The following is a 56,670-nucleotide window of genomic DNA, read 5'->3' as shown; positions in this document are numbered from 1 at the left end:
CCGCGCCCCGCCTGCTCGGCGCCGCCGTCCGCCGCGCCCAGACCGGCAACGTGCAGAGCTACCTCGGCGCGCTGCTCGGCGGCGCGCTCGTCCTGGCCGTCGCCGTCGTCGTCGCCACCACGTCGGTCACGGGAGGCTGACGCCGCATATGGACCACACCGCGATGCAGCTCGTCCTCGCCGCCCTCGTCGTACTCCCCCTTCTCGGCGCCCTGGCCGCCCTCTTCCCCGCGCCGCCCGGCCTCCGGGGCAAGAACCCCGACCAGGCCGTGCTGCGCCACGGCGTCACCGTCACCGGCGCCGTGTTCGTCCTGTCCGTCGTCCTGGCCGCCGGCTTCGACTACGACGACGCCGGCACCATTCAGGCCGACTCCGACGTCAGCTGGATCCCCGCCCTCGGAATCCGGCTGCACCTCGGCGTCGACGGCGTATCGCTCCCCCTCCTCGTCCTCACCGCGCTGCTGACCTTCCTCTGCGCGGTCTACGGCTACTTCGTCATGCCCGCCGGGCCGTCACCCCGGGCGTTCGTCGCGCTGCTGCTCGTTCTCGAAGGCGGCATGCTCGCCACCTTCGCCGTCCTCAACCTGCTGCTGTTCTTCCTGGCGTTCGAGATGGTGCTCATCCCGATGTACTTCCTCATCGCCCGCTGGGGCGGTGCCGGACGCGGGCCCGCCGCCTGGAAGTTCATCCTCTACACGCTGCTCGGCTCGGTCGTGATGCTCCTCGGCCTCCTCCTTCTCGGGTTCCAGGGCGGCACGTTCGACATGGTGGCACTCGCCACTGACAACGGCTCCGGCCTCACCCGCGGCACGCAGCTCGTCGCGGTCCTCGCCATCGGCCTCGGCCTCGCCGTGAAGACCCCGATGTGGCCGCTGCACAGTTGGCTCCCCGACGCCCACACCGCCGCCCCCACCGTCGGCTCCGTCCTCCTCGCCGGCGTGCTGCTGAAGATGGGCACGTACGGGTTCGTGCGCATCCTGCTGCCCACCGCCCCCGACGGCATGGAGACGTACGCGCCCTACCTCGCCGCCTTCGGCGTCACCGGCATCCTCTACGGCTCCCTCGCCTGCCTCGCCCTCGCCCGGAGCGGCGCGGGCGGCGACCTCAAGCGGCTCATCGCGTACTCGTCCGTGGGCCACATGGGCTTCGTGCTCCTCGGCATCTCGACCCTCACCCCCACCGGCGTCAACGGCGCGCTCTTCGCCAACATCGCCCACGGGCTCATCACCGGCCTGCTCTTCTTCCTCGTCGGTGCCCTGAAGGAGCGCACCGGCACCACCGACCTCGACGCCCTCGCCGGCCGCACCGGCGCCGCCCTCTACGGCAGCGCCCCGCGACTGGGGGCGCTGCTCGCGTTCGCCGCCGTCGCGTCCCTGGGGCTGCCGGGGCTCGCGGGGTTCTGGGGAGAGATGCTCGCGATGTTCGCCGCGTACGACCCGGCGGCCGGCCTCCCGCGGCCCGCCTACCTGGTCTTCATGGCCGTGGCGGGCTTCGGCACGCTGCTCACCGCCGCCTACCTCCTCATCGTGGTACGCCGCGTCTGCATGGGCGACAGGACCGCCGGCCGGCCCGCTCTCGGGGACGTACGCCGCTACGAGATCGCCGCCTGGAGCCCGCTGGTCACGCTCACCGTCCTCGCCGGGCTCTGGCCCGCCGCACTCCTCGGCCTGACCGACCCGGCCGTGCAGAAGCTCCTCGCGGGAGGAAGCTGATGAGGTACGCACCCACCGGGAAGGGCGCGGGCCCGGACACGGTCCTCGCCGAGTCCGTCGTCCAGTCCGTCGACTGGCTCGCCGTCGCCCCGCCCACGATCGTCGCCGTGGCGGCCGTCGCGCTCCTCGTCGCCGACCTCTTCGTGCCCGGGCGCGCCAAGCACCTCCTCGGCTGGGGCGCGGTCACCGCGCTCGCCCTGTCTCTGCTCGCGCTCCTGCCCCTGCTCGACGGCGACCGCACCACCTTCTGTCTCACCGACGATCCGAACGTCTGCAGCTACACCGCCGACCGCTTCGCGCTCGTCGTGCAGCTCCTGGTGCTCGCGGGCGCGCTGCTCACCGCGCTGCTGTCCGTCCACGACGTGCGGGCGACGAAGCTGCCCGCGGGCGAGTTCTGGTTCCTGCTGCTGGCCTCGGCCGCAGGCGCGGCGCTGCTGCCCGCGGCCCGCGACCTTGCGACGCTCGTGATCGCCCTGGAAGTCGCCTCCCTGCCGGCGTTCGCGCTGGTGGGCCTCCGCCGCGGGGACCGGCTGTCCTCCGAGGCGGCGCTGAAGTTCTTCCTCTCCTCCGTCACCGCGACCGCCGTCATGCTCCTGGGCGTCAGCTTCGTCTACGCCGCCGGGGGCAGCCTGCACCTGGCGCACCTGGCCGACGGCCTCGCGGCGGCGCCGGAGCGACTGGAGACGCTGGCGGCGGCGGGGGTGGTGCTGACGCTGGTCGGTTTCGCGTTCAAGACGGCGGCGGTGCCGTTCCACTTCTGGGTGCCGGACACCTACGTCGGCGCGCCGATCCCGGTCGCCGCGTATCTGTCGGTCGTCGGCAAGGCGGTGGGCTTCAGTGGGCTGATCCTCGTCACGGTCCTGGCGTTCCCGGCGTACGACGACGTATGGGGCCCGGCGATCGCGGTCCTGGCGGCGCTGACGATGACCGCGGGCAACGTCGCCGCCCTGCGCCAGCGCCTCGACGCCCCGCACAGCGCGGTCCGGCTGCTGGCCTGGTCCTCGGTGGCGCAGGCCGGCTACCTGCTGGTTCCGATCGCCGCCGCGGCCTACGCCGACGAACCGGAGCGCGCGGTGGGCTCCACTCTGGCGTACGCCCTGATGTACGGGGTGGTGAACCTCGGCGCCTTCGCGGTGGTCGCCGCGGTGGGGGCGAAGGGCGGCCGCGGCGGCCGGGTCACCGACCACCGGGGCCTGGCGTCGACGCGGCTGCCGGTCGCGCTCGCGCTGGCCTTCTTCCTGATCAACCTCGCGGGGCTGCCGCCGGGGATCATCGGCCTCTTCGCGAAGGTGACGGTCATGGGCGCCGCGGTGGACGCGGGGCTGGGATGGCTGGCGGTGATCATGGCGGTGAACGTGGTGGTGGGGTTGTCCTACTACCTGCGGTGGACGGCGCTGCTGTTCCGCCCGGCCCCACCCCCGGCGGACGGCGGTCCCGCCCCGGTACGTACCGCGCTGACCGCCCCGCTGCGGAGCGCCATCGGCCTGACGGCGGCCCTCGGCATCGCCCTGTCGGGCGCCCCGCAGCTCGTTCTCCGCTTCGCGGGCGAAGCCCTGCTGTAAGGCCGCCTCACCCGCCCGGCGCACGGGGAATCTGCGCTGACCAGGGAACTTGCCCGGCAAGTGGCGCGTTCAGTGCGTGGGAGGGGTCCACTGGAAGGAGACGGCCGACACGTGCGGCGGCAGGCTTTGGAGGGCACACGGTGCACCGGTCGAACAACGGGCTGAAGACAGCCGCGCTCCTCGGCGGCATGTCGGCGCTGATCTTGCTCATCGGCAGCATTTTCGGCCGTACGGGCTTGGTCATCGCGCTCGTCGTGGCCGTCGGCACCAACGCGTACGCGTACTGGAACAGCGACAAGCTGGCGCTGCGCGCCATGCGCGCCCGCCCGGTCAGCGAGATCGAGGCGCCGAACCTGTACCGGATCGTGCGGGAGCTGTCCAACCAGGCCCGCCAGCCCATGCCCCGCCTCTACATCTCGCCCACGCAGGCCCCCAACGCCTTCGCCACCGGCCGCGACCCGCGCAACGCGGCGGTCTGCGTCACCGAGGGCATCCTGCAGATCCTCGACGAGCGTGAGCTGCGCGGCGTCCTGGGCCACGAGCTGATGCACGTCTACAACCGGGACATCCTCATCTCCTCGATCGCGGGCGCGCTCGCGTCGGTGGTGATGTTCCTGGTGAACTTCGCCTGGCTGATCCCCAGCGGCGACCGCAACGGCAACGGCCCCGGCCCGTTCGGCATGCTGATGGTCCTCTTCCTGGGCCCGGTGGCGGCGAGCATCATCAGGCTCGCGGTCAGCCGCTCCCGCGAGTACGAGGCGGACCAGACCGGCTCGCGGCTCACCGGCGACCCGCTGGCCCTGGCGAGTGCCCTGCGGAAGCTCGAAGCCGGTACGAAGCAGCTCCCGCTGCCCCCGGAGCCCCGGATCGAGACGGCGAGCCACATGATGATCGCCAACCCGTTCCGCCGGGGCTCGGGCAACATGTCACGGCTGTTCTCGACGCACCCGCCGATGGCGGAACGTATCGCCCGGCTGGAGCGCATGGCGGGCCGCAGCCTGGGCAACTGAGGCTCCCGGGGCCGGCCCGCCTCCACTCACACGCACGTCCCCCCCGTGGCCGGGGGCGTGCGCGGGCTGCCCCCGCCCGGCTCCGGGGCCCGGGCCCCGGAGCCGGCCCCCCTTCACATGCGGCGGACCTGCATGACCGCCACCCGTGCGTCGTGGCCGTCCACGTACATCGGGACCACCTTCGTCCGGCGCAACCGCACCTGCGTGCCGTTCGTGCCGGGCACCCAGCCGATCTGGTCGATCCCGCGGGCGAAGGCGCGTTTCTCGTGGTTCGGCAGGAGCAGCGGCATCGGGTTGCGATTCACGTCGCCGGTCCAGATCACCGGGAAGCCGCGGGCGCGCCAGTAGCCCAGCACGTCGTCGCGGTGCTTGCGGAAGTGCAGCCGCCACATGTCGTCCCGCCACGCCTCGTGCGGGTCCTCCGTGCCGTTGAACGCTCCGGCGACGTAGTGGGTGTTGGCGAAGACGAACCTCGTCTGCGGATCGTCCGCCCGCGCCAGCAGGGCCTCGGTGATGACCCGGTGCGGGGAGACGCCCGCCTTGCCGCCGTGGACGAAGGTGACCCGGCGGTCGACGATGTCGTACGCCTTCGGTATCGACATCGGCACCCGGTGGGCGCTGTCGTGGTACTCGAAGATGTTCCGGTAGGCGGTGCCGAAGTACTGGTTGATCCACCGCGGTTCCCGGCCGTCGCTGCCGTCGCCCTCGCCGATCTCCTGCCAGCCCACCAGCGGTTTCGTGAGCCGGCCGTCGATCGTCACGGCGTGCCGGACGTCCCGGATGGCGCGTTCCCGCTGGCCCATGTTCTTGCGGCCGATGTTGGCGGTGACGACGACGAGCCGCTGCCAGCCGTCGGCCGCGTCGGCGCTGCCCGCGGAGGCCAGCGCCCCGGCGGCGCCGGCGACGGTCGCGCCGCCCAGCCCGAGCGCGCGCCTTCTGGTGATTCCCTGCACGACTTCTCCCTCCGCGAGCCTCGTCCTCCGCGAGCGTCGTCCGGCCGGGCCGCTACTGGACGTAGTAGCCGCCCGAGTCGAGGCGCAGCGCGCCGTTCATCGGGTAGCGGGGGCCGCCGTCCCACCAGTGCCACACCACCCGGAAGCTGCCGTCGGGGACGGCGAAGACGTCCATGCCGCCCGGCCCCCGGTGGTTGCCGGGCAGGCCGCGGTACGGGCCGAGGCCGCCGGACCCGGTGTAGCCGAAGTACGGGCGCTCCACGCCGTTGCGCAGGGGCTTGCAGCGGGACGAGGGCAGCGGGGTGGTGCCGCACTCGGCGATGCCGGTGGCGTAGCGGGCGCTGTCCCAGTTGTTGCCGGAGTACATCAGGTACCAGGTGCCGTTCGCGCGCCGCCACATCGACGGGTTCTCCACGACGTGGGTGCCGCCGCTGGTCCCGCGGGTGTCCCAGGTGATGTCGGTGCTCTTCAGCATGTCCCGGCGGGTGCTCCAGACGGCCCGGCCCTCGGCGTCGGTCCGTACGGTCGAGATGCCGGTCTCGGCGCCGGCCGCGATCGCGTCGTCCCGGTACGTGACGTACAGGGACCCGCCGCCGACGAAGGGGTTGGCGTCGATCGCCCACCGCCCGCCCGGCGGGCAGGCCCACTCGCCCGCGTTGCTGAACGGCCCGCGGGCCGACCCCGAGACGGCCCGGCCGATGCACTTCTGCCCGGAGCCCTTGCGGGAGGCGGTGTAGAACATGAAGTAGCGGTCGCCGAAGCGGGCCACCCCGGGGGCCCAGATCGCGCCGCCCGGCTCGGCCCAGGCGCCCGGTCCGCCGGGCAGCGCGTCGCCGGAGGCGCAGTCGGTCATGCCGACGGTGTTGCCGGAGCCGTGGACGAGTACGGGGACGTAGAGCCGCCCGGTGGCGCCGTTGCACCGCTTCCCGCGCCCGGCGGGCACGGTGGTGCCGTAGGTGATGAACGAGCCGTCCTTGGCCCGTACGGTGTCGGGGTCGGCCAGTCGGAAGGACGACGGGTTCGCGGCGGGGGAGACGTCCCGGGTGTCCGCGGCCCGGGGTGCCGGGGATTCCCGGGCCGGCGGGGCGGCGTCGGCGAGCGGCGCCACGACGGCCACGGCGGCGGCCGTGCTCACCGCGGCGAGCAGGAGGCGGGTACGTCTGCGCACGGTTTTCCCCTGTCGTCGGTGTCACCGACGATTCAACAGGGCGCGCATACAAAGCGGATACACCGCCGGCCGCCGGGAGTCCCCGGTCAGCGGGCGGCGTAGCCGAAGCGTTCGTCCGTCGAGACGATCTCGCGGCCCAGGGGCATCAGGGAGATCGGGATGAGCTTCAGGTTCGCCCAGCCGAAGGGGATCCCGATGATCGACAGGAAGAGCGGGATGCTGGTGATCAGATGGCCGAGCGCCAGCCACCAGCCGGCGAAGATCACCCAGATCACGTTGCCGACGACCGACGGCGCGCCCGCGCCCGGCCGCTCCACCGTCGTGCGGCCGAACGGCCACAGGACGTAGCCGGCGATGCGCAGCGACGCGATGCCGAACGGGATCGTGATGATCAGGACGAAGCAGACCAGCGCGGCGAGGGCGTAGGCGATCGCCATCCAGATTCCGCAGAAGACCAGCCACAGGACGTTCAAGAGGAGGGTGAAGAGCTTCATGACCAGTACCTCTCCCGGGCTCTGCGCGCTGATGCGGTCCGTCAGGACAAGTATCGGCGCGGGAGGCGCCGGGAGGGAAACGGAAGGCCGCACGGGGGTGCGGAACAGGGCCGTCCCGCGCCCCCCGGCGCGGGACGGCCCCGGGCGTCAGACACCTGCCGGGGTACGGTCCTTCTCCGGCGCCGCCGGCACGGCGACCGCCGCCGGGCTCCGCCGCTTGTGGATCAGCAGCGACAGCAGGGTCCCCAGCCCCACCCCCGCAGCGCCGACCCAGAGCGCCGGCGTCAGGCCGTCGACGAAGCTCTGCCCCGTCTCGTAGCCGCCCTGGGCGGAGAAGACCGCGGCCAGCACGGCGATGCCCAGCGCCCCGCCCAGCTCGCGCAGCGCGTTGTTCGCCCCCGACGCGATGCCCTGCTCCTCCGGGGCGACGCTGGACAGGACGACGTTCGCGGAGGGGGCGAAGTACATCGCCATACCCACGCCGCTGACCGTCAGCGCCGGCAGGACCGCGGTGTACGAGAAGCCCACCTCGACCGCCACCGCCCAGAGCACCAGCCCCAGCGACTGGAGCGCGAGCCCGGCGGCGATGATCGGCCGGCCGCCGATGCGGTCGGAGAGCGCGCCGGCGACCGGGGTGACGATCAGCGGCATCGCGGTCCACGGCAGCATGCGCAGGCCGGCCTCCAGCGGCGAGTAGCCGCCGACGTTCTGCAGGAACTGGCTGAGCAGGAAGATCGAGCCGAACATCCCGAGGAACATCAGCACGCTCGCCGCGTTGGCGGCGCTGAAGCTGCGGTCGCGGAAGAGCCGCATGGGCAGCATGGGGTGGGCGGCGCGCAGCTCGTACGCGACGAAGGCGGTCAGCAGCACCGGTGCCCCGATCAGGCCGGCGAGGACGGGGCCGGCGGTCCAGCCGTCGGCGTTGCCGCGGACCAGGGCGTAGACGAGGCCGAAGAGGGCGCTGCTGGCGAGCACGGTGCCGGGGACGTCGAGGCGGTCGTGGGGGCCGTGGCTCTCGGCCAGCCGCAGCCGGACCAGCGGGATGAGGACGATGCCGACCGGGACGTTCAGCCAGAAGATCCAGTGCCACGAGATGTGCTCCGTCAGCGCCCCGCCGACCAGCGGACCGGACGCGACGGCCAGGCCCTGCACCGCGCCCCAGACGCCCAGCGCCATCCCGCGGCGCGCGGCCGGCACGGCGGCGGAGAGCAGGGTCAGCGACAGCGGCATCAGCAGCGCGGCGCCGACGCCCTGCACGGCGCGCGCGGCGATCAGGCCCTCGATGCCGGTGGAGAGCGCGGCGGCGGCGGAGGAGGCGGTGAAGATGCCGATGCCGGCGGCGAACATCCGGCGGCGGCCGAAGCGGTCGCCGAGCGAGGCGCCGAGCATGAGCAGGACGGCGAAGGTGAGGGTGTACGCGCTGACCGTCCACTCCAGGTCCTCCATGCCGCCGCCGAGGTCGTCGCGGATGGCGGGGAGGGCGGTGGTGACGACGAGGTTGTCGAGCGCGCCCATGAAGCTGGCGAGGCTGGTGAGGAGCAGGGCCCAGAAGGTGGGGCCGAGGCGGCGGCGGTCGCCGGTGTGGGCTGGGGTGGACATGGTCCCTCCGGATTAGTTATCAGTCAATAACTTTCGCGGGCGTGCGAAAGCGCGCGGGCGCTGGACGGTGGGGGTGGTGCGGGAGTCGCGGTAGGGCGAGTGCTGCGGTGGTGCGGAGGAGCGGAAGCTACGTACGCGGCAGGGTCTCGGGCCAGAAGCCGTCCCACACCCGCTCACTCGCCGGGTAGCCGAGCGCGACGAGGGTGTTGATCAGCATTCCGTACGCGAGGAAGGTGGCGGTCATGTCGGCATCCCCGTCGAACTTCAGCAGCGCGAAGTCGTAGAGCTGCTCCGACCAGGCGGCCCGGATCGGCCTGCCGAACTCGTGGTCGCCCGATGCCTCGGCCGTGGCCACCGCGACGTACATCTGCATCTGCATCATCAGCCGGTCGCGGTCCTCGACCAGCCGCTGATACGCCATGGCCATCGCCTTCTCCTCCTGCCCCGCCGGCGCCTCCTCGGCCGCCGTGCGCAGCACCGTCGCGGTGTCCTCGATGCAGCGCAGGCTCGCGGCGAGGAAGATGGCGCGCTTGTTGGGGAAGAGACGGAAGAGGTACGGCTGTGAGACGCCGACCCGCCTGGCGATCGCCTCAGTGGACGTGCCGTGGTAGCCGCCCCGGCCGAACTCCGTGATCGCCGCGCGGATGACGCTCTCGCGTCGCTCCTCTGCGCTCATCCTGACCATGGGTCATAAGTTATTGTCCACTCACTAACTTGTCAACCCGGAGGGCCGGACCGGGCCGGGGCGTACGGCCCGTGTGGTCCGTACGCCCTCCGTCCGGCGACCCGCTACGCCAGCCGGACCACGGCCCGCGACATCCCCAGCACCTTCTGCCCGGCGCTCGTCGCCGTCAGGTCCACCCGGACCGTGCGCGCCTCGTCGTCCAGTTTCTGCGCGACCCTCCCCGACACCTCGATCACCGCGCCCACGCCGTCGTCCGGCACCACGACCGGCTTGGTGAACCGCACCCCGTAGTCCACCACCGCGCCCGGGTCGCCCACCCAGTCCGTGACCACCCGGATCGCCTCGGCCATCGTGAACATGCCGTGCGCGATCACGTCCGGCAGCCCGACCTCCTTGGCGAACCGCTCGTTCCAGTGGATCGGGTTGAAGTCCCCGGACGCGCCCGCGTAGCGCACGAGCGTCTCGCGGGTCACCGGGAACGACTGCGCCGGCAGCTCCGTGCCGGCCTCGACGGCGTCGTACGCCACCTTCGCCACCATCGGCCCTCAGTCCTCCCCGGCGGCGCGGGCCACCAGCTTGATGATCGTCGTCACCACGTGCTCGCCGGTCTCGTCGTGGACCTCGCCGCGCACGTCCATGATCTCGTTCCCGGCCATCGACTTGATCGACTCGATCGTCGACGTCACCGAGAGCCGGTCCCCGGCCCGGACGGGACGGCTGTACGCGAACTTCTGGTCCCCGTGCACGACACGGCTGTAGTCCAGCCCGAGCTGCGGGTCCGCGATCACCTCTCCCGCCGCCCGGAACGCGATCGCGAACACGAACGTCGGCGGTGCGATCACATCGGGGTGGCCCAGGGCCTTCGCGGCCTCCGGGTCGGTGTACGCGGGGTTCGCGTCGCCCACCGCCTCCGCGAACTCGCGGATCTTCTCCCGGCCCACCTCGTAGGGGGCGGTGGGCGGATAGCTCCGGCCCACGAAGGACTGATCGAGCGGCATGAACCCTCCTGTCGCGCGTACGGCGGGCACCACCCTAGCCGTGGCGTGCCGGGCTCCGGGCGGGGTACGGAGACGGGCGGGCCCGGGGGTGTGGCGCCCGGCGCCCGGCGCGGATGCGGGGTGCCGGGACCGGTGGGGGGACGCAACGCGGCGAACCCCTCGTCCCTGGCGGGACGAGGGGTTCGATGGCCTGCGTTCAGCGAGTCTCGCGGTGCGCCGTGTGGGCGTTGCAGCGAGGACAGTGCTTCTTCATCTCAAGACGGTCCGGGTTGTTGCGCCGGTTCTTCTTGGTGATGTAGTTCCGCTCCTTGCACTCCACGCAGGCCAGCGTGATCTTCGGGCGGACGTCTGTGGCAGCCACGTGAGTGCTCCTTGACGAACGGACAGCTTCTTCAACGCAGAAAGAGTAGCCGATCGAAGGTCCGACCCTGCAATCGGCTACGTGAGGTGAGTAGCGGTGACCGGACTTGAACCGGTGACACAGCGATTATGAGCCGCTTGCTCTACCGACTGAGCTACACCGCTGCGATGCTCTGCCCCTCCCAGGGTAGCGAGGTGCGAACCGCATCAGAGCCCCAAAACGGAATCGAACCGTTGACCTTCTCCTTACCATGGAGACGCTCTGCCGACTGAGCTATTGGGGCGAGCGATGAAGACACTACACGCTGAGCGGCCGAAGGTGAAATCAGTAACCCCGGCCCTGATCGCGCCTGCCCGCACCTGCTGATCGCCGCCGGTGGGCGGACCTGCTGGGTTGCCACGCCGGTACGACTTATCCCCTCCTCCGCGGCGCGCGCACCCGCCCCGCCTAGGCTCGTGAGCGCCGCCCGGGCCAGTATGACGCTTTCTGATCTTGATTGTGCGACTTTGCTCACATCGGGGATGTTTACCCTGACCTGACCGCAGGAGTCACATGCCCGCCAGCAGCCCTCCGCAGCAGCCTCGGCACGGCTCCGTCCGGGAGGAGGACGGAGCCCTCGTGCTGTGCGGCGCGCGGCTCGCGGACGGCAGGGCGGTGGACGTACTGCTCGGGGGCGGCCGGATCCTGGCGGTGGGGGCGGCGGGCAGCCTGGCGGGGCGGGCGGGCGGATGCGGGGCACGGGTGGATCTCGGGGGGTATGTGCTGCTGCCGGCGCCGGCGGAGGCCCATGCGCACCTGGACACGGCGTTGACGGGGGTGGACGGCCCGGGGGGTTCGCGGGGTCCCGCGGGTGCCGTCGAGGCCGCCCTCCTCCAGCTCGGGCACGGCGCCACCGCCCTGCGTACCCACGTACGCATCGGCGGCGGCGACGGGCTCGACACCCTCCGCGCCGTGCTCGCCGCCCGCGCCGCGCTGCGAGGGCTCGCCGACATCGCGGTGGTGGCCGCGGCCCCGCTGCTGACCGGCGTCGCGGGGGCCGGGGGCCGGGCGCTGCTCCGCGACGCCGTCGCCATGGGTGCCACCGCGGTCGGCGGCTGCCCGGACCTGGACCCGGACCCGGCGGGCTTTACGGAAGCCGTGCTGCGGGTGGCCGCGGAGTACGGGTGCGCGGCCGACCTGCACTGCGACGGCGCGGACCCCGCACGGCTCGACCGGGTGGCGGCGGTGGCGGGGGAGCTGGGGTGCGGGGTGGCCGTCGGGCCGTGCGGCGGGCTGGCGCGGGTGCCGTACGAGACGGCGGCGGGGGTGGCGGAGCGGCTGGCGGGTGCGGGGGTGGCGGTGGTGTGCCTGCCACAGGGGGACTGCGGTGCGGTGCGGGAGGCGGGGCGCGGCGGTCCGGCGGGGGGCGCGGGTAGGCGTGGTGCGGGGGTGCGGTCGTTCGCGTACGCCCCCGTGCGGCTGCTGCGCGCCGCGGGCGTGCGCGTCGCGGCGGGGAGCGGGGCCGTACGCGACGCCGCGAACCCCGTGGGGCGCGGGGATCCGCTGCAGTCCGCGTACCTCCTCGCCTCCGCGGGGGAGGCCGAACCGGAGGCGGCGTACGCGGCGGTGGCCGGGCAGGCGCGCGCGGTGCTGGGGCTGCCCGAGGTACGGGTGGAAGCGGGCTTTCCGGCGGAACTGCTGGCGGTACGCGGCGACTCCGTCGAGGGCGCGCTGTCGCTGGGCTACAGCCGGATCGTGATCCACCGCGGCCGGGTGGTGGCCCGGACGAGCGCGGTACGGGAGTACTGCGACTCCGGCGCCGCGGACCTGGCCGCCCTGCCGCGACAGGGGTTGCGGGGTACGGCGGGCTGAGAGGGCTTCGCACGGTGAGACCGGCGGCAGGCCGCTCACCTGCCCCGCAGGCCCCGCAGGCCCACGCTGCGCCGCGGCGCCATAACCACACGGCACTGCGCCTGGCGCCAGGCGCCGCACGGCGTCCGGCGCCATGGCGCCAGGCACCGCACCCGAGCGACGCTGCGCCGCCCCCGGCGACACTGCGCCCGACTCCCCGGCGGCACTGCGCCGCACCCGGCGGTACTGCGCCCGATTCCCCGGCCGCGCTGCGCCCGGCTTCATGGCTGCGCCGCACCCGGCGGCATGGCTGTGCTGCGCCCGGCGGCACGGCACCCCGTCCCCGGCCGCGCTGCGTCTGGCTCCACGCCTGCACCGCACCCGGCGGCATGGCCACACGGCACCGCACCCGAGCCACGCTGCGCCGCACCCGGCGGCACTGCACCGATTCCCCGGCCGCACTGCGCCCGGCCCCCCTGCCGCACCGCGCCCGGCACTACGGCTGCACCGCACCCGGGACCCACAACCCCTCACACCCGCCCAAGGGTATGCGGCTCCTCTGACAACGCCGCCCGCAACGCCGCCACGCCGTCCCCGCGGGCCCAGCCCACCGCCGCGCGCCGCGCGCCGCGGGTGCCCAGGCACTACCGTCGGTCCCATGCGCATCGTCATCGCTGGAGGACACGGTCAGATCGCCCTGCGGCTGGAGCGCCTGCTCTCCGCCCGGGGCGACGAAGTCGCCGGGCTCATCCGCCGCCCGGAACAAGCCGACGACCTTCGCGCCGTCGGTGCCGAACCCGTCGTCTGCGACCTGGAGTCCGCGGATGCCGACGAGGTCGCCCGGCACCTCGAAGGCGCCGACGCCGCGGTGTTCGCCGCCGGTGCCGGACCCGGCAGCGGCGAGGCGCGCAAGGACACCGTCGACCGCGGTGCCGCCGTGCTCTTCGCCGACGCCGCGGAGGCGGCCGGCGTGCGGCGCTTCCTCGTCGTGTCCTCGATGGGCGCCGACCGCGAGCCGCCGCCCGGCGCGGACCCGGTCTTCGCCGCGTACCTGCGCGCGAAGAGGGCCGCGGACGAGGCTGTACGGGCACGCCCCGGCCTGGACTGGACGATCCTGCGCCCCGGCCGGCTGATCAACGACGCGGGCAGCGGTCTGGTCAATCTCGCCGAGCACACGGGCCGTTCGGAGGTCGCTCGCGACGACGTGGCGGCGGTGCTGGTCGCACTGCTCGACGAGCCGCGGACGGCCGGCCTGACACTGGAACTGGTCGGCGGCGGCACCCCGGTGCTGGACGCGGTCGCGGCGGTGGCGCGCACGGACACCGCGTAGCCCCGCGGGCGCGCGCCGCGCATGCCACCGCACAGCCCCGGTCGGGCGCGCCACGCCGACTGCCCCCGGCGGGGGCGGAGGAGCGCGTACGGGGCCGGAGGACCCGGCCGCGTACGGGGGCGGAGGACCCGGAGCCTCACTGCTCCCGCAGCAGCTCCGCCAGCGCCGGGAGCACCTGCGAGGACCAGCCGCCGCCCATGATCCGGTGGGCCCGGCGCTGGAGCGGATCGTCGGGGTCGAAGCCCGTGTGGAGGAGGAAGAGGCGGGTGCCGCGGCCCTCCGGTGCGAGGGTCCAGGTGATCATCCAGTCGGCCGCCGTGCCCGCGGCGCCGGGCTCCGCGTCGGTCCAGCGGACGCGCAGCATCCGCTCTGGTTCGTAGGCGAGGACCTCCTCTGCCACCGTGCCCGAGAAACCGGTCCCGGGGCGGGGGAGCGCCTCCATCGTGGTGCGGTGGCCGACTTCGAGGCGGAAGTCGCCGGGCATCAGCCAGCGGGCGCGCAGCGCGGGCTCGGTGAGGGCCCGCCACACCTTGCGGGGCGGGTGGGGGAGGAAGGCGTCGAGCCGGATCTCGGTGGGGTCGGCGGGCTGGGGGCAGCCGGGTTCGGTCATGATCCTGCACCGCTGTCGCGCGTACGGTCCGCGGACTCCGCGCCGCCCGTACGATGCGCGGCCTTCGCGCTCGCCGTACCGCCCGTACCGCCCGCATCGTCCGTACCGCCCGCATCGTCCGCGCCGCCCGTACGGTCCCCGCCGTCGTCCGCCTCCGGCAGGTCGTCCAGCAGCTCCGCCAGATCCGCCAGCTTCGCCCGCCAGAACCGCTCGTACGGCCCCAGCCAGTCCCGTACCTCCGTCAGCGGCTCCGCCTCCAGGCGGTAGATCCGCTGCCGCCCGGCCCGCTCCTCGCTGACGAGTCCGGCCTCCCGCAGCACCTTCAGATGCTCCGAGAGGCTGGGCCGCCGCATGTCGAAGTGCGCCGCCAACCGCTGGACGGGCTGAGGGCCGTCGTCGCGCAGCAGCCGCAGCACCTCGCGCCGTACGGGACTGGACAGCGCACCGAAGATGCGGTCCTCGCCGCGGGTGTCCTGTGTCGCAGGCACGTACGCCGTCTCCTCTCGCCCGGGGCGTCAGCCCTCCGCGGAGAGCAGGAACCGGTTGCCGTCGGGGTCCTCCAGCGTCGCCTGCCGGCCCCACGGCTGGTCGTCCGGGCCCTCGACCTTAGCGCCAGCGGCGCGCAGAGCCGCGCAGTCACCGTCGAGGTCGGCGCTGACGAGCGCCGTACCGTGCACGCTGCCCGGGGTGAAGCCCTGCTCCGCGGCGGCGAGGACGAAGTGGGTCTGCGCGCCCCCGGGCGCGACGGCGAGCCAGCGGACGGGGCCCATCTGCCGGTCGGCGACGACGTCGAAGCCGAGGGCGTCGGTGTAGAAGGTCTTGGCCCGGTCCTGGTCGGCGACGGGCAGGGTCACGAACTGCGCGTGGGTGATGTTCATGCGCCCGATGATACGTAGGAAATTTCCTACGTATCAAGCCCGGGCGCGGCGGGCGGCTGCGGGCCCGGCGGCCGGGCGTTCTCGTCGCCCTCGTACGCCGCGAGCGCCGCCTGCCGCAGGTCGAACAGCTCGGCCAGATCAGCCGCCCCGATCCGCTCCCGCGTCAGCAGCACGGCCGCCCTCGCCTCCACCGCCGCCCACGCCTGCCGCGACCACTTGTTCGCCAGCCGCCGCCGTTCGCTCCGCAGGAACGCCGCCCCCGCCGCGAACCCCGCCGAGACCAGCGTGCCCAGCGCCGCCGGCACCCGCGCGTCCGCGGACGCCAGCGCGGCGGCGCCGGAGACGGCGGCGAGCAGGGCGGCGGGGAAACCGAGCGCGATGTCGGTCTTCGCCCAGAACTCGGCTCTGCGGTGGGCGAGTTTGCGCTGCCGCGTCGCGTCGTCGCGTAACCGCTCTACCTCGGTGCGCAGCCGGTGTGCCGGCTCGCCCGGTACGGACGGCGGGGTGCCGCCGGTGCTGGTGGCCATAGTCGATTCCAGCACGACGGCCCTCCGCGCGGTGGTGGCCGGGACGACAGTCCTCGGCGCGTACGGTCGTCGGCTTCCGCCAACAGGGCACGCCCGCGGCGGAGTTGGCGGCCCGCCCGGTCCTCCGCTCACCTGTACCGGCGCGTCCCCGCCAGCCACGCGCCCGCCGCCACGGCCAGCACGGCACCCGCCGTCGCCGCCTCCGCCGTGCCCAGCGGCAGCAGCACCCCGCCGAGCAGCGTCCCCAGCCCGATGCCGGTGTAGATCGCGGAGGCGTTGAGCCCGACCACCAGCGCTGTCTCCCGCGGCGCGGCGGTGATGAGCCGGTGCTGCTGCGGCGGGGTCTGGCACCAACTGCTCGCGCCCCACGCCACCATCGCCGCCGCCGTCAGCGGCAGGAACCGCACGCCCGCCGCGGCCGACAGGGCGAGGGTCCCGAGGCCGGCCGCCATCAGCGCGTACCCGGCGGCCAGCACCCGCACCGCGCCGAAGCGGTCCGTGGCCAGTCCGGCGGCGAAGTTGCCGGCGACCGCCCCGGCTCCGTACAGGCACAGCATCCACACCACCCCCGAGGCGCCGACGCCGACGTCCTCCAGGACGGGCACGGTGTACGCGTAGACGGTGTACCCCGCGCCCATGCCGAGCGCCGTGAGCGGCAGCACGGCCGGCACGCCGGGCCGGCGCAGCGCGCGCAGCCGCGCCCGCAGCGGCACCGGCTCCCCGCCGGGCAGCGGCGGCATGACGGCGTGGACCCCGATCGCGCACACCGCGCAGAGCGCGGCGACGAGGCCCAGCGCCGTACGCCAGTCCACCGCCTGCTCGGCGAGCGTGCCCAGGGGTACGCCCAGCGCGGTGGCCATGGTCAGCCCGCCGATGACGACCGCCAGTGCGCGCGCCCGCCGTTCGGGCGGCGCGAGCCCGGCGGCGACGGCGCCGGCGCCGGGCGTGAACGCCGCCGCCCCCGCCGCGGCGAGAACCCGTCCGGCCGTCAGCGCGGCGTAGGTGGGCGCGAGCGCCGAGATGAGGTTGGCGGCGGCGAGGACGAGCAGGGCGCCGACGAGCAGCGTCCGCCGCGGAACGCGGGCGCAGACGGTGGCGAGTACGGGAGAGAGGGCGGCGTACGCCGCGGCGAAGACCGTGACGGACTGCCCGGCGGCGGACTCGGAGACATCGAGCGAGTCGGCCATCGCGGGGAGGAAACCGGCGACGACGAAGGCGTCGGTGCCGACGGCGAAGGTGCCGAGGGCGAGGACGAAGGTGGCGGAGGGCCCGCGCGCATGGGCCGCGGACGCCCGTTCCCCGGATCCGGAGACCGGGATATCTGACATCCCCATTCCTTTCGTGCTTCCCGGACGGGACAGGAGGTAAGCGGTACGGCGTCGGCGGAACGGCGTACGAGGTGGACGGGCCCGCTCAGCCCGCCATGCGGGCGTACTGCCGCCGCGTGCGCTCCGCGCTCGCCTTCGGTGCGGCGGCCATCAGGTCGGCGACGGTCTGCCCCGCCAGCTCCCGCCGCCAGGCCAGCTCCGCACGGCGCATCGCGGTGGCCACCCCGCACGGCCGGTCGAACTCCCGCCCCGCGCCCTGCCCACCGTGCCCCTGCTGCCGGATCTCGGTGCAGACGAACGGTTCGAGCGGCCCCTCCAGCGCGGTCACCACGTCCATGAGCGTGATCCGCTCGGGCGCCCGCGCGAGCGAGAAGCCGCCGCGCGCGCCCGGCGTGGAGTCGAGGATCCCGGCGCGGGCGAGGGCCTGGAGGCGCTTCTTCAGATACTCCTGCGGCAGGTCGAACCAGGCGGCCAGCCTGCGGACGGGCACCGGTCCCGCGTCCCGCAGCCAGGCCAGGGTCAGGCAACTGTGCAGCCCCCACTCGACGCCTTCACCCATGTGCATAAAGGGATACTACCCATCCCGGTTCCTCACCCGCGGCCGCCACCGCCTACGGCCCGCACCCCGGACGGCCTGCCGGGGTCCCGTCCATGGCAACCGCCCTCTGCGGCACGCGAGCCGTGCGCAGCAAGCCACCCCGCGAGCCACCCCGCGAGGAGACGCCTGCCCGGTCAGCGCGGCACGAGCCGGATCGTGGCGTCCTGGGCCTGCGGGGTCACGATGCTGCCGAAGATGTCCGCCGGATAGCGCCCGTACTTCTCCCGGTACGCGGCATCCAGCCTCCCCGTGGCCCCGGCCCCGTCCTCCGCGTCGACGAAGGCGACATCCTTGTCGACCCCACCGGCCCGGATCCGCCCCGCCCGCCGCGTCCGAGTCCCCCGAAACCAGGGCCCCCGCGTCCCCTTCACGGACCGGACGTAGAGGTCGTCCCCGTCGCGTACGACCCATATGGTCACCGGCTCCCGCAGGGAGCCGTCACCGCGCAGGGACTGAAGCTGCAACTCGTCCGCGCTCCCGATCCGGTCCAGCTCGTCAGCCGTCCATGCCGCCATAGCCGATCCTCCGCTCACGTACCCCGAGTGCAGGTGCGTCAGTGCGGAATCTAGGCGAGGGAACCCGCCCCCGCACTCCCACCCGGGCCGATCGGGTACGCCCGGCCTGCCCACGAGGAAGCCCCTCGTCCGGACTGCCCGAGGGCAGCTCAGAGAGGGGCTTCGGATGTGCCGGTGCCGGGATCGGAAGGCGGCACCTAGGCGGTCGCGGTGATGCCTATGGTCTCGCGGACGACCCACATCCACTGGTCGATCCCCACGGCAGCGAGCGTCATGATCACGAGTACGCGGCGGTGCATGTGCTTACGAGCTCCCAGAATTTTCTCTGCCATCAGCGCCCTAGATCAGGAACGCACCGAGGGGACGGTAGTCGAACTCGAGTGCCGCCACAGCGAGAACATCGGATAACCCGGACCCCGGCCCCCATCGTTACCGAAACGACCGCCTGAGGCCGGCCAACGCCCTGCCCGGTCGCAGCACAGAGGCGTCGGCCGTAGGGCTACCCCACCCCTGCCCCACAACGGCCAGTCAGGACCCGAGGCGGCGCGAGACCCACCGGTGCGGTCCGGGCCGAACCGGCCTCGCCGGGGCGGGCATGCGAAAGGGCCCGTGACAGCATCGCGCTGGTCGCGGGCCCTTCTCCATGTGTGGCGGCGCCAGGATTCGAACCTGGGAAGGCTGAGCCGGCAGATTTACAGTCTGCTCCCTTTGGCCACTCGGGCACACCGCCTGGGGATGCCGTCTGGTCCGGCCGCTGGGGCCGCCTGACGACGTCGTCAACCATACCCGATGGCCGGGGGTGGTTCGCCACTCGGTTGTGGGGCTCGTGGGTCGGGTGGGGTGGCTAGGCTGGGGCACGGCCCCGGGGAGCGGGGTGCGGTATCAGGGACCAGTGCACGAGGAGCGCAGCGAAGATGGCCGACTCCAGTTTCGACATCGTCTCGAAGGTCGATCGGCAGGAGGTCGACAACGCTCTCAACCAGGCCGCCAAGGAGATCGCGCAGCGGTACGACTTCAAGGGCGTCGGCGCCTCCATCGCCTGGTCCGGGGAGCGGATCGAGATCCGGGCCAACGCCGAGGAGCGGGCCAGGGCGGTGCTGGACATCTTCCAGTCCAAGCTGGTCAAGCGCGGGATCTCGCTGAAGGCCCTGGAGTCGGGTGAGCCGCAGGCGTCGGGGAAGGAGTACAAGCTGTACTCCACCATCAAGGAGGGCATCGCCCAGGACGACGCCAAGAAGCTGGCGAAGATCATCCGTGATGAGGGGCCCAAGGGGGTCAAGGCGCAGGTGCAGGGGGACGAGCTGCGGGTGACCTCCAAGAGCCGGGACTCGCTGCAGGAGGTCATCTCCGTGATCAAGGGCAAGGACCTCGACTTCGCCGTGCAGTTCGTCAACTACCGGTAGGCGGGTCAGGGTTCCAGGTAGCGCAGGATCGCCAGGACCCTGCGGCTGTAGCCCTCCGTGCGGCCCAGGTCGAGCTTGTCGAAGATCGCGTTGACGTGTTTTTCCACCGCGCTCTGCGAGACGTGCAGCCGTGCCGCGATGGCCGCGTTGGTGTGGCCCTGGGCCATGCGGTCCAGGACCTCGCGTTCGCGGGGGGTGAGGCGGTCCAGCGGGTCCGTGCGGGTGGTGTGGGTCAGGAGGCGGCGTACGACCTCGGGGTCGAGGGCTGTGCCTCCTGTGGCGACGCGGTCCAGGGCGTCGAGGAACTCGTCGACCTGGACCACGCGGTCCTTCAGCAGGTAGCCGACCCCGCCCGTGCTGCCGGTGACCAACTCCGCCGCGTAGCGCCGCTCGACGTACTGCGAGAGCACCAGCACCCCCGTCTCCGGCCACCGTTCGCGGATCTCCAGGGCGGCGCGCAGGCCGTCGTCGGAGTGGCCCGGCGGCATGCGGACGTCGACGACCGCGGCGTCCGGGGGGTCGGCGGCGACCGCGGCGAGCAGGGCCGGGGCGTCGCCGACGGCGGCGGTGACGTCGTGGCCCTCGTCGGTGAGGAGGCGGGCCAGGCCCTCGCGGAGCAGCGTCGAGTCGTCGGCCAGCACTACGCGCACGGCAGCTCCGCGGTGACGGTGGTGGGCCCGCCGGGCGGGCTGGAGACGGTGAGCCGGCCGTCGAGGGCGGCGACGCGGCGGGCGAGGCCCAGGAGGCCGCCGCCCGCGGGGTTCGCGCCGCCCGTGCCGTCGTCCTCGATGCTCACGCGCGCCATCGTCGCATCCCGCGTCAGCCGCACGGTCACCAGCGTGGCGGACGAGTGCTTGATCGCGTTCGTGACCGCCTCGGAGACCGTGAAGTACGCGACCGTACGCACCGCCTCGGGCAGCGCCCCGGCGAGCGCGTAGTCGATGCGTACGGGCAGCTCCGAGCGCTCCGCCAGCGCCTCCAGCGCCGCGCGCAGGCCCGCGTCGTCCAGTGCCGCCGGGTAGACGTGCCAGGCGACCTCGCGCAGGTCCGTGAGCGCCAGTTGTGACTGCTCGTGCGCCTGGCGCAGCAGCTCCCGCGCCTTCTCCGGGTCGGCGGTCCCGGTGCGCCGGGCGCGGCCCAGGAGCATGCCGAGGACGACGAGGCGCTGCTGTACGCCGTCGTGGAGGTCGCGTTCGATGCGGCGGCGCTCGTCGTGGACGGCGGCCACGATGCCGGCGCGGGTGGCGGCGAGTTCGCCGATGCGGCGCTGAAGGAGGTCGGAAGGGCTGGGGCCGAGGAAGCGGTGGGCGAGGTGGTTGTCGAGGGCGGCCACACCGTCCACGCCCTGGACGGACAGGAAGAGAAGGAACAGGCCGGCGAAGCCGGAGGCGAGCATCACGAAGGGGTTCGCGTCCCTCGCCACGAACCAGATCCACACCAGCGTCGAGCCGTATCCCGCGCCGATCAGCGCCGTCATCAGCACCGCGCCGCCCAGCACGCCGACGCCCCAGCGCAGCGCGAGGTACTGCAGCGCGCGAGGGGTGGCCCGGGGCGGGGCGAGTTCGCTGCCGTAGAAGTACGTCATGCGCGTGCGCTCGGCCGCCGCGAGCCGGGCCGCGGCCTCGTACGGCAGGCGGGCCGCGCGCGGGCTGCCGCCGGCGGCGGCCTGCCACGGCCAGGTGGCGAGGAGCCATATGCCGCACAGGGCGACGAGCGGCAGCTCGGCGAGGGCGGTGAGGCCGCCGGTGAGGACCCCGGCCGCGGTGCGCAGGCGGCGGAGCAGGATCGGACGCATGAGGCCCTTCACGCTAGCCGCGGGCGGGGGAGGGGTGCACTGCGGCTTTCCTCACGAAGACCGGAGTGCGGTTCAACGCAGCCCCGGTGGTGGGGTTTTCCGTACGTATCTGGATGGGACCCCGGATTCCGGTTGCCGGACCCGCCCCGTAACGTCATCGCCATGATCGGAATCGCTGCCGGAGAGGCGCCCAGCGGCGGCGTCGCGGGGTGGGCCGCCGGGCTCATGGAGGATCTCGGGGCACCGGGGGCGGGGCTGGCCATCGCGCTGGAGAACCTGTTCCCGCCGCTGCCCAGCGAGGTCATCCTGCCGCTCGCCGGCTTCACGGCCCACCAGGGCGGGCTGAACCTGGTGGCCGTGCTCGTCTGGACCACCGTCGGCTCCGTCGTCGGCGCCCTCGCGCTGTACTGGGTCGGCTCCCTCCTCGGCCGCGAGCGGACCATCGCGCTGGCGGCGAAGCTTCCGCTGCTCAAGGTGCGCGACATCGAGCGTACGGAGGCGTGGTTCAACCGGCACGGCACGAAGGCGGTGTTCTTCGGCCGCATGATCCCGATCTTCCGCAGCCTCATATCGGTGCCCGCGGGCGTCGAACGGATGCCGGTGCCGGTCTTCGTCGGCCTCACGGCGGCGGGAAGCGCCCTGTGGAACACGGTGTTCGTGCTCGCGGGCTACGGGCTGGGCTCGCGCTGGCACGAGATCAGCGACCTGGTCGGCGTGTACTCCAAGGTGGTCCTGGGCGTGGTGGCCCTGGCGGTTGCGGCGTTCCTGGCCGTACGGGCCGTCACCGCCGGCCGCGGCCGGCACCGGGCGCCGCGCCGGAGCGCGTAGCGCGCGGCCCGCCGGTCCGGCGCCCCGGCCCTACGACGGGTCGCTCCCGCCCAGGTGCCGCTCGTACGCCGCCGGCGTCTCCACGCACGTCCGGCGCTCACCGGCCGTCAGCGGCTCCAGCGCCGCCCGCCTCGACGACCACTTCGCCTACGGGAGCGCACGCTGCTCCCCGCCCTCGGCGTCCCGGCACCGCCTCCGCGCCCTGTCACCCCCGGCCCGTAACCTTGGCACCGTGCAGGTACGCCACGACGCCCCCCTCGCCCCGCTGACCACCCTCCGCCTCGGCGGCCCCGCCGACCGGCTGGTCACCGCCACGACCGACGCCGAGGTGGTCGACGCCGTGCGCGCGGCCGATGCCGCCGGGACGCCGCTCCTCGTCGTCGGCGGGGGCAGCAACCTCGTCGTCGCCGACGCCGGTTTCCCCGGCACCGCCCTGCGCATCGCCACCGAAGGCTTCGACCTCGACGGCACCGCGCTCGAACTCGCCGCCGGCGAGAACTGGTCGGATGCGGTCGCCCGCACCGTCGACGCCGGCCTCGCCGGCGTCGAATGCCTCGCCGGCATCCCCGGCTCGGCCGGGGCCACGCCGATCCAGAACGTCGGGGCGTACGGCCAGGAGGTCGCGGAGACGATCACCGAGGTCGTTGCGTACGACCGTACCGCCGGCGAGACCGTCACCCTCCCCGGCGCCGACTGCGGCTTCTCGTACCGGCACAGCCGCTTCAAGGCCGACCCTTCCCGCTTCGTCGTCCTGCGCGTCCGCTTCCGGCTCGCCGACGAGGGCGGGCTGTCCGCGCCCATCCGGTACGGGGAGGCGGCGCGCATGCTCGGCATCGAGCCCGGCGAGCGGGTGCCGGCCGTCCAGGCGCGCGACGTCGTGCTGAAGCTCCGCGCCGGCAAGGGCATGGTGCTCGACCCGGAGGACCACGACACATGGTCGGCCGGCTCGTTCTTCACCAATCCGATCCTCGGCGACGAGGCCCACGCCGCCTTCCTCGACCGCGTCGCCCGCCGCCTCGGGCCGGACACGCATCCGCCGGCGTTCCCGGCGGGGGAGGGGCTGACGAAGACGTCCGCGGCCTGGCTCATCGACCGCGCCGGCTTCACCCGCGGTTACGGCACGGGCCCGGCCCGTATCTCCACCAAGCACACCCTGGCCCTGACCAACCGCGGCTCGGCGACCACCGAGGACCTGCTCGCGCTCGCCCGCGAGGTGCGCGACGGCGTGCGGGACGCCTTCGGCGTCACCCTGGTCAACGAGCCGGTGACCGTCGGCGTCAGCCTCTGACGCGGGCCGGTGCGCGGCCCGGGGCCGCCGGCGCGTGCCTCCGGCGGCGGTACGCGCCCTCTCACCCCCGCGCCGACCCCAGCCCCACCGTCCGCCCCCGCGCCGCCGGGTCGTCCAGCAGGTCGAGCACGGCCCGCGCCAGATCCGCGCGCGCCAGGGTCCCCGTGCCGGGGACGTTGCCGCCGACCCGGCGCCGGTAGCGGCCCTTGCCCCGCCGGTTCGTCAGCTTGCCCGGCCGCAGCACCGTCCAGTCGAGCCCGCTGTGCGCCAGCTCCGACTCCATCGCGGCGGCCTCCGCGTACACGTCCTTGAACACCGCCCGCAGCACCGGCGACACCGCACGCCCCAGCACCCCCTCGTCCGGCGGCAGCGGCCCGACCGGCGCCGAGCTGACGACGAGCAGCCGCCGTACGCCCGCCGCCCGCGCGGCCCGGACCAGGGCGTGCGCCGTCGCGCCGAGGCGGCCCGGGGGCCGGCCGGCGCTCTCCAGGAAGGGGCAGAACAGCAGCGCGTCGCGGCCTCTGACGACCGGCCCGAGGGCCGCGGGGTCGGTCACGTCCTCGACGGTCGTCACCGTCAGCCGCCCGCCCCCACCGCCCTGTCCGGCGGCCCGGCGCGAGCCCTCCGCCTCGCCGTCGCGCCCCCTGCCGCCCCGTGCGGCGCGCGCCCCGGCCGCCGCACCCGGCCCGGCGGCCATGCTCCGCGCTCCCTTGCGCACCACCGCCGTCACCTCGTGACCGGCGGCCAGCGCGTGCCGGACGACCTCCCGGCCGGTGCCGCCGGACGCGCCTAAGACCGTGAGCTTCATCGTCCCTCCTGTGAGTGGGTGCTCACCCACCCCCTGTTAGGGTGAGTGAATGCCCACCTCGCCGTCAAGACCGGCCCCGGAGCGCATCATCGACGCCGCGGAGCGGCTCATCCGCACCGCCGGGTTCGTGCACGCGACCACCAAGGAGATCGCGCGGGAGGCGGGCTGCTCGGAGGCGCTGCTCTACAAGCACTTCGTCAACAAGGAGGACATCTTCCTCCGCGTCCTCTTCGAGCGGATGCCGGGCCTCGGCGCGCTGCTCACCGAGCTGGACGGCGACCCGGGCCGGGGGCGCAGCGTCGAGGAGTGCCTGCGCGCCGTCGCCGACCGGGCCATGGACTTCTACCAGGAGATCCTGCCCATGACGGGCGCGCTGCTGGCCGAGCCGGGCCTGCTCGCGCGGTTCGCCGAAGGGCTCGCGGCGGTCGGGCGCAAGGGGCCGTCCGAGGCGGCCGACGCGCTCGCCGGCTACCTGGTACGGGAGCGCGAGTGCGGCCGTATCCGCGCCGACGCGGACACCCGGGCCGCGGCGGCGATGCTCCTCGGCGCGTGCTTCCAGCGCGCGTTCTTCGTGGCCTTCGGCGGTCCCGCGGCGGTTCAGCCGGCGGACGACTTCGCCGCGGCGCTGTCGCGCACGGTCTGGGCGGCGCTCACCCCGCCGCCCGCGGCGCCCCCGCCCGCCGTCTGACGGCCGCCCACCGGCTCTCCCGCCAGCCAGTCGTCCACCCGGGCCAGCAGCCCCCGCCGCACGTCCTCCGGCGCCACCGAGGCCCGTACCGACTGCCGCGCCAGCTCCGCCAGCTCCTCGTCCGTGAAGCCGTGGTACGTACGCGCCAGCTCGTACTGCGCCGCCAGCCGTGACCCGAACAGCAGCGGGTCGTCCGCCCCCAGCGCCATCGGCACCCCCGCGTCCCACAGCGTGCGCAGCGGCACGTCCTCCGGCCGCTCGTACACCCCCAGGGCGACGTTCGACGACGGGCACACCTCGCAGGTCACCCCCGCCGCCGCCAGCCGCGACAGCAGCCGCGGGTCCTCGGCGGCCCGGATGCCGTGCCCGATACGGCTCGCGTCCAGGTCGTCCAGGCAGTCGCGGACGCTCGTCGGCCCGGCCAGCTCGCCGCCGTGCGGGGCGGCCAGCAGGCCGCCGTCGCGGGCGATGGCGAAGGCGCGGTCGAAGTCGCGGGCGAAGCCGCGGCGCTCGTCGTTGGAGAGCCCGAAGCCGATGACGCCGCGATCGGCGTAGCGCACGGCGAGACGGGCGAGGGTACGGGCGTCGAGCGGGTGCTTCATCCGGTTCGCGGCGACCAGCACGCGCATCCCGAGGCCGGTCTCCCGGGACGTGGTCTCGACCGCGTCGAGGATGATCTCCAGCGCCGGGATCAGCCCGCCGAGACGCGGCGCGTACGACGTGGGGTCGACCTGGATCTCCAGCCACCCCGAGCCGTCCGCGAGGTCCTCCTCCGCGGCCTCGCGGACCAGCCGCTGGATGTCCTCGGCCGAGCGCAGGCAGGAGCGGGCCAGGTCGTACAGCCGCTGGAAGCGGAACCAGCCGCGCTCGTCGGTCGCACGCAGCTTCGGGGGCTCGCCGCCGCTCAGCGCCTCGGGCAGGTGCACACCGTACTTGGCGGCCAGCTCGATCAGCGTGCCGGAGCGCATGGAGCCGGTGAAGTGCAGGTGCAGATGCGCCTTCGGCAGGCGGCGTACGTCTCGGGCGACGGGGCGGTGGTCGTGCTCCATGGAGAGATCTTGCCGCATCCGCGGGGGCCGGCGACACCGACTCCAACGAACGAGGGCTTGCCCGGACGGTTGTCCGGGCAGGCCCCGCCCGCGCACGTCTGCGGTTACTTCGCCTCCGCCAGCAGCTTCTGCAGCCGGGAGATGCCCTCGACCAGGTCCTCGTCCCCCAGCGCGTACGACAGCCGCAGATACCCCGGGGTCCCGAACGCCTCCCCCGGCACCACGGCCACCTCGGCCTCCTCCAGGATCACCTCGGCCAGCTCCACCGAGTTCGCCGGGCGCCGGCCGCGGATCTCCTTGCCGAGCAGCCCCTTCACCGACGGGTACGCGTAGAACGCGCCCTCCGGCTCCGGGCACTCCACGCCCTCGATCTCGTTCAGCATCCGCACGATCGTCCTGCGCCGCCGGTCGAACGCCTCGCGCATCTTCGCCACCGCGTCCAGGCCGCCGGAGACGGCCGCGAGGGCGGCGGCCTGAGCAACGTTGGAGACGTTGGACGTGGCGTGCGACTGCAGGTTCGCCGCGGCCTTGATCACGTCCTTCGGGCCGATGGCCCAGCCGACCCGCCAGCCGGTCATCGCGTACGTCTTGGCCACGCCGTTGACCACGATGCACTTGTCCCGCAGCTCCGGCACGACCACCGGCAGCGAGTGGAACTCGGCGGCCCCGTACACCAGGTGCTCGTAGATCTCGTCGGTCAGCACCCACAGCCCGTGCTCCGCCGCCCAGCGGCCGATCGCCTCGACCTGCTCGCGGGTGTAGACCGCGCCGGTCGGGTTGGACGGGGAGACGAAGAGCAGCACCTTCGTGCGCGGGGTGCGGGCGGCTTCGAGCTGCTCGACGGAGACCCGGTAGCCCGTGGTCTCGTCGGCGACGACGTCGACGGGCACGCCGCCGGCCAGCCGGATCGACTCGGGGTAGGTCGTCCAGTACGGCGCCGGGACGATGACCTCGTCGCCCGGGTCGAGCAGGGCGGCGAACGACTCGTAGATCGCCTGCTTGCCGCCGTTGGTGACGAGCACCTGGGCCGGCTCCACCTCGTAACCCGAGTCGCGCGCGGTCTTCGCGGCGATGGCGGCCTTCAGCTCGGGCAGCCCGCCGGCGGGCGTGTAGCGGTGGTACGTCGGGTTGGTGCACGCTGCGATCGCGGCCTCGACGATGTAGTCGGGCGTCGGGAAGTCGGGCTCGCCTGCACCGAAGCCGATCACCGGCCGGCCGGCCGCCTTCAGGGCCTTGGCCTTGGCGTCCACGGCGAGCGTCGCGGACTCGGAGATGGCGCCGACGCGGGCCGATACCCGGCGTTCGGTCGGGGACTGGGACGCGGTGTTTGCAGCGGTCATGACGCCCATCGTTCCAGACGGGCGGGGGGCCGGGCACATGGGTTGCACGGCTCGTACGGGGGGCGCGCGGCGTACTCGTTCGACGCCGGGGCGTGAAACACGTACACTCAACCACCGTGCCAGCCCCGGTGCAGATCTTGCACGCGCTCGTGAAGCCCCTGCAGGAATGCGTTAGGTTGGGATGACACAAAGGGTCGTAGCTCAATTGGTAGAGCACTGGTCTCCAAAACCAGCGGTTGGGGGTTCAAGTCCCTCCGGCCCTGCTAGGCGCATCCCCTCAGGGGATGCGTACGCAGTTCACAGCAGCCCCGCCGTGCGGCTCCACAGGGCGCGGCAGGCCAACGAACCGGGATCCAGGTGAGGACGAGTGACGGAAGCCTCCACCGCGACGCCTGACCGCCCCGAAGGCGACGCGCGACCCGCTCGCCGCGGCGGCAAGCGCGGCCGGAAGGGCCCGTTCGCCCGCCTGGCGCTCTTCTACCGCCAGATCGTCGCGGAGCTGCGCAAGGTCGTCTGGCCGACGCGGAACCAGCTCACGACGTACACGACCGTGGTGATCATCTTCGTGGTGGTCATGATCGGCATCGTGACGGTGATCGACTTCGGGTTCACCGAACTCATGCAGTACGTCTTCGGCTGACCGATTCGCGTACGCCGCCCCGTAAGGTACGTAAGGTAGGCGACTGCATGTGCACATCCCCTTTTGAGCCAGGAAGAAGCAGCTACCGTGTCTGACCCGAACCTGAACGACGCAGTCGCGACCGACGAGGTCGCCGGCGCTGCGCAGGCCGAGCCTGCCGAGCAGGTGGAGGCGGCCGAGACGGCGGGGGTGGGGGCCGGACCCGAAGACGCCGAGGACGCCGCGGCCGAGGCCGAGGACGCTGAGGCGGCCGACGAGAGCGCCGCCGACGAGGCGGAGGACGCCGGCGAGGCGGAGGAGTCCGCCGAGGCCGGCGACGAGACGGACGCGGACGAGAAGCCCGACGAGGCGGACGAGACCGCCGAGGCGGCCGAGGAGGCCGTCGACCCCGTCGAGGCGCTGCGCCAGGAGCTGCGCGGCCTGCCCGGCGAGTGGTACGTGATCCACACCTACGCGGGCTACGAGAAGCGGGTCAAGTCCAACCTCGAACAGCGCGCCGTCTCCCTGAACGTCGAGGACTTCATCTACCAGGCCGAGGTGCCCGAGGAAGAAGTCGTCCAGATCAAGAACGGCGAGCGCAGGAACGTCCGGCAGAACAAGCTCCCGGGCTACGTCCTGGTGCGGATGGACCTGACCAACGAGTCGTGGGGCGTCGTGCGCAACACCCCGGGCGTCACCGGCTTCGTCGGCAACGCCTACGACCCGTACCCGCTGACGCTCGACGAGATCGTCCGCATGCTCGCCCCGGAGGCCGAGGAGAAGGCCGCCCGCGAGGCCGCGGAGGCCGAGGGCAAGCCGGCGCCGTCCCGCAAGGTCGAGGTGCAGGTGCTCGACTTCGCCGTGGGCGACTCGGTCACCGTCACCGACGGCCCCTTCGCGACGCTGCAGGCGACGATCAACGAGATCAACGCCGACTCGAAGAAGGTCAAGGGCCTGGTGGAGATCTTCGGCCGGGAGACCCCGGTCGAGCTGAGCTTCGACCAGATCCAGAAGAACGACTGAGGGCACCCCGCCCCACCCGCTTCCGACCAGGTCAGAGGGCTTCGCAGCCGCTCTGACCTGCTCGGTTTCAGGACTCGTACCCGATACGGCTATCGTGGTGCGGTATGCCTCCATCCGGATGATCGGCCGGATCGAGGCGCAAACCTCTCATTCAAGGACCCGGAGAGACATGCCTCCCAAGAAGAAGAAGGTCACGGGGCTGATCAAGCTCCAGATCCAGGCCGGTGCCGCGAACCCGGCTCCGCCGGTCGGCCCCGCGCTGGGCCAGCACGGCGTGAACATCATGGAGTTCTGCAAGGCGTACAACGCCGCGACCGAGTCGCAGCGCGGCTGGGTCATCCCGGTGGAGATCACGGTCTACGAGGACCGTTCGTTCACCTTCATCACCAAGACGCCGCCGGCCGCGAAGATGATCCTCAAGGCCGCGGGCGTCGAGAAGGGCTCCGGCGAGCCGCACAAGACCAAGGTCGCGAAGATCACCCGCGACCAGGTCCGCGAGATCGCCACCACCAAGATGGCCGACCTCAACGCCAACGACCTGGACGCCGCCGAGAAGATCATCGCCGGCACCGCCCGCTCCATGGGCGTCACGGTCGAGGGCTGAGCGGCCCGCGGCGCCCCGAGCGACCGCAGCACCCCTGTGGCAGGGCCACGCGCCGGCCCGGACCACGACTCCGTACCGACACATCAGGAGCAGCAGTGAAGCGCAGCAAGGCACTCCGCAGCGGCGACGCCAAGGTCGACCGCACGCGGCAGTACGCACCTCTTGAGGCCGTCCGCCTCGCCAAGGAGACGTCCACGACGAAGTTCGAGGGCACCGTCGAGGTCGCCATGCGCCTGGGCATCGACCCGCGCAAGGCCGACCAGATGGTCCGCGGCACCGTGAACCTCCCGCACGGCACCGGCAAGACCGCCCGGGTCCTGGTCTTCGCGACCGGTGACCGTGCAGCGGCCGCGGAGGCCGCGGGCGCCGACATCGTCGGCGCCGACGAGCTGATCGAGGAGGTGCAGAAGGGCCGCCTCGACTTCGACGCGGTCGTCGCCACCCCCGACCTCATGGGCAAGGTCGGCCGCCTCGGCCGGGTCCTCGGCCCGCGCGGTCTGATGCCGAACCCGAAGACCGGCACGGTCACGCCCGATGTGGCGAAGGCCGTCACCGAGATCAAGGGCGGCAAGATCGAGTTCCGCACCGACAAGCACTCCAACCTCCACTTCATCATCGGCAAGACCTCGTTCGACGAGCGTCAGCTCGTGGAGAACTACAGCGCGGCGCTGGAAGAGGTGCTGCGGCTCAAGCCGTCGGCGGCCAAGGGCCGTTACATCAAGAAGGCCACGATCAGCACGACGATGGGCCCCGGCATCCCGGTGGACCCCGCGCGTACGCGCAACCTGCTGACGGAGGACGCCGCGGTCTGACGGGCGCCCGCCTGTTCGACGAGTACGCATCATCTGTCACGGCCCTGCAACGGGTCGGATCCGGAACGCCCATGGGGCGACGGGTCCGGCCCGTTTCTGGTGTTCACTGGCCGTACGGGCAGAACGCCTGCCCGAGAGTTCGACCATCACGAGGGGGCGGGGATTCCCATGCACACGACCGTGAAGCGCGCAACTGTCTCGCTGGGGGCGGCGCTGCTGCTCGCGTTCGCGGCGGCCTGCGGGTCCGACTCCGGCGGCGGTGAGGGCGGTTCGGGCGACGGCGGCAGCGGCGGCGGCGGTGGCGGGGCGATCCGGGGGGCGCAGGCCGCGCTGCAGGCGATCGACGAGAAGACCACGGGTGCGGAGTCGTCGAAGTTCGAGAGCACCATGGTCATGGGCGACGCGATGACCACCGAGAACGAGGGCGAACTCGACTGGGCCGACGGCGCGATCGGCACCGCGACGGTGAAGTACACCGACGGCCAGATGGCTTCCTCGATCCAGATGATGGACGACGACGGCACGCTGGACGCCCGCTACCTGCCGGACGCCTATTACGCGGGCGTCGAGGGCGCGTTCCAGACGCAGTACCCGGACAAGAAGTGGATCCGCTACGACTACGACGACCTGTCGGAGTTCATGGGCCCGTCCGGGGACTACATGAAGGACCAGATGCAGAACAGCACCCCGGGGCAGGCCGTGAAGCTGCTGCTGGCCTCCGAGGACGTCGAGGAGGTCGGCCAGGAGGAGGTGCGCGGCGTACAGACCACGCACTACTCCGGCACCGTGGACGTCTCCGACCTGGCGCGTGCGTCGTCCAAGACGCTGAGCGAGCAGCAGCTCTCGGACCTGGAGGACCAGCTCGAGGCGTCCGGCGTCACCACGCAGACCGTCGACATCTGGGTGGACGAGAACGACCTCATGATCAAGCGTGAGGAGTCCGGGGAGATGAAGGGCGGCGAGTTCAGCACCACCGTCTACTACTCGGACTACGGCGTCGACGTGAACGTCGAGGAGCCCTCGGCGGCGGAGAGCATCGACTTCACCGAAATCCAGTAACGGCGGGCGGACTTGCCCGATCCGCTAGCGTGTCCCCCTCCACGGTTCCGGGACACGCGTGCCCGGAGGGAAAGGATGACCATGCGCTCGACGTTCGTACGGGGCGGTGCCGCCCTCGGTGCGGCCGCCCTCGCCCTGACCGCCTTCACCGCCTGCGGCGACGACGAGAAAGACGGCAAGGCGGACGGCGGGAAGGGCAAGAACGCCGGTCAGCCGGTCGATGTCAGCCCCGCCGCCGCCGTCCGCAAGGCCACGGAGAAGGCGGAGAAGTTCACCTCCCTCGAATACCGGATGGCCGGCGAGGTCCCCGGTGAGGGCTCCCTGGAGGGCACCGGGGCGATCAGCACCGACCCGCCGGCCGTACAGATGAAGCTGAAGACGGACGGGGGGACCGCCGCCGAGAGCGGCGAGGTGGAGATCCGTCTCGTCGACGACGCCATGTACATGAACGCCGGTCCCGAGGCCGCCGCCGAGATGGACGGCAGGACCTGGCTGAAGATCGGCATGTCCGAGGGCGAGGCGGGCGAGGGCGAGAACCCGCTGCTGGAGCTGAAGGAGGCGGGCGACAACCCCGCCGAGGAAGCCCAGATGATGAACGCGGCCGAGGACCTGGAGAAGGTCGGTGAGGAGAAGATCGAGGGGGTGCGGACCACCCGCTACACCGGCACCGTCACCCTCGACGACCTCCGCGCGGACCTGAAGGGCAAGGACGCGGAGACCAGGAAGGACCGCCAGGAGAAGATCGACGAGATGGCGGAGCAGGGCTTCGACGAGTTCACCATGGACATGTGGATCGACGGCGAGGACCGCACCAAGCAGTTCCGCATGCGGGCCGAGACGAAGGAGGGTCCGCTGGACACCACCATGACCTTCCTCAGCTACAACGAGCCCGTCACGGTCCAGGCCCCGCCGGCGTCCGAGACCGCGGACATGGACGCCATGATGCAGGACGCGGAGGGCGGCGGGAGCGGCGCGTAGCGCCGGACCCGACGTCGCGTACGGCCCGGCCGTCCCGGGGGGCGATTTGCCCGCGGGACGGCCGCTGCCGTACGCTTCCCCTTCGTAGCCAAAGACCGCTGGCCGCTGCCGTACGCCCGCAGGGAGTGCGGTGGCCGAAGGTTCCGCGTATGTCGCGGACGGCCCGCGCAGGTGAATGAGGAAGACCCTCCCGCCGGGCCGTGAGCCCGTGCGGTCGAGTCACGCCCCGTGCGCCTGCGCCGGGGCGTTTGCCGTGTGCGAGGGCCTCGTGCATCCGAAGGGCGGTCTCATCACCCGGAAGGAGGCTGAGGCTCATGGCGACGCCGGACAAGGTCGCGGCCGTCAAGGAGATCGCGGACAAGCTGCGCGGCTCCAACGCGGCTGTCGTGACCGCGTACACCGGACTGAGCGTGGCGCAGCTCAAGGATCTGCGCCGTTCTCTCGGCGAGAACGCACAGTACCGAGTGGTGAAGAACACGCTGACCAAGATCGCGGCGAAGGAGGCCGGGCTCGAGCAGCTCGACGAGCACCTCCAGGGCTCGACCGCTGTCGCCTTCGTGACCGGTGACCCGGTCGAGGCGGCCAAGGGGCTGCGGAACTTCGCCAAGGACAACCCCGCGCTGGTCATCAAGGGCGGTGTCCTCGACGGCAAGGCCCTGAGCGCCGCGGAGATCAACAAGCTTGCGGACCTCGAGTCCCGCGAGGTGCTGCTCGCCAAGCTGGCCGGTGGCATGAAGGCGTCCATGGCGAAGGCCGCGGCGACCTTCCAGGCCCCGCTCACGAAGTTCGTCCGCACCGCGGACGCGCTGCGCGACAAGGTCGAGCAGGGCGGTGCCGGTACGCCGGCTCCCGCCGACGCCGCGGAGTAGCGACCCCGCTCTCCGTGGCTTGGGGGGCACCGCGAACGCCCGCCGCATCACGCATCAGCACACCGGCACCAGCCGACTTAGTGGAAGGACCGCCACCATGGCGAAGCTCAGCCAGGAAGACCTGCTTGCGCAGTTCGAGGAGATGACCCTTCTCGAGCTCTCCGACTTCGTGAAGAAGTTCGAGGAGAAGTTCGACGTCGAGGCCGCCGCGCCGGCCGCCGTCGTCGCCGCCCCGGGTGGTGGCGGCGCCGCCCCCGAGGCCGCCGAGGAGAAGGACGAGTTCGACGTCGTCCTCACCGGCGCCGGCGAGAAGAAGATCCAGGTCATCAAGGTCGTGCGCGAGCTGACCTCGCTCGGCCTGAAGGAGGCCAAGGAGCTGGTCGACGGCACGCCGAAGCCGGTTCTGGAGAAGGTCAACAAGGAGGCCGCGGACAAGGCCAAGGAGTCCCTTGAGGGCGCCGGTGCCTCCGTCGAGGTCAAGTGACCCCGTCCCGGCCGGTCGGGGCGCTGTGAGCCCGGCCCGCCGGGGCTGACGGCCCCTGTGCCGCCATCGAGGGCGATCACCCATCCGGGTGGTCGCCCTCGCTGCGTTGCCGGGCCCCCCGGCCGGAGCGCTTGCCCCGCGGGCACCGGCGGGTATGGTGATCTTCACCGGCGCGGGCGGCCGACGTGATCTCCCTGGGGCAGGGGGGCCTTGACGAACGGCCAGAGGCGCGCGATTCTCAGGTCGTCACATCTCAGGTCGTCACATCGGTCCGTACTCCGAGGCATGGATCGGTGACTGAGTGGGAATGGCTTCAAGCGCGAAGGCATCCGGTATTCGGCATAACTTCAGGGGAGGCCCCACGCGAGGCGGGCGCTCCTCAGGCAGGGAGAGATCGAAGATTTGCTGGTCTCCAGCCGCCGCTGGACATCAGTGTGGCGAGTCGCTACACTGACCCTTTGCGCTGCCTGTTAACTGCCCCCTGCCCGTCACCAGGGGTCTGTCCAGAGCTCGTACGATCTTGAGAGACACGCTTTGACCTGGGCGTTCTCCTCTCCGTGTGGGTTTTGGGACCGGTACGCGCGTAGTGAGTCCGAGCCCTCGGAAGGACCCCTCTTGGCCGCCTCGCGCACCGCCTCGACCGCTAGTACGAACAACGGCGCCAGCACCGCCCCGCTGCGCATCTCTTTCGCGAAGATCAAGGAACCCCTCGAGGTTCCGAACCTTCTTGCGCTCCAGACCGAGAGCTTCGACTGGCTCCTCGGCAACGACGCCTGGAAGGCTCGTGTCGAGGAGGCCCTGGATCATGGACAGGACGTCCCCACCAAGTCCGGTCTCGAGGAGATCTTCGAGGAGATCTCCCCGATCGAGGACTTCTCCGGGTCGATGTCGCTGACCTTCCGCGACCACCGCTTCGAGCCCCCGAAGAACTCCATCGACGAGTGCAAGGAGCGCGACTTCACGTACGCCGCGCCCCTCTTCGTCACCGCCGAGTTCACCAACAACGAGACCGGCGAGATCAAGTCCCAGACGGTCTTCATGGGCGACTTCCCGCTCATGACCGACAAGGGCACCTTCGTGATCAACGGCACCGAGCGTGTCGTGGTCTCGCAGCTCGTCCGGTCCCCGGGCGTCTACTTCGACTCCTCCATCGACAAGACCTCCGACAAGGACATCTTCTCCGTCAAGGTCATCCCCTCCCGGGGCGCCTGGCTGGAGATGGAGATCGACAAGCGCGACATGGTCGGTGTGCGCATCGACCGCAAGCGCAAGCAGTCGGTCACCGTGCTGCTCAAGGCGCTCGGCTGGACGAACGAGCAGATCCTGGAGGAGTTCGGCGAGTACGAGTCCATGCGCGCCACCCTGGAGAAGGACCACACCCAGGGCCAGGACGACGCGCTGCTCGACATCTACCGCAAGCTGCGTCCGGGCGAGCCGCCGACCAAGGAGGCCGCGCAGACGCTGCTGGAGAACCTGTACTTCAACCCCAAGCGCTACGACCTCGCCAAGGTCGGCCGCTACAAGATCAACAAGAAGCTGGGCGCCGCCGCGCCGCTCGACGCGGGCACCCTGACGGTCGAGGACATCATCGCCTCGATCAAGTACCTGGTGAAGCTGCACGCCGGCGAGGTCGAGACCGTCGGGGACAACGGCCAGTCCGTGGTCGTCGAGACCGACGACATCGACCACTTCGGCAACCGCCGCATCCGCAACGTCGGCGAGCTGATCCAGAACCAGGTGCGCACGGGCCTCGCCCGTATGGAGCGCGTCGTGCGCGAGCGCATGACGACCCAGGACGTCGAGGCGATCACGCCGCAGACCCTGATCAACATCCGGCCGGTCGTCGCCTCCATCAAGGAGTTCTTCGGCACCAGCCAGCTCTCGCAGTTCATGGACCAGACGAACCCGCTGTCCGGTCTGACCCACAAGCGCCGGCTCAACGCGCTCGGCCCCGGCGGTCTGTCCCGTGAGCGGGCCGGCTTCGAGGTCCGTGACGTGCACCCGTCGCACTACGGCCGCATGTGTCCCATCGAGACGCCGGAAGGCCCGAACATCGGCCTGATCGGCTCGCTCGCCTCGTACGGCCGGGTCAACGCGTTCGGCTTCATCGAGACCCCGTACCGCAAGGTCGTCGACGGCGTCGTCACCGACGAGGTGCACTACCTGACGGCCGACGAGGAGGACCGCTTCGTCATCGCGCAGGCCAACGCGCCGCTGACGAACGACCTGCACTTCGCCGAGAACCGCGTCCTGGTCCGCCGCCGCGGCGGCGAGATCGACTACATCCCCGGCGACGACGTCGACTACATGGACGTCTCGCCGCGCCAGATGGTGTCGGTCGCGACCGCGATGATCCCCTTCCTGGAGCACGACGACGCCAACCGCGCGCTCATGGGCTCGAACATGATGCGCCAGGCCGTGCCGCTGATCAGGGCCGAGGCCCCGCTCGTCGGCACCGGCATGGAGTACCGCTGCGCGGTCGACGCCGGCGACGTCATCAAGGCCGAGAAGGACGGCGTGGTCCAGGAGGTCTCCGCGGACTACGTCACCGTCACCAACGACGACGGCACCTACACCACGTACCGCGTCAACAAGTTCCACCGCTCCAACCAGGGCACCTCCTTCAACCAGAAGGTGCTCGTGGACGAGGGCTCCCGCGTCATCGAGGGCCAGGTGCTCGCCGACGGCCCCTCGACCGACGAGGGCGAGATGGCGCTCGGCAAGAACCTCCTGGTGGCGTTCATGCCCTGGGAGGGCCACAACTACGAGGACGCCATCATCCTCAGCCAGCGCCTCGTGCAGGACGACGTCCTGTCCTCGATCCACATCGAGGAGCACGAGGTCGACGCCCGCGACACCAAGCTGGGCCCCGAGGAGATCACCCGGGACATCCCGAACGTCTCCGAGGAGGTGCTCGCCGATCTCGACGAGCGCGGCATCATCCGCATCGGTGCCGAGGTCGTCGCCGGCGACATCCTGGTCGGCAAGGTCACGCCCAAGGGCGAGACCGAGCTGACCCCGGAGGAGCGGCTGCTGCGCGCGATCTTCGGCGAGAAGGCCCGCGAGGTCCGTGACACGTCCCTGAAGGTCCCGCACGGCGAGACCGGCCGCGTCATCGGCGTCCGCGTCTTCGACCGCGAGGAGGGCGACGAACTGCCGCCCGGCGTGAACCAGCTCGTCCGCGTCTACGTCGCCCAGAAGCGCAAGATCACCGACGGTGACAAGCTCGCCGGCCGGCACGGCAACAAGGGCGTCATCGCCAAGATCCTGCCGATCGAGGACATGCCGTTCATGGAGGACGGCCACCCGGTCGACATCATCCTCAACCCGCTCGGCGTGCCCTCCCGGATGAACCCGGGCCAGGTGCTGGAAATCCACCTGGGCTGGCTCGCCGCCCAGGGCTGGGACGTCTCCGGTATCAAGGAGGAGTGGGCCGAGCGCCTGCAGGGCATCGGCGCCGACCAGGTCGCCTCCGGCACGAACGTCGCGACGCCGGTCTTCGACGGCGCCCGCGAGGACGAGCTGGCCGGCCTGATCCAGAACACGCTGCCCAACCGCGACGGCGACCGCATGGTGCAGCCGTCCGGCAAGGCACAGCTCTTCGACGGCCGCTCCGGCGAGCCGTTCCCGGAGCCGATCTCCGTCGGCTACATGTACATCCTCAAGCTGCACCACCTCGTGGACGACAAGCTCCACGCCCGGTCCACCGGCCCGTACTCGATGATCACCCAGCAGCCGCTGGGCGGTAAGGCGCAGTTCGGCGGCCAGCGGTTCGGCGAGATGGAGGTGTGGGCCCTGGAGGCGTACGGCGCCGCCTACGCGCTGCAGGAACTGCTCACCATCAAGTCGGACGACGTGACCGGCCGCGTGAAGGTCTACGAGGCCATCGTCAAGGGCGAGAACATCCCCGAACCGGGCATCCCCGAGTCGTTCAAGGTGCTCATCAAGGAGATGCAGTCTCTGTGCCTGAACGTGGAGGTCCTCTCCTCCGACGGCATGTCCATCGAGATGCGCGACACGGACGAGGACGTCTTCCGTGCCGCGGAAGAGCTTGGCATCGACCTGTCCCGGCGTGAGCCGAGCAGCGTCGAAGAGGTCTGACGGGTCGGGGAGCGGCCTCCTGCGAAGCCGCTCCCTCCCCCTCGGCCCTGGCGGGCCCGGGGTGGCACCCCCACCGCGACCCGCGATCAGACCATTGACACACGACCCTGAGAGGGATTGACGAGAGTGCTCGACGTCAACTTCTTCGACGAGCTGCGGATCGGCCTTGCGACCGCGGACGACATCCGGACCTGGTCGCACGGCGAGGTCAAGAAGCCCGAGACCATCAACTACCGCACCCTCAAGCCCGAGAAGGACGGCCTCTTCTGCGAGAAGATCTTCGGCCCGACCCGGGACTGGGAGTGCTACTGCGGCAAGTACAAGCGCGTCCGCTTCAAGGGCATCATCTGTGAGCGCTGCGGCGTCGAGGTGACCCGCGCCAAGGTGCGCCGTGAGCGGATGGGCCACATTGAGCTGGCCGCGCCCGTCACGCACATCTGGTACTTCAAGGGCGTCCCGTCACGCCTCGGCTACCTGCTCGACCTGGCTCCGAAGGACCTGGAGAAGGTCATCTACTTCGCCGCCTACATGATCACGTGGGTGGACGACGAGCGCCGCCAGCGCGACCTGTCGTCGCTGGAGGCCCAGATCTCCGTCGAGCGCCAGCAGATCGAGCAGCGCCGCGACGGCGACCTGGAGGCCCGGGCCAAGAAGCAGGAGGCCGACCTGGCCGAGCTGGAGGCCGAGGGCGCCAAGGCCGACGTGCGCCGCAAGGTGCGCGAGGGCGGCGAGCGCGAGATGAAGCAGCTCCGCGACCGGGCCCAGCGCGAGCTGGACCGCCTGGACGAGGTGTGGAACCGCTTCAAGAACCTCAAGGTCCAGGACCTGGAGGGCGACGAGCTGCTCTATCGCGAGCTGCGTGACCGCTTCGGCACGTACTTCCAGGGCGGCATGGGCGCCGCGGCGCTGCAGAAGCGCCTGGAGTCCTTCGACCTGGACGAGGAGGCCGAGCGGCTCCGCGAGATCATCCGCACCGGCAAGGGCCAGAAGAAGACCCGCGCCCTGAAGCGGCTGAAGGTCGTCTCCGCGTTCCAGCACACCCGCAACAGCCCCAACGGCATGGTGCTGGACTGCGTCCCGGTGATCCCGCCGGACCTGCGTCCGATGGTGCAGCTCGACGGTGGCCGCTTCGCGACCTCCGACCTGAACGACCTGTACCGCCGCGTCATCAACCGCAACAACCGGCTGAAGCGGCTGCTCGACCTCGGCGCGCCCGAGATCATCGTCAACAACGAGAAGCGCATGCTGCAGGAGGCCGTCGACGCGCTGTTCGACAACGGCCGCCGCGGCCGGCCGGTGACCGGTCCGGGCAACCGCCCGCTGAAGTCGCTGTCCGACATGCTCAAGGGCAAGCAGGGCCGCTTCCGGCAGAACCTGCTCGGCAAGCGCGTCGACTACTCGGCCCGTTCCGTCATCGTCGTCGGCCCGCAGCTCAAGCTGCACCAGTGCGGCCTGCCCAAGGCCATGGCGCTGGAGCTCTTCAAGCCGTTCGTGATGAAGCGCCTGGTGGACCTGAACCACGCGCAGAACATCAAGAGCGCCAAGCGCATGGTCGAGCGCGGCCGTACGGTCGTGTACGACGTGCTGGAAGAGGTCATCGCCGAGCACCCGGTGCTGCTGAACCGGGCGCCGACGCTGCACCGCCTCGGCATCCAGGCGTTCGAGCCGCAGCTCGTCGAGGGCAAGGCCATCCAGATCCACCCGCTCGTCTGCACCGCGTTCAACGCGGACTTCGACGGCGACCAGATGGCCGTGCACCTCCCGCTGTCCGCGGAGGCGCAGGCCGAGGCCCGCATCCTCATGCTGTCCTCGAACAACATCCTCAAGCCGGCCGACGGCCGGCCGGTGACCATGCCCACCCAGGACATGGTGCTCGGGCTGTTCTTCCTCACCACCGATGAGATCGAGGGAGAGAAGAAGGGCGAGGGCCGCTCGTTCGCCTCGGTCGCCGAGGCGATCATGGCCTTCGACGCCGGCGAGCTGTCGCTCCAGGCGAACGTCGACATCCGCTTCCCGGTCGGCTCCGTGCCGCCGCGTGGCTGGACGCCGCCGGTGGCCGAGGGCGAGACCGCGGCCGACTCGGACTGGCAGCCGGGCGACCCGTTCCGGCTGCGGACGACCCTGGGCCGCGCGCTCTTCAACGAGCTGCTGCCCGAGGACTACCCGTTCATCCACTACACCGTCGGCAAGAAGCAGCTCTCCGAGATCGTCAACGACCTCGCCGAGCGCTACCCGAAGGTGCTCGTCGCGCAGACCCTGGACAACCTGAAGTCCTCGGGCTTCTACTGGGCCACCCACTCCGGCGTCACCATCGCCATCTCGGACGTGGTCGTGCCGGAGGCGAAGAAGGAGATCATCGCCGGGTACGAGGCCCAGGACGAGAAGGTCCAGAAGCAGTACGAGCGCGGCCTGATCACCAAGGACGAGCGCACCCAGGAACTCATCGCGATCTGGACCAAGGCGACCAACGAGGTCGCCGAGGCCATGAACGAGAACTTCCCGAAGACCAACCCGATCTTCATGATGGTCGACTCGGGTGCGCGCGGAAACATGATGCAGATGCGCCAGATCGCGGGTATGCGCGGCCTGGTGTCCAACGCCAAGAACGAGACCATCCCGCGGCCGATCAAGTCCTCGTTCCGTGAGGGCCTGTCCGTGCTGGAGTACTTCATCTCCACGCACGGCGCCCGCAAGGGTCTCGCCGACACCGCGCTGCGCACCGCCGACTCGGGTTACCTGACCCGGCGTCTGGTGGACGTCTCGCAGGACGTGATCATCCGCGAGGAGGACTGCGGCACCGACCGCGGCCTGAAGCTGGCGATCGCGTCGACCGGCGCCGACGGCGTTCTCCGCAAGGAGGAGGACGTCGAGACCTCGGTGTACGCGCGCTGCCTCGCCGAGGACATCGTCGTCGACGGCAAGGTGCTGGCCCCGGCCGGCACCGACCTGGGCGACGTGCTCATCGACGAGCTGATCCGCCACGGCGTGGCGACGGTCAAGACCCGCTCGGTGCTCACCTGCGAGTCCGCCGTCGGCACCTGCGCCATGTGCTACGGCCGTTCGCTGGCCACCGGCAAGCTGGTGGACATCGGCGAGGCCGTGGGCATCATCGCCGCCCAGTCCATCGGCGAGCCCGGCACCCAGCTCACGATGCGCACCTTCCACACCGGTGGTGTGGCGGGTGAGGACATCACCCAGGGTCTGCCGCGTGTCGTCGAGCTCTTCGAGGCCCGTACGCCCAAGGGCGTGGCGCCGATCTCGGAGGCCGCGGGCCGGGTGCGGATCGAGGAGACGGAGAAGACCAAGAAGGTCGTCGTCACCCCCGACGACGGTTCCGACGAGGTCGCGTACGGCGTGTCCAAGCGCGCCCGTCTCACCGCCGGCGAGGGTGACCACGTCGAGGTCGGCCAGAAGCTGACCGTCGGCACGGAGAACCCGCACGACGTGCTGCGCATCCTCGGCCAGCGGGCCGTGCAGGTCCACCTGGTCGGCGAGGTGCAGAAGGTCTACAACAGCCAGGGCGTGTCCATCCACGACAAGCACATCGAGATCATCATCCGGCAGATGCTGCGCCGGGTGACGATCATCGAGTCCGGGGACGCGGAGCTGCTGCCGGGCGAGCTGGTCGAGCGCTCGAAGTTCGAGCAGGAGAACCGGCGCGTGGTCGCCGAGGGCGGCCAGCCGGCCTCCGGCCGGCCGCAGCTCATGGGCATCACGAAGGCGTCGCTGGCCACCGAGTCGTGGCTGTCGGCGGCGTCGTTCCAGGAGACCACCAGGGTGCTGACCGACGCGGCGATCAACGCCAAGTCGGACTCCCTGATCGGCCTCAAGGAGAACGTGATCATCGGCAAGCTGATCCCGGCCGGTACGGGCCTGTCCCGCTACCGCAACATCCGGGTGGAGCCCACCGAGGAGGCCAAGGCCGCGATGTACTCGACCGTCGGCTACGACGACATCGACTACTCGCCCTTCGGCACCGGCTCCGGCCAGGCGGTCCCGCTGGAGGACTACGACTACGGCCCGTACAACCAGTAACGCGGCCACGTCACCGCACGGCCCGCAGGGCGGCTCTCCCCACGGAGAGCCGCCCTGCGGCGCTTCAGGGGCCTCTCCGGTGTCCGTACGGCCCCGAGGACGGCCCGCCCCCCGGGGGCGGTGGAACGTACCGTGCGGGGCTACCATGGAACGGCGTGCGAACCGGACAACGTGGTGTACAGGGGGCGCACGGCGGCGACGCGAACTTCCCGGCGCCGCAGCGGAACTCCGTCGGCGCCCCGTGCGTCGAGCACAATAGAAGGCACGCGGTACGCGGATGCCGCGGGTGGGGAGGTTCGTGAGTGTCCATGCAGCCGTGGGACCAAAGCCGGCCTCCGTCCATGCGTGCCTCGCACGCCGACCGGGAGCGGACCGTCGACGTGATCAAGGCCGGGTTCGCCGAGGGCAGGCTCACCCAGCCGGAGTACGAGCAGCGCATGGCGAAGGCGTACGAGGCGCAGACCTACGGCGAGCTGCACCTGCTCATCTCCGACCTGCCGCAGGGGCCCGTCGGCATCCCGACGATGCCGGCCGTGGTGCCGCGGACGTTCCAGCCCGTGCCGGTGCTGCCGCCCCCGACGAGCACGAACAGTTCGGCGATCGGCGCCCTGGTGTGCGGGGCGCTGGTGCCGATGGTCGGTGTGACGTTCATCCCGGCGATCATCCTGGGGCACAAGGCGCGCGCCGAGATCCGCAGAACCGGTGAGCAGGGCGACGGAATGGCGCTTGCGGGCCTGGTCATCGGCTATCTGGCGCTCAGCTTCGTGGCCTTCATCGCCCTCATCGTGGTGGCCGTGGCCGGCAGCGGCTGATAACTCTACCCGGATCCGCCGTCCCTTATGTCTTTTTGTTTTGACCGGAGAGGGTGGCTGTAGGTACGCTCTGACCTTGTGCCTGGGGTGTCCCCGGGTCTTCGCGTGCGCGGGGGCGCTCCCGCGAAGGCGCCGAGGCTGTGACACCGAAGAGCTGCACTTCCCCGTGAGACTGGCGGGGACGTACGGGGCTTGCGACACACCCGACCGCGTGGGTCGGGGGCCGGCCGGTCTTCACGGACAAAACCCCAGGTTAGAAGTATCGAGATCGGCACACAGAAACCGGAGAAACGGTGCCTACGATCCAGCAGCTGGTCCGCAAGGGCCGGCAGGACAAGGTCGAGAAGAACAAGACGCCCGCGCTCGAGGGTTCGCCCCAGCGCCGCGGCGTGTGCACGCGTGTGTTCACCACCACCCCGAAGAAGCCGAACTCGGCCCTGCGTAAGGTCGCGCGTGTGCGTCTGACCAGCGGGATCGAGGTCACCGCTTACATCCCGGGTGAAGGGCACAACCTGCAGGAGCACTCGATCGTGCTCGTGCGCGGTGGCCGTGTGAAGGACCTGCCGGGCGTTCGCTACAAGATCATCCGCGGTTCGCTCGACACCCAGGGTGTCAAGAACCGCAAGCAGGCCCGCAGCCGCTACGGCGCCAAGAAGGAGAAGTAAGCATGCCTCGTAAGGGCCCCGCCCCGAAGCGACCGGTGCACATCGACCCGGTCTACAACTCTCCTCTGGTGACCTCCCTGATCAACAAGGTCCTGCTGCACGGCAAGCGGTCCACCGCCGAGCGCATCGTGTACGGCGCCATGGAGGGCCTGCGCGACAAGACCGGCAACGACCCGGTGATCACGCTGAAGCGCGCCCTGGAGAACGTCAAGCCGGCCATCGAGGTCAAGTCCCGCCGCGTCGGCGGTGCGACGTACCAGGTGCCGGTCGAGGTCAAGCCCGGCCGGTCCGCCACGCTCGCGCTGCGCTGGATCGTGGGCTACTCCCGCGCCCGCCGTGAGAAGACGATGACCGAGCGGCTGATGAACGAGCTGCTGGACGCCAGCAACGGTCTCGGTGCCTCCGTCAAGCGCCGCGAGGACACCCACAAGATGGCCGACGCCAACAAGGCCTTCGCGCACTACCGCTGGTAGTCGAGAACCCCGTATTACGAGAGAGAAGACTGAGCCAACATGGCCACCACTTCACTTGACCTGGCCAAGGTCCGCAACATCGGGATCATGGCCCACATCGACGCGGGCAAGACGACCACCACCGAGCGGATCCTGTACTACACCGGTGTCTCGTACAAGATCGGTGAGGTCCACGACGGCGCAGCCACGATGGACTGGATGGCGCAGGAGCAGGAGCGCGGCATCACGATCACGTCCGCCGCGACGACCTGTCACTGGCCGCTCGATGAGGTCGACCACACCATCAACATCATCGACACCCCGGGCCACGTCGACTTCACCGTCGAGGTGGAGCGCTCGCTGCGCGTGCTCGACGGTGCGGTGACGGTGTTCGACGGCGTGGCCGGTGTCGAGCCGCAGTCCGAGACCGTGTGGCGCCAGGCCGACCGCTACGGCGTCCCGCGCATCTGCTTCGTCAACAAGCTGGACCGTACGGGCGCCGAGTTCCACCGCTGCGTCGACATGATCACCGACCGGCTGGGCGCGACCCCGCTGGTCATGCAGCTCCCGATCGGCACCGAGGCCGACTTCAAGGGCGTCGTCGACCTGGTCCGGATGAAGGCGTTCGTCTGGTCGCCCGAGGCCAAGCTCGGCGAGGCGTACGACGTCGTCGACATCCCGGAGACCCACCTCGAAGCGGCGGACGAGTGGCGGGGCACGCTGCTCGAAGCCGTCGCCGAGAACGACGAGGAGATGATGGAGCTGTACCTGGAGGGCGAGGAGCCCACCGAGGAGCAGCTCCACGCGGCCGTGCGCCGTATCACCATCAACTCCGGCAAGGGCGACGGCACCACCGTCACCCCGGTGTTCTGCGGGACCGCGTTCAAGAACAAGGGCGTGCAGCCCCTGCTGGACGCGATCGTGCGGTACCTGCCGTCCCCGCTGGACGTCGAGGGCATCGAGGGGCACGCCGTCGGCGACCCCGACGAGGTCATCGTCCGCCGTCCGTCGGAGGAGGAGCCGCTCTCCGCGCTCGCCTTCAAGATCGCCAGCGACCCGCACCTGGGCAAGCTGACGTTCATCCGGGTCTACTCGGGCCGGCTCAACGCCGGCTCGCAGGTGCAGAACTCGGTCAAGGGCCGCAAGGAGCGCATCGGCAAGATCTACCGGATGCACGCCAACAAGCGCGAGGAAATCGAGTCGGTGGGTGCCGGCGACATCGTCGCCGTCATGGGTCTGAAGCAGACCACCACGGGCGAGACCCTGAGCGACCCGGCGAAGCCGGTGATCCTGGAGTCCATGGACTTCCCGGCCCCGGTGATCGAGGTCGCCATCGAGCCGAAGTCCAAGGGCGACCAGGAGAAGCTGGGTGTCGCGATCCAGCGCCTCGCCGAGGAAGACCCGTCCTTCCGGGTCAAGACGGACGAGGAGACCGGCCAGACCATCATCTCGGGCATGGGCGAGCTGCACTTGGACGTGCTGGTCGACCGCATGAAGCGCGAGTTCAAGGTCGAGGCGAACGTCGGTAAGCCGCAGGTGGCCTACCGCGAGACGGTTCGCCGGCCGGTGGCGAAGCACGAGTACACGCACAAGAAGCAGACCGGCGGCTCCGGCCAGTTCGCGCGCGTCATCATCGCGCTCGAACCGCTGGAGGGCGACGGCTACGAGTTCGTCAACGAGGTCACCGGCGGCCGCATCCCCAAGGAGTACATCCCCTCGGTGGACGCGGGCAGCCAGGAGGCCATGGAATTCGGCATCCTCGCCGGATACCCGCTGACGGGTGTGCGCGTACGCCTGCTGGACGGTGCCTACCACGAGGTGGACTCGTCCGAGATGGCCTTCAAGATCGCCGGCTCGATGGCCTTCAAGGAGGCCGCCCGCAAGGCCGCTCCGGTCCTGCTGGAGCCGATGATGAAGGTCGAGGTCACGACGCCCGAGGACTACATGGGCGACGTGATCGGCGACATCAACTCGCGCCGTGGACAGATCCAGTCCATGGAGGACCGGAGCGGTGCCAAGCTGGTCACCGGTCTGGTCCCGCTGTCGGAGATGTTCGGCTACGTCGGCGACCTGCGCAGCAAGACGTCCGGCCGGGCGAGCTACTCCATGCAGTTCGACTCCTACGCCGAGGTTCCCAAGAACGTCGCCGAGGAGATCATCGCGAAGGCCAAGGGCGAGTGAAGCCGTAGGCTGTAGCAAACGGCATACGGGGTATACCGCCGCAGATCCCCCGGGAACTGCGGCGGGTGCCCCCGCCGCCGAACACAGTCGGACAGGTCAAGGGCATCCCCCTAGGGGTCCTGACCGGTTCGGAACGACCACCTGAACCCCTCCGTAGAAGGCGGGGGGCGTACAGCACCAGTCCACAGGAGGACCCCAGTGGCGAAGGCGAAGTTCGAGCGGACTAAGCCGCACGTCAACATCGGCACCATCGGTCACATCGACCACGGCAAGACCACTCTTACCGCGGCGATCACCAAGGTGCTGCACGACGCTTACCCGGACCTGAACGAGGCTTCGGCCTTCGACCAGATCGACAAGGCTCCGGAAGAGAAGCAGCGCGGTATCACGATCTCCATCGCGCACGTCGAGTACCAGACCGAGTCGCGGCACTACGCGCACGTCGACTGCCCCGGTCACGCGGACTACATCAAGAACATGATCACCGGTGCCGCCCAGATGGACGGCGCGATCCTCGTGGTCGCCGCCACCGACGGCCCGATGCCGCAGACCAAGGAGCACGTGCTGCTCGCCCGCCAGGTCGGCGTGCCGTACATCGTCGTCGCCCTGAACAAGGCCGACATGGTGGACGACGAGGAGATCATGGAGCTCGTCGAGCTCGAGGTCCGTGAGCTTCTCTCCGAGTACGAGTTCCCGGGCGACGACGTCCCGGTCGTCAAGGTCTCCGCGCTGAAGGCGCTGGAGGGCGACGCCGAGTGGGGCAAGACCGTCCTCGACCTGATGAAGGCCGTCGACGAGTCCATCCCGGAGCCGGTCCGCGAGATCGACAAGCCGTTCCTGATGCCGATCGAGGACGTTTTCACGATCACCGGTCGTGGCACCGTCGTCACCGGCCGCATCGAGCGCGGCATCCTCAAGGTGAACGAGGAAGTCGAGATCATCGGCATCAAGGAAGAGAAGACCAAGACCACGGTCACGGGCATCGAGATGTTCCGCAAGCTGCTGGACGAGGGCCAGGCCGGTGAGAACGTCGGTCTCCTCCTCCGCGGCATCAAGCGCGAGGACGTCGAGCGCGGCCAGGTCATCATCAAGCCGGGCACCGTCACCCCGCACACCGAGTTCGAGGCGACGGCGTACATCCTGTCGAAGGACGAGGGTGGTCGGCACACCCCGTTCTTCAACAACTACCGCCCGCAGTTCTACTTCCGCACCACCGACGTGACCGGCGTCGTGCACCTCCCCGAGGGCACGGAGATGGTCATGCCGGGCGACAACACCGACATGAAGGTGGAGCTGATCCAGCCCATCGCCATGGAGGAGGGCCTGAAGTTCGCCATCCGCGAGGGTGGCCGGACGGTGGGCGCCGGCCAGGTCACGAAGATCCTCAAGTGACCTGACGGTACGACATCCCGGGGCCCCGGCCCGCCGCAAGGCGGGTCGGGGCCTTTGGCGTGGGCGGGGGTGTATTGCCTGTTCCGGCAAGCGGTGTTCCGGCGGGATGCGGGGGTGGAATTCCATTTGCCTGGTGGGGAGGGCAGGGGAATACCCCGTGACGTTCACGTTATCCACAGCCCCGAAAGCGGGGGTGGTGAACGCCGCGGTGGCTCCGATAGCGTCGGTTGCCTGACGTGCCGTCACCGTAACCGGGAGTTGATCGTGTCCCCCCGCGCCCTTTCCACCGCCGCGCTGGCGGCTGCTGCCGCCCTGAGCCTCCTGCTGACCGCCTGCGGCGGCGACGAGGACGGCGACACCTCGCAGGACGACAAGATCCAGGGCGCGGGGAAGGCGACGGACTCGCCGTCGCCGAGCGCGGAGGAGGAGGCGGAGGGCAGACCGGAGATCAAGCTGCCGAAGGACGTCAAGTACGAGTTCGAGTGGGCGGAGACCGGTGATCCGGACAAGGACGCCGTGCTGCGGGACGGGGAACAGCTGATCAAGTCGATCGATGTGGCGATTGCCGACCAGGATCCGACCCATGAGGCGCTGCTGTTCTACTCCGAAGGTGAGGCTGCCGCCGAGGCCGAACGATTCGTCCAGCAGTTTGTGGATCAGAAGTCTCGGACGACCGGGACGTACCGCTTCTACGACGAGCAGGTGGACGTCAACGACGACGGGACCGCCACCCTCATCTACTGCGAAGACCAGGGAAAGGCGTATAACAAGTCCCTGAAGTCGGGGAAAGTGAACGTAACGCCGGTCACCAAGGACAGCTACCTCGTCTACAACACCAAGCTGCGCAAGAACGACGACGGAGTCTGGGTTACGGAGCAGGTGGTATCGGAGAGGGGTGCTGCGCAATGTCAGCCGTGAGGAGCAAAAGAACAGTTCTGACTGCGTTATGCATGCTGGGCGTCCTCTTTGCGCCGGTCTCCGCGTCAGCGGATGAGTTGCCCGGTGGCGCCGACTTCGGTGGCGGCAGCGGCGACGATGACGGGCAGATCGACGGTGGCGCCGACGGGCAGAACCTGCACGCCGAGGTCGGCGGGGTGGTGATCGACGAGTCGAAGAACGGGTCCGGGGGCGGCGGGAACGGGGGCGGTACCGGGGCGCTGGATCCGGTGGGGGACTGGTCGCCGCCGCCCTGCTGGTACGCGCCGCTGTACACGCCCAAGCAGTTGAAACAGAAGATGGAGCACACCTGGTCGCTGGAGTCCACCGGCTACCAGTGGGACGCTCAGCAGCGTGCCAAGTACGCCCAGGGCGGCGACGAGCCCGGAACGTACGAGGACTTCAACATGTCGAAGTCCGGTGACGGCTTCTGGTGGGACGGCTACGTGCCGGAAGGCGGCGCCGGGGTTCCGGGCGCGCTGGAGTGCGATGACGGGCCGTTCTGGGTGGACAAGGGCGATCCGCCGCCGGCCGAGTACGAAAACGCGGTCACGCCGGACATCCTCGCGGGGCTCGCGTACGACCGTATCCGGGTGCCGGATACCGAGATCAGCCTCAAGCCCGACGCGGAGAACGCGCAGAAGGTGAATCTTCCCACCTGGGCCTGGCTGGACGCCGCCACCTTCGAACCCGTCTCGGTCACCGCCGAGGTGCCGGTGCTGGGCCTGTGGGCCACGACCACCGCCACCCCGGTCTCGCTCACCCTCGATCCCGGCACCGGCGACGCCGAGCTGCACCCCTCCTCGGGCACCTGCCCCATCAACGACGACGGCTCCATCGGCACCCGCTACACCGCGGGATCCGCGGAGGAGACCCCGCCCTGCGGGCTGACCTACCTGCGCGCCACGCCGGACGGCGAGACCTACCCCTTCCGGGCGACGATCACCTGGTCCATCGCGTGGGAAGGCTCCGGCGGCACCGGCGGCGACCTGCCCGACGGGTCCTTCGGCACGACCACCGAACTGGAAGTCGACGAGATCCAGTCCATCGTCCGCTGACGCGCGCAAGGAGGGGCATGTGAGCGATCTGTACGTGGACATGGAGACCCTCGACCGGGTCCGGCGCAACATCGACCGCATAGCGGAGTTGATGAAGCGGCCGGGACGGGAGATGGAAGAGGTCGACGGCTGGTCGATGGGAGTGGATGCACTGGCCAGTCGGATGGATGAGTTCGGGGACGAGTGGTCGTACGGCATCGGGCAGATCGAGAAGTTCTCCGATGCCGCGTCGGAAGCCCTGCTGAAGATCAAGCAGGAGTTTCAGCGGGTGGACGGCGAGCTAGCCGACGCGCTCCCACGATCGAGCCCTCGGGCCGGCGGGCAACGCACATGAGCGTGTTACAGCCTGCCGACTTCTCCTCGCTCGGGTTCATGCCCTGTCCTGGGGACGTACGGGGTGCGGAAGACGTCGCCAAGGTGGTGCGGCGGACCGCACGGGCGCAGTCCGAGATCTGCCATGTCCTGCACGGCACCGGGCCCGGCGACTGGAAGGGCAAGGCGGCGGAGGCGTTCCGGGAGAAGTTCGAGGACGACTTCCGGCCCAAGATGGACGAGGCCCGCGAGTCCTTCGGCATAGCCGCCACCGCCCTGGAGGGCTGGGCCGCGTACATGCGCGTCGAGCAGGCGACGGCGCGCCGGCTGGAGCGGGAGGCCGAGGAAGCCGAGCGCGAACTGAGCAAGGCGCTGCGCAGGCTGGACGTGGCCACCGATGACGACGCCAAGCCTCCGGCCGAGGGCTCCCCGGACCGGTACCGCCAGGCCAGCACGGCACGGGGCGAGTCCGATCGGGCCCGCGAGGAGGAGCAGCGCCGAGAGGCGCAGGGCGCGGTCGACGACGCCTCGGCGCGCCTGGAGGACGTGCGGCGCCGTGCCCGTTCCCTGGCGGACGACTACCGGGCCGAGGGCCAGACGGTCGCGAACCGCTTGCGCGGCGCGATGGAGATCGCCCCTGACGAGCCCGGACTGTTCGACAAGATCGCCGATACGATCAGTGATCTCTCCGGCTCCTTCGGCGAGTACCTGGAGACGGTGACAGAGGGCATCGCGAAGCTCGCTGATGATGTCGCTCAGTGGGTGGAGGACCACGCTTACGCAATCGCGGCGATCGGTGACGTTCTCTCAGCACTCAGCGCTATCACCGGTCTCGTCGGACTGGGCCTGCTTGCCGTCAGTCCGTTCTGCCCGCCGCTGGCAGTTGTTGCTGCAGCATTCGAAACGGTGGCGGCTGGCACAGCTTTCGCGGCGCTCTTGACGCACGGCACGGCGCGGCTGGTGGGCGGTGAAGACGTCGTGGCCAACCGCTCACTGATGCAGGACATGCTCGGATCACTGCCGTTCGGAGCTGCAACGCGAGTGGGAGCAGATCTGGTCGGCGTGTTCAGGAGCACCGTGGATCACGGGGGGAACTTCGGGCTGGTGGACTCCTGGGCAACGATTATCGGCGACCCGGCAGCCTTGGGATACTTCGTTCCCCAGGACAAACGCCAGGCGGCCGAGCTCGGGCTCCCCGCAGGTGCCGGGGCAATGCTGGTCGCCTTCGAGAACGCATGGAATGCGGGAAGTGAGAAGGACAGAGCTGCGCGTAACCAGCAGGCGAGGAGCGGCTGATGAAAGAAGCCGAGATCAGATCTCACTTCGACGGGCGTTCCCCGACCACACTCAGGTTTCGGGGAATGGGCATGGCGAACACGGGACGTGCACTGGTCCTCGCTCATCACTTCGGCTATGAATTGGTCAGTGCGGCGAATACCCACAAGGGCGAGTACACGATGGTCTTTCGCCTCGACAACTCGCCGCAGGGTCGGCAACGTGCGGCGCACGCTGCCCAGACGCCGTTCCCTCTGCCAGGGCAACCGACGCAGCGAGGGTGGTCGCCGGTGCCCGTACATGCCGGTGGGACGTGGGTGAGTCCTGGCGAGGCTGCCGATGCGCGACGCAACATGGCTGTACGTGGTGACAGAACCGCGACCCCACTCGTGGTCTTCTGTGCGGCAGGCGCGGTTGCCTTGCTCACCGCGGCTTGGAACCTGCGCGATGACTCCATCATCGCCGTGGGCGCCGCCCTCCTCCTGTCGGCACTGCTGGTAGCGGCCGCGAGCGTCGCACCGCGGTGGCTCAGCGGGATGAAGCGGCGTGATGCCGACCTGGTGGCGCGTTACGAGCAGCAGCAAGCTCAGGCTTCGGGTGTCCCTCCTCCCGGACCGCCGCCGCCCGCTCCGTCGCCTCAGCCCGGGCAGCCGGACCGACACGAGGACGGCTCGTGAACTTCAACGTGCCGGCGGGGTACCTGGCACTTCCGGTGGGGATGACGCGGCAAGAGGCCCGGGAAATGGTGCTTTGCCATGCCCACGTAGAGGGTCGGGAAGATGCGCCGGATGAGAAGGCGGTGGCACAAGCGGCGGCCAACCTGCACAACCTGTCGCAGGGGCTCCGATTCGCTGGAGCCGTGTATGCGGGGTTTTATCTGCACGAACACGAGGGGCAGCTCAGCTTGGGCTCGCTCACTGTGGCCGCTCGGCCTGCGAGCCATGGCGCCATCGGAATTGCAGTGGCTGGAATGGTGTCCGCCTTCGGGCAACGTGGGCGTGGTTCACAGGTGATGGGAAAGCCTTTCGAGCTGCCGTGCGGGAAGGCCGCTGTGTTCACCAGCGAGTTTGCGTACGTTATCCCGGGGAGCGATCTACCTCAGGGAGAGGATGTATCCATCGTTCTGCAGCAGTTGCAGGCGTTCATCCCTGTACCGCGAGAAGTGGCCGGCGGGCAAGAAGCGGTGACAGTTGTCACGGTGCTGACCCCGTCGCAAACGCATTGGGAATTATACGCACGACACGCGGTGGATGTTCTGCAGAGTCTGGAATTCGATGAGATGGACAGTCGGCCAGGATGAACGACGGGGACGTCATCGCCTACTTTGATGGGTCGCCGATGGCGGTACGCCACGGAGGGGTGACTGGTCACCGGCTCCCGGGCCTGCGTGCTGCGCGTGGCGCAGCCGCGGTGAGACGGTGAGGGCGGCGGCGCGCCCGCAGGTGTTCCTCCGAGCCGTACCCCGGTTCCTGTGGTCGGTGCGGAAAACGGTTTGAGCCGCGTGGTGTTGCCTCGCTACGGTCGGGGTGGACCGTGAAGTCGGCTTCTGGAGGTGAGACCCGTGAACGCAGTTATCCGTGGGTGCTCCCTCGATCCGTCACGGTCCGGCGGCTGACGTTCGGTGTCGCCAGGAGCGCCTGAGATCGAGGCACTCCTGGAGGGAGACGCCGATGGATGCGAAGCCTTTCCTTTCCGGCCTGGGCGACGATGCGGTGACGATCATGCGCGTCGCGGACAGGCAATGGCAGGCACTGGATGACGACCTGGTCGTCGGCAGCGGGTACGCGGAGTACCGGGCTGACGGCCGTTTGTTCGTCGGTATCGACGCCTGGCACGCGGACACCTTCGACCGCATCGCCGCCGCGATGCTGCCGGAACTGCCCGCGCCCCTGTACACGGTGGTCGACGAGGCCGACACCGGGCTGACGGACGCCTGGCGGCGGGCCGGGTTCGCGGTCGGGCGCCGTGAGTGGGAGTACGTCATGCCGACCGACCCGCGGGACACGGGGCTCGACGGCGTACGGCTGCCCGCCGGCGTCTCGGTCCTCCCTGCCGGCCAGGCGGACGAGGGCCTGCTGCGGGCGGTGGACCGTACGATCCGGGACGAAGTCGAGGCCACCGCCGGGTGGTGGCAGTCGATGCCCGCGGAGGTGATCATCCGTCCCGCGGGCGACGCCGTCGCCGACCCCTCGACGTACGCGGTGGCGGCGGCGCCGGACCGCTATCTCGGCCTGATCCGTGTGGTGCGTGTGAACCGGTCCCGCATCGGGCTCGTCGCCGTCCGTGCCGGCGAGCAGCGCCGCGGCATCGCGCGGGCGCTGCTCGCGCACGCGCTCGGGACGCTGCACCGCGACGGGACGACCGCGGCGTGGACCGAGGTGCACGAGTCCAACCGGGCGGCCACGGCGCTGTTCGAGAGCATCGGCGCCCGGCCCGTGAGCAGCAACCTGGAGCTGGTCCGATGACGAAGGACAAGAACGTCATCGAGGTCGAGGGCCGGGTCGTCGAGTGCCTGCGCAGCGCCATGTTCACCGTGGAGCTGGAGAACGGCCACCGGGTGCTCGCGCACATCAGCGGGAAGATGCGCAAGCACTACATCAGGATCTATCTGGAGGACCGGGTGCTGGTGGAGCTGCCGCCGTACGACCTGTCGCGGGGCCGGATCGTGTTCCGGTACCGCAACTAGCGGTACCGCGGCCGGCGGGGTCAGGGCCCCGGTCGCGGCGCTGCCGCGGCCGGGGCCCGGCTACGGTGCGGGGGAGAGGCACGGAAGGGGCACGGGGTGGAACTGGCCGGGGAGCTCCGCCGGCCGCGGACCGTCGAGGACGCGGTGGCGGAGCAGCAGCGGTTGCGAGGGCTCGTCCGGGTGGAGACGGTGCACGACGTGGCACTGTGGCGGACGGCGGCCGGAGTCGACGTGGCGTACGACGACGAGGCGGGGGTGTGCGCGGCGGCCGTCGCGGTGCTGGACGTGTCGAGTCTGGAGGTCGTCGAGTCGGCCACTGCGGTGTCGCGGGTGGAGTTCCCGTACGTCTCCGGCCTGTTGGCCTTCCGGGAGATTCCGGCCGTCGTGGCTGCCCTGCGCAGGCTGGACCGCCGGCCGGATGTGTTCGTCTGTGACGGCTACGGGATCGCTCATCCCCGTCGCGCCGGTCTGGCGAGTCACCTGGGTGTGCTGACGGGGGTTCCGTCTTTCGGGGTGGCGAAGAATCCGCTGTATTTCGCGTGGGACGCCCCCGGAGCCGAGCGCGGTTCGTCGGCGCCTCTTCTGGACGGAAGAGAGGAGGTGGGCCGGGTGCTTCGTACGCAGACCGGGGTGAAGCCGGTGTACGTATCGCCCGGCCACCTGATCGGCGCCGCCGATGCGTGCTCGTTCACGCTCAGGCTGGCTTCCCGGTTCCGGCTGCCCGAGACGACGAGGGTCGCGGACAGGCTGTGCCGTGGCGCGCTGCTGGATGCGGTGCCTCCCGCCGAAACCGGCTGAGAACGCCGTCCCGGCGTCGTCCCGGCCCCGTCGTCAGCCCGCCCCGCCGTCACGGCTTCGGTCGTGGGCGGCGAGGGCCAGGAGGGAGGCGGACGCCGAGCAGCCGGCCAGGAGGAGGAAGAGCGGGGGGTAGCCGCCCAGAGGGCCGGCGAGCGCGGCGCCGGCGAAGGGGGCGAGTGCGGACGCGGTGATGGCGGGTGCGGTGAGGAGGGCGGTGAGACGCCCGTAGTGGGTGGTGCCCCAGCGGTCGGTGACCGCGGTGGCCTGGAGGAGGGTGAGGTTGCCGCGGACCATGCCGGCCGCGACGGCGAGCGCCACGAGCAGGGGGTACGGGCCGGGGACCAGCGCGAGTGCGGCCGTGGTGGCGCCGCCGGTGACCATGAGGAGGAAGGTGCGGGCGGTGACTCCTGTGTGCCGGGCGAGCGTGGCGTACAGCGTACGGCCGAGGGTCTGGCCGGCGCCGCCGAGGCCGAGAGCCCAGGCGGCGGCGGTGTGGCCGGCCCCGCGTTCGGTCAGGAGCGGTACCAGGGCGATCACGACCGCGTACATGGCGAAGGCGTTCAGCATCAGGGCGGCGGCGAGGGTGAGGAAGGGGCGGGTGCGGACGAGGGACCGGCTGCCGTCGGGCTGGTGCGGGGGCGGCGGGGGAGTGGGAGGCCAGGGCGCGCGCAGGACGATGGCGTGGAGGGGGATCGTGACCAGGGCCAGGAAGGCGGCGAGGACGAGGTACGTGGTCCGCCAGGAGAGGTGCTCGGCGAGGGCCGCGGTCAGCGGGGCGAAGGCGGTGGAGGCGAGGCCGCCGGCGAGGGTGACGATGGTCAGCGCGCGTACGCGGTCCTCCCCCCACCAGCGGGTGACGGCGGCGAAGGCGGGCTGATAGAAGGTGGCGGCCATGGCCACGCCGGCGAGCAGCCAGGCGGCGGTGAAGCTCGCGGGGTTGGGCGCGCAGGCGAGGGCGGTGACGGCGGTGACGCCCAGGGCCGAGCCGGCGGTCATCACCGCCCGCGGCCCGCGGCGGTCGAGGACGCGGCCGAGGGGGATGCCGGCGAGCGCGGAGACCAGGAGCGCGGCGGAGAAGGCCGCGGTGGTGGCGGTCGGCGACCAGCCGGTGTCGGCGGCGATGACGGGGTTCAGGACGGGGAAGGCGTAGTAGACGATGCCCCAGCTCGTGATCTGGGTGGCGCACAGGGCCGGCAGGACGCCACGCGGTCGCGTCCGGCTCGCCGTGCCGGTCGTGGGCGCGTCGAGCCTGTCGGTCGTCATGGGAGGGTCGTCATGGGAGCGGAGGCCGGCAGCGACCGGGGACGGCGCCGCACCGGGCGGGTCCCGCCGCGGAGACGGGGCAGCGGCCGGTGGGACGGCGGCCGGTGGCGGGGCGTATGGCGGCGGGACGCTTGGCGGCGGGGTGTTTGCCGTTGGGGCGGACTCGGACGCGGTGCTCGATCACGGTCTCCTCGCAGCGGCCCGGCGAACGGTGCTGACGTACTCGATCCTGCCCGAACGGGGCCGCGGGGGACACCGCCGGAAGCGGTGGAATCCGTACGGTCCGGCGAGGCCGACCTGCACGTCTTGCGCATCGTGCGGAGCTGCGTTCGCAAGGGACGGTCGCGGGTGGACCGCGGGGACGGTCTCGGCTCGGTGCCGGCTCGGTGCCGGAGTCGTGAGTTGGAGTCGGACGAGGAGATACGGGCATACCCGGTCGCCCTGCCGCCTGGAAGGTGTACGCGCATGCCAAGCTGCGCCGCCTGCGCCGGGTGGGCGGTGGTTCGTCGGGTGGACCGGTGTGCGGTGGTACGTGGCGGGCGGGCGGTGGTTCGCCGAGCGGACCGGTGCGCGGGGTACCTGCCGGGGCGGGCGGTGATGCGTGGACTGACCAGGTCCGGAGTCGCCGGTGCCGGGGAGTCCGTCGTTCGCCCGGAACCGTACGTCCCCTCACGCCCGCCCAAGGGTATGCGCCTGCTCTGACAGTGGGCCCGGGTGACCGGCGTCGGCGGCTGGTTCGTCGTGACCGCGGGGCGGGTGCGGGGGGTACGTGCCGGGGCGGGCGTGGGTGCGTGGGGCATCCGGCTCGGTGGGGTCCGTGTCGGGGTGGGGCGGTGTCGTGGGGGCTCCCCCCGGGCCACCCCGCTTGTTGATTGTCGGGCCTGCGTCCGGCGTCAAGGG

The 56,670-nt window shown here is 71.1% G+C and carries 55 protein-coding genes and 4 tRNA genes (1 of these 59 only partly in view); 35 read left to right on the top strand and 24 right to left on the bottom strand.

What is annotated here, in order from left to right; genetic code table 11:
• From I003_RS0108370 to htpX, 4 genes are all read left to right on the top strand, one after another.
• Nucleotides 1-140, top strand: partial view of an NADH-quinone oxidoreductase subunit L gene (locus I003_RS0108370; protein WP_027771111.1) — the 3' end only. 1,897 nt of this gene lie to the left of the window's left edge; the window shows 140 of its 2,037 coding nt (coding positions 1,898-2,037); its start codon lies beyond the left edge, outside the window; it ends in the stop codon at nt 138-140.
• A gap of 8 nt (nt 141-148) precedes the next feature.
• A complete protein-coding gene (locus tag I003_RS0108365; RefSeq protein ID WP_037720385.1) occupies nt 149-1,711 on the top strand; it encodes an NADH-quinone oxidoreductase subunit M in 1,563 nt (520 codons plus the stop codon).
• Complete coding sequence (locus I003_RS0108360; RefSeq protein ID WP_027771109.1) at nt 1,711-3,273, top strand: NADH-quinone oxidoreductase subunit N; 1,563 nt, start codon at nt 1,711-1,713, stop codon at nt 3,271-3,273. Before I003_RS0108365 ends, I003_RS0108360 begins: the two co-directional genes overlap by 1 nt.
• A gap of 140 nt (nt 3,274-3,413) precedes the next feature.
• Nucleotides 3,414-4,283: a zinc metalloprotease HtpX gene (htpX, locus tag I003_RS0108355; RefSeq protein WP_027771108.1), complete on the top strand. Its 870-nt coding sequence runs from the start codon at nt 3,414-3,416 to the stop codon at nt 4,281-4,283.
• Between the two features lie 113 nt (nt 4,284-4,396).
• Here the strand turns inward: htpX and I003_RS0108350 are convergent, their stop codons facing one another.
• From I003_RS0108350 to I003_RS0108305, 10 genes are all read right to left on the bottom strand, one after another.
• Nucleotides 4,397-5,236, bottom strand: coding sequence for a hypothetical protein (locus tag I003_RS0108350; protein WP_027771107.1), 840 nt, complete (start codon nt 5,234-5,236; stop codon nt 4,397-4,399).
• A gap of 52 nt (nt 5,237-5,288) precedes the next feature.
• Nucleotides 5,289-6,404: a family 43 glycosylhydrolase gene (locus I003_RS0108345; RefSeq protein ID WP_027771106.1), complete on the bottom strand. Its 1,116-nt coding sequence runs from the start codon at nt 6,402-6,404 to the stop codon at nt 5,289-5,291.
• Between the two features lie 86 nt (nt 6,405-6,490).
• Nucleotides 6,491-6,898 (bottom strand): YccF domain-containing protein, encoded by a 408-nt coding sequence (locus tag I003_RS0108340; RefSeq protein WP_027771105.1) that lies wholly within the window; start codon nt 6,896-6,898, stop codon nt 6,491-6,493.
• A gap of 147 nt (nt 6,899-7,045) precedes the next feature.
• Complete coding sequence (locus tag I003_RS0108335) at nt 7,046-8,497, bottom strand: MFS transporter (RefSeq protein WP_027771104.1); 1,452 nt, start codon at nt 8,495-8,497, stop codon at nt 7,046-7,048.
• Nucleotides 8,498-8,624: 127 nt separating this feature from the next.
• The gene (locus I003_RS0108330) at nt 8,625-9,173 is read right to left on the bottom strand and encodes a TetR/AcrR family transcriptional regulator (RefSeq protein ID WP_027771103.1); all 549 of its coding nucleotides are present in this window, start codon (nt 9,171-9,173) and stop codon (nt 8,625-8,627) included.
• Between the two features lie 113 nt (nt 9,174-9,286).
• Nucleotides 9,287-9,721 (bottom strand): MaoC family dehydratase, encoded by a 435-nt coding sequence (locus I003_RS0108325; RefSeq protein ID WP_027771102.1) that lies wholly within the window; start codon nt 9,719-9,721, stop codon nt 9,287-9,289.
• Between the two features lie 6 nt (nt 9,722-9,727).
• Nucleotides 9,728-10,180 carry a MaoC family dehydratase N-terminal domain-containing protein gene (locus tag I003_RS0108320; protein WP_027771101.1) on the bottom strand — a complete coding sequence of 151 codons (453 nt, stop codon included), beginning with the start codon at nt 10,178-10,180 and terminating at the stop codon, nt 9,728-9,730.
• A 196-nt stretch (nt 10,181-10,376) separates the two neighbouring features.
• Complete coding sequence (rpmG, locus tag I003_RS0108315; RefSeq protein ID WP_003948671.1) at nt 10,377-10,541, bottom strand: 50S ribosomal protein L33; 165 nt, start codon at nt 10,539-10,541, stop codon at nt 10,377-10,379.
• Nucleotides 10,542-10,632: 91 nt separating this feature from the next.
• A tRNA-Met gene (locus I003_RS0108310) sits at nt 10,633-10,705 on the bottom strand.
• A gap of 46 nt (nt 10,706-10,751) precedes the next feature.
• Nucleotides 10,752-10,824, bottom strand: a tRNA-Thr gene (locus I003_RS0108305).
• A gap of 269 nt (nt 10,825-11,093) precedes the next feature.
• On the opposite strand from I003_RS0108305, the gene I003_RS0108300 reads away from it, so the two are divergent.
• Nucleotides 11,094-12,392 (top strand): hydrolase, encoded by a 1,299-nt coding sequence (locus tag I003_RS0108300; RefSeq protein ID WP_027771100.1) that lies wholly within the window; start codon nt 11,094-11,096, stop codon nt 12,390-12,392.
• A gap of 637 nt (nt 12,393-13,029) precedes the next feature.
• On the top strand, nt 13,030-13,701 hold the full coding sequence (locus tag I003_RS0108295; protein ID WP_027771099.1) for an SDR family oxidoreductase: 672 nt from the start codon (nt 13,030-13,032) through the stop codon (nt 13,699-13,701).
• A 136-nt stretch (nt 13,702-13,837) separates the two neighbouring features.
• Here I003_RS0108295 and I003_RS0108290 read toward each other — a convergent pair whose 3' ends face one another.
• From I003_RS0108290 to I003_RS0108250, 8 genes are all read right to left on the bottom strand, one after another.
• On the bottom strand, nt 13,838-14,311 hold the full coding sequence (locus tag I003_RS0108290; protein ID WP_027771098.1) for an SRPBCC family protein: 474 nt from the start codon (nt 14,309-14,311) through the stop codon (nt 13,838-13,840).
• Nucleotides 14,308-14,799: an ArsR/SmtB family transcription factor gene (locus I003_RS31730; protein ID WP_486584138.1), complete on the bottom strand. Its 492-nt coding sequence runs from the start codon at nt 14,797-14,799 to the stop codon at nt 14,308-14,310. The genes I003_RS0108290 and I003_RS31730 overlap by 4 nt, the downstream gene beginning before the upstream one ends.
• A gap of 27 nt (nt 14,800-14,826) precedes the next feature.
• Nucleotides 14,827-15,189 carry a VOC family protein gene (locus I003_RS0108280; RefSeq protein ID WP_027771097.1) on the bottom strand — a complete coding sequence of 121 codons (363 nt, stop codon included), beginning with the start codon at nt 15,187-15,189 and terminating at the stop codon, nt 14,827-14,829.
• 26 nt (nt 15,190-15,215) lie between these two features.
• Entirely contained in the window at nt 15,216-15,731 is a 516-nt protein-coding gene (locus tag I003_RS0108275; protein ID WP_486584137.1) for a hypothetical protein, read from the bottom strand.
• Nucleotides 15,732-15,844: 113 nt separating this feature from the next.
• The gene (locus I003_RS0108270) at nt 15,845-17,044 is read right to left on the bottom strand and encodes an MFS transporter (RefSeq protein ID WP_027771095.1); all 1,200 of its coding nucleotides are present in this window, start codon (nt 17,042-17,044) and stop codon (nt 15,845-15,847) included.
• A gap of 85 nt (nt 17,045-17,129) precedes the next feature.
• Nucleotides 17,130-17,609, bottom strand: coding sequence for an RrF2 family transcriptional regulator (locus I003_RS0108265; protein ID WP_027771094.1), 480 nt, complete (start codon nt 17,607-17,609; stop codon nt 17,130-17,132).
• A 167-nt stretch (nt 17,610-17,776) separates the two neighbouring features.
• Nucleotides 17,777-18,157: a DUF2255 family protein gene (locus I003_RS0108260; RefSeq protein ID WP_027771093.1), complete on the bottom strand. Its 381-nt coding sequence runs from the start codon at nt 18,155-18,157 to the stop codon at nt 17,777-17,779.
• 648 nt (nt 18,158-18,805) lie between these two features.
• Nucleotides 18,806-18,887 (bottom strand) — tRNA-Tyr (locus I003_RS0108250).
• A 184-nt stretch (nt 18,888-19,071) separates the two neighbouring features.
• Between I003_RS0108250 and I003_RS0108245 the strand changes: the two genes are divergently transcribed.
• Nucleotides 19,072-19,560, top strand: coding sequence for a YajQ family cyclic di-GMP-binding protein (locus I003_RS0108245; RefSeq protein WP_027771092.1), 489 nt, complete (start codon nt 19,072-19,074; stop codon nt 19,558-19,560).
• A 5-nt stretch (nt 19,561-19,565) separates the two neighbouring features.
• On the opposite strand, the gene I003_RS0108240 is transcribed toward I003_RS0108245, so the two are convergent.
• Nucleotides 19,566-20,201 carry a response regulator transcription factor gene (locus I003_RS0108240; RefSeq protein WP_199784252.1) on the bottom strand — a complete coding sequence of 212 codons (636 nt, stop codon included), beginning with the start codon at nt 20,199-20,201 and terminating at the stop codon, nt 19,566-19,568.
• On the bottom strand, nt 20,201-21,355 hold the full coding sequence (locus I003_RS0108235) for a sensor histidine kinase (RefSeq protein WP_027771090.1): 1,155 nt from the start codon (nt 21,353-21,355) through the stop codon (nt 20,201-20,203). Before I003_RS0108235 ends, I003_RS0108240 begins: the two co-directional genes overlap by 1 nt.
• A gap of 225 nt (nt 21,356-21,580) precedes the next feature.
• Here I003_RS0108235 and I003_RS0108230 point away from each other — a divergent pair, with 225 nt between their 5' ends.
• Both I003_RS0108230 and I003_RS0108225 read left to right on the top strand, forming a co-directional pair.
• Nucleotides 21,581-22,183 (top strand): DedA family protein, encoded by a 603-nt coding sequence (locus I003_RS0108230; RefSeq protein ID WP_027771089.1) that lies wholly within the window; start codon nt 21,581-21,583, stop codon nt 22,181-22,183.
• A gap of 232 nt (nt 22,184-22,415) precedes the next feature.
• Nucleotides 22,416-23,471: a UDP-N-acetylmuramate dehydrogenase gene (locus tag I003_RS0108225; RefSeq protein WP_027771088.1), complete on the top strand. Its 1,056-nt coding sequence runs from the start codon at nt 22,416-22,418 to the stop codon at nt 23,469-23,471.
• A 61-nt stretch (nt 23,472-23,532) separates the two neighbouring features.
• Here the strand turns inward: I003_RS0108225 and I003_RS0108220 are convergent, their stop codons facing one another.
• Nucleotides 23,533-24,279 (bottom strand): SDR family oxidoreductase, encoded by a 747-nt coding sequence (locus I003_RS0108220; RefSeq protein ID WP_027771087.1) that lies wholly within the window; start codon nt 24,277-24,279, stop codon nt 23,533-23,535.
• A gap of 49 nt (nt 24,280-24,328) precedes the next feature.
• On the opposite strand from I003_RS0108220, the gene I003_RS0108215 reads away from it, so the two are divergent.
• Nucleotides 24,329-24,967, top strand: coding sequence for a TetR/AcrR family transcriptional regulator (locus tag I003_RS0108215; protein ID WP_027771086.1), 639 nt, complete (start codon nt 24,329-24,331; stop codon nt 24,965-24,967).
• Here I003_RS0108215 and I003_RS0108210 read toward each other — a convergent pair.
• Both I003_RS0108210 and I003_RS0108205 read right to left on the bottom strand, forming a co-directional pair.
• Complete coding sequence (locus I003_RS0108210) at nt 24,877-26,016, bottom strand: adenosine deaminase (RefSeq protein WP_027771085.1); 1,140 nt, start codon at nt 26,014-26,016, stop codon at nt 24,877-24,879. The two genes, I003_RS0108215 and I003_RS0108210, sit on opposite strands and share 91 nt — an antisense overlap.
• Before the next feature lie 104 nt (nt 26,017-26,120).
• Nucleotides 26,121-27,356, bottom strand: a complete 1,236-nt coding sequence (locus tag I003_RS0108205; protein WP_027771084.1) for a pyridoxal phosphate-dependent aminotransferase — start codon at nt 27,354-27,356, stop codon at nt 26,121-26,123.
• A 190-nt stretch (nt 27,357-27,546) separates the two neighbouring features.
• On the opposite strand from I003_RS0108205, the gene I003_RS0108200 reads away from it, so the two are divergent.
• From I003_RS0108200 to I003_RS0108085, 25 genes are all read left to right on the top strand, one after another.
• Nucleotides 27,547-27,619, top strand: a tRNA-Trp gene (locus I003_RS0108200).
• A gap of 104 nt (nt 27,620-27,723) precedes the next feature.
• The gene (gene secE, locus I003_RS0108195; RefSeq protein WP_027771083.1) at nt 27,724-27,996 is read left to right on the top strand and encodes a preprotein translocase subunit SecE; all 273 of its coding nucleotides are present in this window, start codon (nt 27,724-27,726) and stop codon (nt 27,994-27,996) included.
• An 87-nt stretch (nt 27,997-28,083) separates the two neighbouring features.
• Nucleotides 28,084-28,998: a transcription termination/antitermination protein NusG gene (gene nusG, locus I003_RS0108190; RefSeq protein WP_027771082.1), complete on the top strand. Its 915-nt coding sequence runs from the start codon at nt 28,084-28,086 to the stop codon at nt 28,996-28,998.
• Nucleotides 28,999-29,167: 169 nt separating this feature from the next.
• Nucleotides 29,168-29,602, top strand: a complete 435-nt coding sequence (gene rplK / locus I003_RS0108185) for a 50S ribosomal protein L11 (protein WP_018834878.1) — start codon at nt 29,168-29,170, stop codon at nt 29,600-29,602.
• 95 nt (nt 29,603-29,697) lie between these two features.
• On the top strand, nt 29,698-30,414 hold the full coding sequence (rplA, locus tag I003_RS0108180; protein ID WP_027771081.1) for a 50S ribosomal protein L1: 717 nt from the start codon (nt 29,698-29,700) through the stop codon (nt 30,412-30,414).
• Between the two features lie 180 nt (nt 30,415-30,594).
• Nucleotides 30,595-31,473 (top strand): SCO4651 family lipoprotein, encoded by an 879-nt coding sequence (locus I003_RS0108175; RefSeq protein ID WP_486584136.1) that lies wholly within the window; start codon nt 30,595-30,597, stop codon nt 31,471-31,473.
• 81 nt (nt 31,474-31,554) lie between these two features.
• The gene (locus I003_RS0108170; RefSeq protein ID WP_486584135.1) at nt 31,555-32,451 is read left to right on the top strand and encodes an SCO4651 family lipoprotein; all 897 of its coding nucleotides are present in this window, start codon (nt 31,555-31,557) and stop codon (nt 32,449-32,451) included.
• Between the two features lie 314 nt (nt 32,452-32,765).
• Nucleotides 32,766-33,320 (top strand): 50S ribosomal protein L10, encoded by a 555-nt coding sequence (rplJ, locus tag I003_RS0108165; RefSeq protein ID WP_027771078.1) that lies wholly within the window; start codon nt 32,766-32,768, stop codon nt 33,318-33,320.
• 97 nt (nt 33,321-33,417) lie between these two features.
• Nucleotides 33,418-33,804 (top strand): 50S ribosomal protein L7/L12, encoded by a 387-nt coding sequence (gene rplL, locus I003_RS0108160; protein ID WP_027771077.1) that lies wholly within the window; start codon nt 33,418-33,420, stop codon nt 33,802-33,804.
• A 615-nt stretch (nt 33,805-34,419) separates the two neighbouring features.
• Nucleotides 34,420-37,905 (top strand): DNA-directed RNA polymerase subunit beta, encoded by a 3,486-nt coding sequence (rpoB, locus tag I003_RS0108155; protein ID WP_027771076.1) that lies wholly within the window; start codon nt 34,420-34,422, stop codon nt 37,903-37,905.
• Between the two features lie 126 nt (nt 37,906-38,031).
• Complete coding sequence (locus I003_RS0108150; RefSeq protein WP_027771075.1) at nt 38,032-41,940, top strand: DNA-directed RNA polymerase subunit beta'; 3,909 nt, start codon at nt 38,032-38,034, stop codon at nt 41,938-41,940.
• A 341-nt stretch (nt 41,941-42,281) separates the two neighbouring features.
• Complete coding sequence (locus I003_RS0108145; RefSeq protein ID WP_027771074.1) at nt 42,282-42,752, top strand: DUF1707 and DUF4190 domain-containing protein; 471 nt, start codon at nt 42,282-42,284, stop codon at nt 42,750-42,752.
• Between the two features lie 293 nt (nt 42,753-43,045).
• Entirely contained in the window at nt 43,046-43,417 is a 372-nt protein-coding gene (gene rpsL / locus I003_RS0108140) for a 30S ribosomal protein S12 (protein ID WP_003948652.1), read from the top strand.
• Nucleotides 43,418-43,419: 2 nt separating this feature from the next.
• Nucleotides 43,420-43,890 carry a 30S ribosomal protein S7 gene (gene rpsG, locus I003_RS0108135; protein ID WP_027771073.1) on the top strand — a complete coding sequence of 157 codons (471 nt, stop codon included), beginning with the start codon at nt 43,420-43,422 and terminating at the stop codon, nt 43,888-43,890.
• A gap of 39 nt (nt 43,891-43,929) precedes the next feature.
• A complete protein-coding gene (gene fusA, locus I003_RS0108130; RefSeq protein WP_027771072.1) occupies nt 43,930-46,050 on the top strand; it encodes an elongation factor G in 2,121 nt (706 codons plus the stop codon).
• Nucleotides 46,051-46,248: 198 nt separating this feature from the next.
• Entirely contained in the window at nt 46,249-47,442 is a 1,194-nt protein-coding gene (gene tuf / locus I003_RS0108125) for an elongation factor Tu (RefSeq protein ID WP_027771071.1), read from the top strand.
• Between the two features lie 264 nt (nt 47,443-47,706).
• On the top strand, nt 47,707-48,360 hold the full coding sequence (locus tag I003_RS0108120) for a hypothetical protein (RefSeq protein ID WP_027771070.1): 654 nt from the start codon (nt 47,707-47,709) through the stop codon (nt 48,358-48,360).
• Entirely contained in the window at nt 48,348-49,436 is a 1,089-nt protein-coding gene (locus I003_RS0108115; RefSeq protein WP_027771069.1) for a hypothetical protein, read from the top strand. Before I003_RS0108120 ends, I003_RS0108115 begins: the two co-directional genes overlap by 13 nt.
• A 19-nt stretch (nt 49,437-49,455) precedes the next feature.
• Nucleotides 49,456-49,770, top strand: coding sequence for a hypothetical protein (locus I003_RS0108110; protein ID WP_027771068.1), 315 nt, complete (start codon nt 49,456-49,458; stop codon nt 49,768-49,770).
• Nucleotides 49,767-51,044, top strand: a complete 1,278-nt coding sequence (locus I003_RS31725) for a putative T7SS-secreted protein (protein WP_158688946.1) — start codon at nt 49,767-49,769, stop codon at nt 51,042-51,044. The genes I003_RS0108110 and I003_RS31725 overlap by 4 nt, the downstream gene beginning before the upstream one ends.
• Nucleotides 51,044-51,700 (top strand): hypothetical protein, encoded by a 657-nt coding sequence (locus I003_RS35945; RefSeq protein WP_158688945.1) that lies wholly within the window; start codon nt 51,044-51,046, stop codon nt 51,698-51,700. The genes I003_RS31725 and I003_RS35945 overlap by 1 nt, the downstream gene beginning before the upstream one ends.
• Nucleotides 51,697-52,323, top strand: coding sequence for a hypothetical protein (locus tag I003_RS0108100; protein WP_027771067.1), 627 nt, complete (start codon nt 51,697-51,699; stop codon nt 52,321-52,323). The genes I003_RS35945 and I003_RS0108100 overlap by 4 nt, the downstream gene beginning before the upstream one ends.
• Before the next feature lie 370 nt (nt 52,324-52,693).
• Entirely contained in the window at nt 52,694-53,488 is a 795-nt protein-coding gene (locus tag I003_RS0108095) for a GNAT family N-acetyltransferase (RefSeq protein WP_027771066.1), read from the top strand.
• A complete protein-coding gene (infA, locus tag I003_RS0108090; RefSeq protein WP_027771065.1) occupies nt 53,485-53,709 on the top strand; it encodes a translation initiation factor IF-1 in 225 nt (74 codons plus the stop codon). The genes I003_RS0108095 and infA overlap by 4 nt, the downstream gene beginning before the upstream one ends.
• A gap of 96 nt (nt 53,710-53,805) precedes the next feature.
• Nucleotides 53,806-54,507 carry an endonuclease V gene (locus I003_RS0108085; RefSeq protein WP_027771064.1) on the top strand — a complete coding sequence of 234 codons (702 nt, stop codon included), beginning with the start codon at nt 53,806-53,808 and terminating at the stop codon, nt 54,505-54,507.
• A 33-nt stretch (nt 54,508-54,540) separates the two neighbouring features.
• Here the strand turns inward: I003_RS0108085 and I003_RS31720 are convergent, their stop codons facing one another.
• A complete protein-coding gene (locus I003_RS31720; protein ID WP_051368140.1) occupies nt 54,541-55,770 on the bottom strand; it encodes an MFS transporter in 1,230 nt (409 codons plus the stop codon).
• Nucleotides 55,771-56,670: the final 900 nt, after the last annotated feature.

The organism is Streptomyces sp. CNQ329 (assembly GCF_000482585.1).
The sequence above is the reverse complement of the archived record's forward strand: the minus strand, read 5'-3'. Positions and strand labels throughout refer to the sequence as shown.

Excerpts from the sequence above, each read along its gene's own strand:
- infA (WP_027771065.1), top strand. The coding sequence starts at position 53,485 with ATGACGAAGGACAAGAACGTCATCGAGGTCGAGGGCCGGGTCGTCGAG.
- I003_RS0108325 (WP_027771102.1), bottom strand. The coding sequence starts at position 9,721 with ATGGTGGCGAAGGTGGCGTACGACGCCGTCGAGGCCGGCACGGAGCTG.
- I003_RS0108235 (WP_027771090.1), bottom strand. The coding sequence starts at position 21,355 with ATGCGTCCGATCCTGCTCCGCCGCCTGCGCACCGCGGCCGGGGTCCTC.
- I003_RS0108335 (WP_027771104.1), bottom strand. The coding sequence starts at position 8,497 with ATGTCCACCCCAGCCCACACCGGCGACCGCCGCCGCCTCGGCCCCACC.
- I003_RS0108260 (WP_027771093.1), bottom strand. The coding sequence starts at position 18,157 with ATGGCGGCATGGACGGCTGACGAGCTGGACCGGATCGGGAGCGCGGAC.
- I003_RS0108295 (WP_027771099.1), top strand. The coding sequence starts at position 13,030 with ATGCGCATCGTCATCGCTGGAGGACACGGTCAGATCGCCCTGCGGCTG.
- rplJ (WP_027771078.1), top strand. The coding sequence starts at position 32,766 with ATGGCGACGCCGGACAAGGTCGCGGCCGTCAAGGAGATCGCGGACAAG.
- I003_RS31720 (WP_051368140.1), bottom strand. The coding sequence starts at position 55,770 with ATGACGACCGACAGGCTCGACGCGCCCACGACCGGCACGGCGAGCCGG.
- rplK (WP_018834878.1), top strand. The coding sequence starts at position 29,168 with ATGCCTCCCAAGAAGAAGAAGGTCACGGGGCTGATCAAGCTCCAGATC.
- I003_RS0108330 (WP_027771103.1), bottom strand. The coding sequence starts at position 9,173 with ATGAGCGCAGAGGAGCGACGCGAGAGCGTCATCCGCGCGGCGATCACG.
- I003_RS0108095 (WP_027771066.1), top strand. The coding sequence starts at position 52,694 with ATGGATGCGAAGCCTTTCCTTTCCGGCCTGGGCGACGATGCGGTGACG.
- I003_RS0108215 (WP_027771086.1), top strand. The coding sequence starts at position 24,329 with ATGCCCACCTCGCCGTCAAGACCGGCCCCGGAGCGCATCATCGACGCC.
- I003_RS0108320 (WP_027771101.1), bottom strand. The coding sequence starts at position 10,180 with ATGCCGCTCGATCAGTCCTTCGTGGGCCGGAGCTATCCGCCCACCGCC.
- fusA (WP_027771072.1), top strand. The coding sequence starts at position 43,930 with ATGGCCACCACTTCACTTGACCTGGCCAAGGTCCGCAACATCGGGATC.
- I003_RS0108245 (WP_027771092.1), top strand. The coding sequence starts at position 19,072 with ATGGCCGACTCCAGTTTCGACATCGTCTCGAAGGTCGATCGGCAGGAG.
- I003_RS0108290 (WP_027771098.1), bottom strand. The coding sequence starts at position 14,311 with ATGACCGAACCCGGCTGCCCCCAGCCCGCCGACCCCACCGAGATCCGG.
- I003_RS0108300 (WP_027771100.1), top strand. The coding sequence starts at position 11,094 with ATGCCCGCCAGCAGCCCTCCGCAGCAGCCTCGGCACGGCTCCGTCCGG.
- I003_RS0108270 (WP_027771095.1), bottom strand. The coding sequence starts at position 17,044 with ATGTCAGATATCCCGGTCTCCGGATCCGGGGAACGGGCGTCCGCGGCC.
- I003_RS0108365 (WP_037720385.1), top strand. The coding sequence starts at position 149 with ATGGACCACACCGCGATGCAGCTCGTCCTCGCCGCCCTCGTCGTACTC.
- I003_RS0108115 (WP_027771069.1), top strand. The coding sequence starts at position 48,348 with ATGTCAGCCGTGAGGAGCAAAAGAACAGTTCTGACTGCGTTATGCATG.
- I003_RS0108170 (WP_486584135.1), top strand. The coding sequence starts at position 31,555 with ATGCGCTCGACGTTCGTACGGGGCGGTGCCGCCCTCGGTGCGGCCGCC.
- I003_RS31725 (WP_158688946.1), top strand. The coding sequence starts at position 49,767 with ATGAGCGTGTTACAGCCTGCCGACTTCTCCTCGCTCGGGTTCATGCCC.
- I003_RS0108220 (WP_027771087.1), bottom strand. The coding sequence starts at position 24,279 with ATGAAGCTCACGGTCTTAGGCGCGTCCGGCGGCACCGGCCGGGAGGTC.
- I003_RS0108280 (WP_027771097.1), bottom strand. The coding sequence starts at position 15,189 with ATGAACATCACCCACGCGCAGTTCGTGACCCTGCCCGTCGCCGACCAG.
- I003_RS0108205 (WP_027771084.1), bottom strand. The coding sequence starts at position 27,356 with ATGACCGCTGCAAACACCGCGTCCCAGTCCCCGACCGAACGCCGGGTA.
- I003_RS0108340 (WP_027771105.1), bottom strand. The coding sequence starts at position 6,898 with ATGAAGCTCTTCACCCTCCTCTTGAACGTCCTGTGGCTGGTCTTCTGC.
- I003_RS0108210 (WP_027771085.1), bottom strand. The coding sequence starts at position 26,016 with ATGGAGCACGACCACCGCCCCGTCGCCCGAGACGTACGCCGCCTGCCG.
- rplL (WP_027771077.1), top strand. The coding sequence starts at position 33,418 with ATGGCGAAGCTCAGCCAGGAAGACCTGCTTGCGCAGTTCGAGGAGATG.
- I003_RS35945 (WP_158688945.1), top strand. The coding sequence starts at position 51,044 with ATGAAAGAAGCCGAGATCAGATCTCACTTCGACGGGCGTTCCCCGACC.
- I003_RS0108145 (WP_027771074.1), top strand. The coding sequence starts at position 42,282 with ATGCGTGCCTCGCACGCCGACCGGGAGCGGACCGTCGACGTGATCAAG.
- I003_RS0108265 (WP_027771094.1), bottom strand. The coding sequence starts at position 17,609 with ATGCACATGGGTGAAGGCGTCGAGTGGGGGCTGCACAGTTGCCTGACC.
- rpsG (WP_027771073.1), top strand. The coding sequence starts at position 43,420 with ATGCCTCGTAAGGGCCCCGCCCCGAAGCGACCGGTGCACATCGACCCG.
- I003_RS0108360 (WP_027771109.1), top strand. The coding sequence starts at position 1,711 with ATGAGGTACGCACCCACCGGGAAGGGCGCGGGCCCGGACACGGTCCTC.
- I003_RS0108230 (WP_027771089.1), top strand. The coding sequence starts at position 21,581 with ATGGAGGATCTCGGGGCACCGGGGGCGGGGCTGGCCATCGCGCTGGAG.